The 56,038-nt window shown below is 64.1% G+C and carries 55 protein-coding genes and 1 other RNA gene (1 of these 56 cut by a window edge); 42 read left to right on the top strand and 14 right to left on the bottom strand.

The window, feature by feature from the left end; genetic code table 11:
* From IAE34_RS10000 to zapE, 3 genes are all read left to right on the top strand, one after another.
* On the top strand, positions 1-220 hold the final stretch of the coding sequence (locus IAE34_RS10000) for an alpha/beta hydrolase (RefSeq protein WP_200138781.1). The gene continues 416 nt to the left of window position 1, outside the view; 220 of the gene's 636 nt are visible here — the last part of the coding sequence; its start codon lies off the left edge, out of view; its stop codon occupies positions 218-220.
* A 25-nt stretch (positions 221-245) separates the two neighbouring features.
* Complete coding sequence (locus IAE34_RS09995) at positions 246-1,595, top strand: tryptophan--tRNA ligase (RefSeq protein ID WP_200138780.1); 1,350 nt, start codon at positions 246-248, stop codon at positions 1,593-1,595.
* 85 nt (positions 1,596-1,680) lie between these two features.
* Positions 1,681-2,775: a cell division protein ZapE gene (zapE, locus tag IAE34_RS09990; RefSeq protein ID WP_200138779.1), complete on the top strand. Its 1,095-nt coding sequence runs from the start codon at positions 1,681-1,683 to the stop codon at positions 2,773-2,775.
* 86 nt (positions 2,776-2,861) lie between these two features.
* On the opposite strand, the gene IAE34_RS09985 is transcribed toward zapE, so the two are convergent.
* Complete coding sequence (locus tag IAE34_RS09985; protein WP_200138944.1) at positions 2,862-3,758, bottom strand: GlxA family transcriptional regulator; 897 nt, start codon at positions 3,756-3,758, stop codon at positions 2,862-2,864.
* 259 nt (positions 3,759-4,017) lie between these two features.
* The gene (locus tag IAE34_RS09980) at positions 4,018-5,058 is read right to left on the bottom strand and encodes an NADP(H)-dependent aldo-keto reductase (protein ID WP_200138778.1); all 1,041 of its coding nucleotides are present in this window, start codon (positions 5,056-5,058) and stop codon (positions 4,018-4,020) included.
* Positions 5,059-5,319: 261 nt separating this feature from the next.
* On the opposite strand from IAE34_RS09980, the gene rplM reads away from it, so the two are divergent.
* From rplM to IAE34_RS09945, 7 genes are all read left to right on the top strand, one after another.
* A complete protein-coding gene (gene rplM / locus IAE34_RS09975; RefSeq protein WP_029612130.1) occupies positions 5,320-5,748 on the top strand; it encodes a 50S ribosomal protein L13 in 429 nt (142 codons plus the stop codon).
* A gap of 14 nt (positions 5,749-5,762) precedes the next feature.
* Positions 5,763-6,155, top strand: a complete 393-nt coding sequence (gene rpsI, locus IAE34_RS09970; RefSeq protein ID WP_029612131.1) for a 30S ribosomal protein S9 — start codon at positions 5,763-5,765, stop codon at positions 6,153-6,155.
* A gap of 260 nt (positions 6,156-6,415) precedes the next feature.
* On the top strand, positions 6,416-7,009 hold the full coding sequence (gene petA / locus IAE34_RS09965) for a ubiquinol-cytochrome c reductase iron-sulfur subunit (protein ID WP_200138777.1): 594 nt from the start codon (positions 6,416-6,418) through the stop codon (positions 7,007-7,009).
* On the top strand, positions 7,009-8,220 hold the full coding sequence (locus IAE34_RS09960; protein WP_200138776.1) for a cytochrome b: 1,212 nt from the start codon (positions 7,009-7,011) through the stop codon (positions 8,218-8,220). Before petA ends, IAE34_RS09960 begins: the two co-directional genes overlap by 1 nt.
* Positions 8,220-8,999, top strand: coding sequence for a cytochrome c1 (locus IAE34_RS09955; RefSeq protein ID WP_200138775.1), 780 nt, complete (start codon positions 8,220-8,222; stop codon positions 8,997-8,999). The genes IAE34_RS09960 and IAE34_RS09955 overlap by 1 nt, the downstream gene beginning before the upstream one ends.
* Before the next feature lie 122 nt (positions 9,000-9,121).
* The gene (locus tag IAE34_RS09950) at positions 9,122-9,745 is read left to right on the top strand and encodes a glutathione S-transferase N-terminal domain-containing protein (RefSeq protein ID WP_200138774.1); all 624 of its coding nucleotides are present in this window, start codon (positions 9,122-9,124) and stop codon (positions 9,743-9,745) included.
* Between the two features lie 10 nt (positions 9,746-9,755).
* The gene (locus IAE34_RS09945; RefSeq protein ID WP_200138773.1) at positions 9,756-10,190 is read left to right on the top strand and encodes a ClpXP protease specificity-enhancing factor; all 435 of its coding nucleotides are present in this window, start codon (positions 9,756-9,758) and stop codon (positions 10,188-10,190) included.
* Between the two features lie 46 nt (positions 10,191-10,236).
* On the opposite strand, the gene IAE34_RS09940 is transcribed toward IAE34_RS09945, so the two are convergent.
* The 5 genes from IAE34_RS09940 to IAE34_RS09920 all read right to left on the bottom strand — a co-directional run bounded on the left by IAE34_RS09940 (position 10,237) and on the right by IAE34_RS09920 (position 13,968).
* On the bottom strand, positions 10,237-10,455 hold the full coding sequence (locus IAE34_RS09940; RefSeq protein WP_029612136.1) for a YgdI/YgdR family lipoprotein: 219 nt from the start codon (positions 10,453-10,455) through the stop codon (positions 10,237-10,239).
* Between the two features lie 67 nt (positions 10,456-10,522).
* Complete coding sequence (locus tag IAE34_RS09935) at positions 10,523-11,101, bottom strand: BON domain-containing protein (RefSeq protein WP_200138772.1); 579 nt, start codon at positions 11,099-11,101, stop codon at positions 10,523-10,525.
* Positions 11,098-11,691 (bottom strand): phosphoheptose isomerase, encoded by a 594-nt coding sequence (locus IAE34_RS09930; protein WP_200138771.1) that lies wholly within the window; start codon positions 11,689-11,691, stop codon positions 11,098-11,100. The genes IAE34_RS09935 and IAE34_RS09930 overlap by 4 nt, the downstream gene beginning before the upstream one ends.
* Before the next feature lie 88 nt (positions 11,692-11,779).
* Positions 11,780-12,151, bottom strand: coding sequence for a YraN family protein (locus IAE34_RS09925; protein WP_200138770.1), 372 nt, complete (start codon positions 12,149-12,151; stop codon positions 11,780-11,782).
* The gene (locus IAE34_RS09920; RefSeq protein ID WP_200138769.1) at positions 12,151-13,968 is read right to left on the bottom strand and encodes a penicillin-binding protein activator; all 1,818 of its coding nucleotides are present in this window, start codon (positions 13,966-13,968) and stop codon (positions 12,151-12,153) included. The genes IAE34_RS09925 and IAE34_RS09920 overlap by 1 nt, the downstream gene beginning before the upstream one ends.
* A gap of 187 nt (positions 13,969-14,155) precedes the next feature.
* On the opposite strand from IAE34_RS09920, the gene rsmI reads away from it, so the two are divergent.
* The 18 genes from rsmI (at position 14,156) to lpxC (ending at position 33,571) form a co-directional block, all read left to right on the top strand.
* Positions 14,156-15,031 (top strand): 16S rRNA (cytidine(1402)-2'-O)-methyltransferase, encoded by an 876-nt coding sequence (gene rsmI, locus IAE34_RS09915; RefSeq protein ID WP_200138768.1) that lies wholly within the window; start codon positions 14,156-14,158, stop codon positions 15,029-15,031.
* Between the two features lie 67 nt (positions 15,032-15,098).
* An RNA gene (gene rnpB / locus IAE34_RS09910) (RNase P RNA component class A) lies at positions 15,099-15,459 on the top strand.
* A gap of 308 nt (positions 15,460-15,767) precedes the next feature.
* Positions 15,768-16,223, top strand: coding sequence for a division/cell wall cluster transcriptional repressor MraZ (gene mraZ, locus IAE34_RS09905; protein ID WP_200138767.1), 456 nt, complete (start codon positions 15,768-15,770; stop codon positions 16,221-16,223).
* On the top strand, positions 16,220-17,167 hold the full coding sequence (rsmH, locus tag IAE34_RS09900; protein ID WP_442793214.1) for a 16S rRNA (cytosine(1402)-N(4))-methyltransferase RsmH: 948 nt from the start codon (positions 16,220-16,222) through the stop codon (positions 17,165-17,167). Before mraZ ends, rsmH begins: the two co-directional genes overlap by 4 nt.
* On the top strand, positions 17,164-17,457 hold the full coding sequence (ftsL, locus tag IAE34_RS09895; RefSeq protein ID WP_200138766.1) for a cell division protein FtsL: 294 nt from the start codon (positions 17,164-17,166) through the stop codon (positions 17,455-17,457). The genes rsmH and ftsL overlap by 4 nt, the downstream gene beginning before the upstream one ends.
* Positions 17,457-19,187, top strand: a complete 1,731-nt coding sequence (locus IAE34_RS09890; protein ID WP_200138942.1) for a peptidoglycan D,D-transpeptidase FtsI family protein — start codon at positions 17,457-17,459, stop codon at positions 19,185-19,187. The genes ftsL and IAE34_RS09890 overlap by 1 nt, the downstream gene beginning before the upstream one ends.
* Positions 19,184-20,674, top strand: a complete 1,491-nt coding sequence (locus tag IAE34_RS09885) for a UDP-N-acetylmuramoyl-L-alanyl-D-glutamate--2,6-diaminopimelate ligase (RefSeq protein ID WP_442793216.1) — start codon at positions 19,184-19,186, stop codon at positions 20,672-20,674. The genes IAE34_RS09890 and IAE34_RS09885 overlap by 4 nt, the downstream gene beginning before the upstream one ends.
* Entirely contained in the window at positions 20,667-22,034 is a 1,368-nt protein-coding gene (locus IAE34_RS09880; protein WP_200138764.1) for a UDP-N-acetylmuramoyl-tripeptide--D-alanyl-D-alanine ligase, read from the top strand. Before IAE34_RS09885 ends, IAE34_RS09880 begins: the two co-directional genes overlap by 8 nt.
* On the top strand, positions 22,034-23,116 hold the full coding sequence (gene mraY / locus IAE34_RS09875; protein ID WP_200138763.1) for a phospho-N-acetylmuramoyl-pentapeptide-transferase: 1,083 nt from the start codon (positions 22,034-22,036) through the stop codon (positions 23,114-23,116). Before IAE34_RS09880 ends, mraY begins: the two co-directional genes overlap by 1 nt.
* 5 nt (positions 23,117-23,121) lie before the next feature.
* The gene (gene murD / locus IAE34_RS09870) at positions 23,122-24,468 is read left to right on the top strand and encodes a UDP-N-acetylmuramoyl-L-alanine--D-glutamate ligase (RefSeq protein WP_200138762.1); all 1,347 of its coding nucleotides are present in this window, start codon (positions 23,122-23,124) and stop codon (positions 24,466-24,468) included.
* Positions 24,465-25,679, top strand: coding sequence for a putative lipid II flippase FtsW (gene ftsW, locus IAE34_RS09865; protein WP_233631061.1), 1,215 nt, complete (start codon positions 24,465-24,467; stop codon positions 25,677-25,679). The genes murD and ftsW overlap by 4 nt, the downstream gene beginning before the upstream one ends.
* A complete protein-coding gene (gene murG, locus IAE34_RS09860; RefSeq protein WP_200138761.1) occupies positions 25,669-26,748 on the top strand; it encodes an undecaprenyldiphospho-muramoylpentapeptide beta-N-acetylglucosaminyltransferase in 1,080 nt (359 codons plus the stop codon). The genes ftsW and murG overlap by 11 nt, the downstream gene beginning before the upstream one ends.
* The gene (murC, locus tag IAE34_RS09855; protein WP_200138760.1) at positions 26,741-28,195 is read left to right on the top strand and encodes a UDP-N-acetylmuramate--L-alanine ligase; all 1,455 of its coding nucleotides are present in this window, start codon (positions 26,741-26,743) and stop codon (positions 28,193-28,195) included. The genes murG and murC overlap by 8 nt, the downstream gene beginning before the upstream one ends.
* The gene (locus IAE34_RS09850; protein WP_200138759.1) at positions 28,192-29,148 is read left to right on the top strand and encodes a D-alanine--D-alanine ligase; all 957 of its coding nucleotides are present in this window, start codon (positions 28,192-28,194) and stop codon (positions 29,146-29,148) included. The genes murC and IAE34_RS09850 overlap by 4 nt, the downstream gene beginning before the upstream one ends.
* Positions 29,149-29,153: 5 nt before the next feature.
* Positions 29,154-30,023, top strand: coding sequence for a cell division protein FtsQ/DivIB (locus tag IAE34_RS09845; RefSeq protein WP_200138758.1), 870 nt, complete (start codon positions 29,154-29,156; stop codon positions 30,021-30,023).
* Between the two features lie 14 nt (positions 30,024-30,037).
* Entirely contained in the window at positions 30,038-31,294 is a 1,257-nt protein-coding gene (gene ftsA / locus IAE34_RS09840; protein ID WP_200138757.1) for a cell division protein FtsA, read from the top strand.
* Positions 31,295-31,350: 56 nt separating this feature from the next.
* A complete protein-coding gene (gene ftsZ / locus IAE34_RS09835; RefSeq protein WP_200138756.1) occupies positions 31,351-32,547 on the top strand; it encodes a cell division protein FtsZ in 1,197 nt (398 codons plus the stop codon).
* 112 nt (positions 32,548-32,659) lie between these two features.
* Positions 32,660-33,571, top strand: coding sequence for a UDP-3-O-acyl-N-acetylglucosamine deacetylase (gene lpxC / locus IAE34_RS09830; RefSeq protein ID WP_200138755.1), 912 nt, complete (start codon positions 32,660-32,662; stop codon positions 33,569-33,571).
* Between the two features lie 59 nt (positions 33,572-33,630).
* Here the strand turns inward: lpxC and IAE34_RS09825 are convergent, their stop codons facing one another.
* Positions 33,631-34,086, bottom strand: coding sequence for a DUF721 domain-containing protein (locus tag IAE34_RS09825; protein ID WP_200138940.1), 456 nt, complete (start codon positions 34,084-34,086; stop codon positions 33,631-33,633).
* 326 nt (positions 34,087-34,412) lie between these two features.
* Between IAE34_RS09825 and secA the strand changes: the two genes are divergently transcribed.
* From secA to IAE34_RS09805, 4 genes are all read left to right on the top strand, one after another.
* A complete protein-coding gene (secA, locus tag IAE34_RS09820; RefSeq protein WP_200138754.1) occupies positions 34,413-37,148 on the top strand; it encodes a preprotein translocase subunit SecA in 2,736 nt (911 codons plus the stop codon).
* Between the two features lie 165 nt (positions 37,149-37,313).
* On the top strand, positions 37,314-38,531 hold the full coding sequence (argJ, locus tag IAE34_RS09815; RefSeq protein WP_200138753.1) for a bifunctional glutamate N-acetyltransferase/amino-acid acetyltransferase ArgJ: 1,218 nt from the start codon (positions 37,314-37,316) through the stop codon (positions 38,529-38,531).
* A gap of 52 nt (positions 38,532-38,583) precedes the next feature.
* The gene (locus IAE34_RS09810) at positions 38,584-39,216 is read left to right on the top strand and encodes a glutathione S-transferase family protein (protein WP_200138752.1); all 633 of its coding nucleotides are present in this window, start codon (positions 38,584-38,586) and stop codon (positions 39,214-39,216) included.
* Complete coding sequence (locus IAE34_RS09805; RefSeq protein WP_200138751.1) at positions 39,213-40,151, top strand: Nudix family hydrolase; 939 nt, start codon at positions 39,213-39,215, stop codon at positions 40,149-40,151. Before IAE34_RS09810 ends, IAE34_RS09805 begins: the two co-directional genes overlap by 4 nt.
* Before the next feature lie 45 nt (positions 40,152-40,196).
* Here IAE34_RS09805 and IAE34_RS09800 read toward each other — a convergent pair whose 3' ends face one another.
* Entirely contained in the window at positions 40,197-41,090 is an 894-nt protein-coding gene (locus IAE34_RS09800) for a LysR family transcriptional regulator (protein WP_200138750.1), read from the bottom strand.
* Positions 41,091-41,194: 104 nt separating this feature from the next.
* Between IAE34_RS09800 and IAE34_RS09795 the strand changes: the two genes are divergently transcribed.
* The gene (locus tag IAE34_RS09795; RefSeq protein WP_200138749.1) at positions 41,195-42,187 is read left to right on the top strand and encodes a zinc-dependent alcohol dehydrogenase family protein; all 993 of its coding nucleotides are present in this window, start codon (positions 41,195-41,197) and stop codon (positions 42,185-42,187) included.
* 31 nt (positions 42,188-42,218) lie between these two features.
* Positions 42,219-42,536, top strand: coding sequence for a putative quinol monooxygenase (locus tag IAE34_RS09790; RefSeq protein WP_200138748.1), 318 nt, complete (start codon positions 42,219-42,221; stop codon positions 42,534-42,536).
* A gap of 31 nt (positions 42,537-42,567) precedes the next feature.
* Here the strand turns inward: IAE34_RS09790 and IAE34_RS09785 are convergent, their stop codons facing one another.
* The 3 genes from IAE34_RS09785 to IAE34_RS09775 are packed head-to-tail and all read right to left on the bottom strand — an operon-like array spanning position 42,568 to position 46,129.
* Positions 42,568-43,143: a cob(I)yrinic acid a,c-diamide adenosyltransferase gene (locus tag IAE34_RS09785; RefSeq protein WP_200138747.1), complete on the bottom strand. Its 576-nt coding sequence runs from the start codon at positions 43,141-43,143 to the stop codon at positions 42,568-42,570.
* Between the two features lies 1 nt (position 43,144).
* Positions 43,145-45,175, bottom strand: a complete 2,031-nt coding sequence (locus IAE34_RS09780) for an ATP-binding protein (protein WP_200138746.1) — start codon at positions 45,173-45,175, stop codon at positions 43,145-43,147.
* Positions 45,176-45,211: 36 nt separating this feature from the next.
* A complete protein-coding gene (locus IAE34_RS09775) occupies positions 45,212-46,129 on the bottom strand; it encodes a putative 2-dehydropantoate 2-reductase (RefSeq protein ID WP_200138745.1) in 918 nt (305 codons plus the stop codon).
* A 97-nt stretch (positions 46,130-46,226) separates the two neighbouring features.
* Here IAE34_RS09775 and IAE34_RS09770 point away from each other — a divergent pair, with 97 nt between their 5' ends.
* The 3 genes from IAE34_RS09770 to IAE34_RS09760 all read left to right on the top strand — a co-directional run bounded on the left by IAE34_RS09770 (position 46,227) and on the right by IAE34_RS09760 (position 49,105).
* On the top strand, positions 46,227-46,712 hold the full coding sequence (locus IAE34_RS09770; RefSeq protein WP_200138744.1) for a YajQ family cyclic di-GMP-binding protein: 486 nt from the start codon (positions 46,227-46,229) through the stop codon (positions 46,710-46,712).
* Between the two features lie 115 nt (positions 46,713-46,827).
* Positions 46,828-47,670 (top strand): mechanosensitive ion channel family protein, encoded by an 843-nt coding sequence (locus IAE34_RS09765; protein ID WP_200138743.1) that lies wholly within the window; start codon positions 46,828-46,830, stop codon positions 47,668-47,670.
* A 190-nt stretch (positions 47,671-47,860) separates the two neighbouring features.
* Positions 47,861-49,105 (top strand): MFS transporter, encoded by a 1,245-nt coding sequence (locus IAE34_RS09760; RefSeq protein WP_200138742.1) that lies wholly within the window; start codon positions 47,861-47,863, stop codon positions 49,103-49,105.
* A 45-nt stretch (positions 49,106-49,150) separates the two neighbouring features.
* Here IAE34_RS09760 and IAE34_RS09755 read toward each other — a convergent pair whose 3' ends face one another.
* Both IAE34_RS09755 and IAE34_RS09750 read right to left on the bottom strand, forming a co-directional pair.
* Positions 49,151-50,698: an AmpG family muropeptide MFS transporter gene (locus tag IAE34_RS09755; protein WP_200138741.1), complete on the bottom strand. Its 1,548-nt coding sequence runs from the start codon at positions 50,696-50,698 to the stop codon at positions 49,151-49,153.
* A 43-nt stretch (positions 50,699-50,741) separates the two neighbouring features.
* A complete protein-coding gene (locus IAE34_RS09750; RefSeq protein ID WP_200138740.1) occupies positions 50,742-51,095 on the bottom strand; it encodes an MGMT family protein in 354 nt (117 codons plus the stop codon).
* A 151-nt stretch (positions 51,096-51,246) separates the two neighbouring features.
* On the opposite strand from IAE34_RS09750, the gene IAE34_RS09745 reads away from it, so the two are divergent.
* The 5 genes from IAE34_RS09745 (at position 51,247) to groL (ending at position 55,878) form a co-directional block, all read left to right on the top strand.
* Positions 51,247-52,254, top strand: coding sequence for a DUF481 domain-containing protein (locus tag IAE34_RS09745; protein ID WP_200138739.1), 1,008 nt, complete (start codon positions 51,247-51,249; stop codon positions 52,252-52,254).
* Between the two features lie 103 nt (positions 52,255-52,357).
* On the top strand, positions 52,358-53,089 hold the full coding sequence (locus IAE34_RS09740) for a HugZ family pyridoxamine 5'-phosphate oxidase (RefSeq protein ID WP_200138738.1): 732 nt from the start codon (positions 52,358-52,360) through the stop codon (positions 53,087-53,089).
* Between the two features lie 66 nt (positions 53,090-53,155).
* Entirely contained in the window at positions 53,156-53,617 is a 462-nt protein-coding gene (locus IAE34_RS09735) for an FxsA family protein (RefSeq protein WP_200138737.1), read from the top strand.
* 276 nt (positions 53,618-53,893) lie between these two features.
* The gene (locus IAE34_RS09730; RefSeq protein WP_003251905.1) at positions 53,894-54,187 is read left to right on the top strand and encodes a co-chaperone GroES; all 294 of its coding nucleotides are present in this window, start codon (positions 53,894-53,896) and stop codon (positions 54,185-54,187) included.
* Positions 54,188-54,234: 47 nt separating this feature from the next.
* Entirely contained in the window at positions 54,235-55,878 is a 1,644-nt protein-coding gene (gene groL, locus IAE34_RS09725; protein ID WP_200138736.1) for a chaperonin GroEL, read from the top strand.
* Positions 55,879-56,038: the final 160 nt, after the last annotated feature.

Here is a 56,038-nt window from a genome sequence, read left to right as displayed (position 1 = left end):
AGTCATGCGCCTGACCGAGCAGTTCCCGCTGCCTGAGCACTGCGCGCTGACCGTCATCCAGCCCGACAGCGACGAGGTGGTCGAGCCTGACCTGGTCTACGAATGGTCCGACGCACTGGCGCGCCCCCATGAGCTGCTGAAAGTGGCAGAATGCGGACACTTCTTCCATGGCAAGCTGACCGATCTGAAGGATCTGCTGCTGCCGCGTCTTTCGAACTGAGCCTAGCCTGAACAAGCGATCACCCATGACCACGCGCATTCTCACCGGTATCACCACCACCGGCACCCCGCACCTGGGCAACTACGCCGGCGCCATCCGTCCGGCCATCCTCGCCAGCCAGCAGCCCGGCGCCGACTCGTTCTATTTCCTGGCCGACTATCACGCCCTGATCAAGTGCGACGATCCGCTGCGCATCCAGCGTTCGCGTCTGGAAATCGCCGCCACCTGGCTGGCGGGCGGCCTGGACCCCGACAAGGTCACGTTCTATCGCCAGTCCGATATCCCGGAAATCCCCGAGCTCACCTGGCTGCTGACCTGCGTCGCCGCCAAGGGCCTGCTCAACCGCGCCCATGCCTACAAGGCCTCGGTGGACAAGAACCTTGAAAATGGCGAAGACCCGGATGCCGGCGTCTCCATGGGCCTGTACAGCTATCCGGTGCTGATGGCGGCCGACATCCTCATGTTCAACGCGCACAAGGTGCCGGTCGGTCGCGACCAGATCCAGCACGTGGAGATGGCGCGTGACATTGGCCAGCGCTTCAATCACCTGTTCGGCCAGGGCAAGGAGTTCTTCGTCATGCCCGAGGCGCTGATCGAGGAAAGCGTGGCCACCCTGCCGGGCCTGGATGGCCGCAAGATGTCCAAGAGCTACGACAACACCATCCCGCTGTTCACCAGCGCCAAGGACATGAAGGACGCCATTTCGCGCATCGTCACCGATTCGCGCGCGCCCGGCGAAGCGAAAGACCCGGACAACGCGCACCTGTTCACCTTGTACCAGGCCTTCGCCAGCGCCGCCCAGGCCAGCGAGTTCCGCGATGAACTGCGCCAGGGCCTGGGCTGGGGTGAAGCGAAGAACCGTCTGTTCCAGCTGCTCGACGCGCAGCTGGCGGAAAAACGCGAGCACTACCACCAGCTGATCGCCCGTCCGGCCGACCTGGAAGACATTCTCCTGGCCGGCGCGGCCAAGGCTCGCAAGATCGCCACGCCGTTCCTCGAGCAACTGCGCGAATCGGTCGGCCTGCGTTCGTTCCGCACCCGCGTGCAGGCAGGGGCCGAGGTCAAGAAGAAGGTCGCCAAGAGCGCACGCTTCGTCAGTTTCCGCGAAGAAGACGGCAGCTTCCGCTTCCGTCTGTTGGCGGCCGACGGCGAGCAGTTGCTGCTGTCCAAGCGCTTCGCCGACGGCAAGAGCGCCGGCGCCGTGAGCAAGCAGTTGCAGCAGGGCGGCGAGTTCGACGTGCGCACCGAGGGCCTGGGCTACTCGCTGTGGCTGGCCGACGAACCGGTGGCCGAGGGGCCGCAGGCTGCCGACCAACAGGCCCGTGACGCCGCCCTCGAGCGTCTGCGCGAAGCGCTGGCGCCACAGGTCGACTGAGTCAATACGCCGCAACGCCAATTGCCAATATGCGGGCCGCTCGCTACAGTGACGGCCCGCTTTTTGTTGCCTCGCTAACGAAATCATGACGCCCCTAGAACGATATCAAGCAGATCTCAAACGCCCCGACTTCTTCCATGACGCGGCGCAGGAAACGGCTGTGCGTCACTTGCAGCGCCTGTACGACGACCTGATCGCGGCGCACGACAACAAGCCGGGCCTGCTCGGCAAGCTGTTCGGCAAGAAAGACCAGACCCCGGTCAAGGGCCTGTATTTCTGGGGTGGGGTAGGGCGCGGCAAGACCTACCTGGTCGACACCTTCTTCGAGGCGCTACCGTTCAAGGAGAAGATGCGCACCCACTTCCACCGCTTCATGAAGCGTGTGCACGAGGAAATGAAGACGCTCAAGGGCGAGAAGAACCCGCTCACGCTCATCGCCAAGCGCTTTTCCCAGGAAGCCCGGGTGATCTGCTTCGACGAGTTCTTCGTTTCCGACATCACTGACGCCATGATTCTCGGCACGCTGATGGAAGAGCTGTTCAGGAATGGTGTCACCTTGGTGGCCACCTCCAACATCGTGCCGGACGGCTTGTACAAGGATGGCCTGCAACGCGCACGCTTCCTGCCGGCCATCGCCATGATCAAGCAGTACACCGAGGTGGTGAACGTCGACAGCGGCGTCGACTACCGTCTGCGCCATCTGGAGCAGGCCGAACTGTTCCACTTCCCGCTCAACGAGGCGGCCGAGCAGAGCATGCGCGCCAGCTTCAAGGCGCTCACCCCCGAGTGCACCCAGGCCGTCGAGAACGACGTGCTGATCATCGAGAACCGCGAGATCCACGCCCTGCGCACCTGCGACGATGTCGCCTGGTTCGATTTCCGCGCGCTGTGCGATGGCCCGCGCAGCCAGAACGACTACATCGAGCTGGGCAAGATCTTCCATGCCGTGCTGCTGAGCAACGTCGAGCAGATGGGCGTCACCACCGATGACATCGCCCGGCGCTTCATCAACATGGTCGACGAATTCTACGATCGCAACGTCAAGCTGATCATCTCGGCCGAAGTCGAGCTCAAGGACCTGTACACCGGTGGGCGCCTGAGTTTCGAGTTCCAGCGCACCCTCAGCCGCCTGCTGGAGATGCAGTCCCACGAGTTCCTGTCACGCGCGCACAAGCCCTGAAGCCAGCTGCCAGCAATTGGCGGCAAGCCACAAGGGGCGAGCCCGGGCCGGAGCGATTCGGTCCTGGCGCTTGCCAGTGCCGGCCTTCAGGCTTCCTGCATGAATTGCTGCCGATACTGGTTCGGTGACAATTCGGTGTGCTGGCGGAACAGGCGGGCGAAGAAGCTCGCATCGTCGTAACCCACTTCGTAGCTGATCGTCTTGATGCTCTTGCGGGTGCTCGACAGAAGGCCCTTGGCGGTTTCGATGCGCAGGCGCTGCAAGTAGTGCAGTGGCTTGTCGCCGGTCGCGCCCTGGAAGCGGCGCATGAAGTTGCGAATGCTCATGCCGTGGTTGCGCGCCACGTCCTCGAAGCGGAACTTGTCGGCGAAGTGCTCTTCCAGCCAGTGCTGCACCTGCAGGATGATCAGGTCCTGGTGCAGTTTCTGGCCGCCGAAGCCCATGCGCCCCGGGGTGTAGCTGCGCTGCACCTCGTAGAGGATGTCGCGGGCCACCGCACGGGCCACGTTCGCCCCGCAGAAACGCTCGATCAAGTAGATGTACAGGTCGCAGGCCGAGGTGGTGCCGCCGGCGCAGTACAGGTTGTCGGCATCGGTCAGGTGCTTGTCCTGGTTCAGGCGGATACCGGGAAAACGCTCGGCGAAACTGCTGAAGAAGCGCCAGTAGGTGGTCGCCTCCTTGCCTTCGAGCAGGCCGGATTCGGCCAGCCAGAACACGCCGCTGGCTTCGCCGCACAGCACCGCCCCACGGGCATGCTGCTCACGCAACCAGGGCAGCACCTGCGGATAGCGCGCCAGCAGGATGTCGAAGTCTTCCCAGAACGCCGGAAGAATGATCACGTCGGCGTCGCCCAGCGCGCCGTCGACCGGCAGTTGCACGTCGCTGAAGCTGTCCACGGGCTGGCCGTCCGGGCTCACCAGGTGGATATCGAACATCGGTTGCAGGCCCAGGCCCATCTGCTTTGCGTAGCGCAAGCTGGCCAGGTGGAAGAAGTCCTTGGCCTGCATTAGTGTCGAAGCGAACACCTTGTCGATGGCCAGGATACAGACGCGCCGCAACGACGTCGGGGGTTGGGTAAAGATCATTGTCGTTGTTCTTATAGGGGAAAGTGGTCAATCACCGGCTGGATCGTCTTATTTTTTCAAGGGTGTGTCCAGCCCAATGACGGTGGCGCCCCTTGCGCGCGAATCCGCCCGGTTCAGGGGCGGGTTCCTGCGCGTGGGCGCCGGCGCGCCCTCAGCCTCAAGGCGCCGGATTGGGCTGCTGCTGGTGAATGGCATCGATCGCCGCCAGCAGCTCATCGCCCAGCACCAGGTCGGCGCTGGCCAGGTTGGTCTGCAACTGCTTCAGGTCGGTCGCGCCAATGATGTTGCTGGTCACGAACGGCTGGGCGGTGACGAACGCCAGGGCCATCTGCGCCGGATCCAGCCCATGCTCGCGCGCCAGCTGCACGTAGCGGCTGCAGGCGGCCAGGGTCTCGGGCTTGGCGTAGCGGGTGAAACGGTCGAACAGGGTCAGGCGCGCCTTCTCCGGGCGAGCGCCGTTTTCGTATTTGCCCGAGAGCATGCCGAAGGCCAGTGGCGAGTAGGCGAGCAACCCGCATCGTTCGCGGATCGCCACCTCGGCCAGCCCTACCTCGAAGGTGCGATTGAGCAAGTTGTACGGGTTCTGGATCGACACCGCCCGAGGCCAGCCGCGTGTCTCGGCCAGGTGCAGGAACTTCAGCGTGCCCCATGGCGTTTCGTTGGACAGCCCGACATGGCGAATCTTCCCGGCGCGGACCTGCTCGTCGAGCACCTCCAGGGTTTCCTCCAGCGGCGTGAACGACTCGTCGGCTCGATGCTGATAGCCCAGCTTGCCGAAGAAGTTGGTGGAGCGTTCGGGCCAGTGCAACTGATAGAGGTCGATCCGGTCGGTCTGCAAGCGCTCCAGGCTGGCATCCAGCGCAGCGACGATGTGCTGGCGGTTGTGCCTGAGCTGGCCGTCGCGGATATGGGTGATGCCATTGCCGGGCCCGGCGACCTTGCTGGCCAGGATCCAGTCGTCGCGATCGCCCTGGGCGCGAAACCAGTTGCCGATGATACGTTCGGTGGCCGCATAGGTTTGCGGGCGTGGTGGCACCGGGTACATTTCGGCGGTGTCGATGAAGTTGATGCCGGCGGCCTTGGCCATGCCGATCTGGGCGAAGGCCTCGTCCTGGGTGTTCTGCTCGCCCCAGGTCATGGTGCCCAGGCACAGGGCGCTGACGTCGAGGTCGGTACGGCCGAGCTTGCGGTAATGCATAGGGAAGGCTCTCTGCAGGTGAAATAAGCCATGAAAGCAGGTTGATATTCCTGGCGCAATCTGGATAATGACCACCCTCTCCGTAGGGCGGAAGTGATGCACCACCCTACCAGGAGGAACCCTGTCGAACATTGGACGCGCCGACCCGAGCCCCCACTTAGCGCCCAATGCGAGGCTGCGCGCTTGCCCTTGGCAAGTTGTGCACTATCCAGTAAGATTCGCCGTCTATTTTTCGCTGGGCGGCCTCTGAGGCTTTAGAGAATGAAAACTTTTACTGCTAAACCGGAAACAGTAAAGCGCGACTGGTACGTAGTTGACGCCGCTGGTCAGACCCTGGGTCGTCTGGCCACCGAAATCGCTCGTCGCCTGCGCGGCAAGCACAAGGCAGAGTACACCCCTCACGTTGACACCGGCGACTACATCGTCGTCATCAACGCCGAGCAAGTACGTGTCACTGGTGCCAAGTCTTCGGACAAGATGTACTACTCCCACTCCGGCTTCCCGGGCGGCATCAAGGAAATCAGCTTCGAGAAGCTGATCGACAAGGCCCCTGAGCGTGTCATCGAGACCGCGGTCAAAGGCATGCTGCCGAAGAACCCGCTGGGTCGCGACATGTACCGCAAGCTGAAAGTGTACGCGGGTGCTGCTCACCCTCACACTGCTCAGCAGCCTCAAGAACTGAAGATCTAACGGGATAGTTCATTATGTCGGCGACTCAAAATTACGGCACTGGCCGTCGCAAGACCGCAACCGCTCGCGTATTCCTGCGTCCGGGTACTGGTAACATCTCCATCAACAACCGTCCTCTGGACACCTTCTTCGGTCGCGAAACCGCCCGCATGGTCGTTCGCCAGCCGCTGGAGCTGACCGAGAGCACTCAGAAGTTCGACATCTACGTCACCGTCGCCGGTGGTGGTGTCAGCGGTCAAGCCGGTGCGATCCGCCACGGCATCACCCGCGCCCTGATGGAGTACGACGAAACCCTGCGTGGCGCCCTGCGTCGTGCTGGCTACGTCACCCGCGACGCTCGTGAAGTCGAGCGTAAGAAAGTGGGTCTGCGTAAAGCGCGTAAGCGTCCTCAGTACTCCAAGCGTTAATACCGCTTCGGCAGTCGAAAAAAGCCCGGTTCCCTGGAACCGGGCTTTTTTTTGCCCGCGATTCCTGCCGCCTGTGCCGGCTGGCGTTTGTCCCATAGACCCAGATCAAGCAAAGCGCCGGTAGTCGGTCCTGGCCGGGCCAATCACCTTGTCAGTGTGTGGTCTTGTTTCCTACCATTGCGACCAATTTTTAGCGCCGCAGACATTACTAATAGACGCCTGTACCAGCAGGCGAGAAAAAGCTGATGGGAGAGGATTCAATGAGCAATGACGGCGTCAACGCAGGCCGGCGCCGCTTCCTCGTCGCTGCCACGTCCGTGGTAGGGGCAGCAGGGGCGGTCGGGGCTGCGGTACCGTTCGTGGGGTCATGGTTCCCGAGCGCCAAGGCCAAGGCCGCCGGGGCGCCGGTGAAGGTGAACATCGCCAAGATCGAACCCGGGCAGCAGATGGTCGCCGAATGGCGCGGCCAGCCCGTGTTCATCGTGCGGCGAACGCCGGAGATCCTCGGTAATCTGCAGAAGGTCGTGGCAGAACTTGCCGATCCCCAGTCCAAGGATTCGGTACAGCCTGCCTATGTGGATCCCCAGATGCGCTCGATCAGGCCCGAGATCCTCATCCTCGTCGGCCTGTGCACCCACCTGGGCTGCTCACCGACCTACCGTCCCGAAGTGGCGCCCGTCGACCTCGGGCCGAAGTGGGTGGGTGGTTACTTCTGTCCCTGCCACGGCTCGCACTACGACCTCGCCGGGCGCGTGTACAAGTCGCAGCCGGCACCGCTCAACCTGCCAGTGCCGCCCCATGCTTACGAGTCGGACGACATCATCGTCATCGGCGTCGATCAGGAGAACGCATGATGAGCAAGTTCATGGAATGGGTGGATGCCCGTTTTCCCGCCACCAAGATGTGGGAAGAACACCTGAGCAAGTACTACGCACCGAAGAATTTCAACTTCCTGTACTTCTTCGGCTCCCTGGCATTGTTGGTGCTGGTCAACCAGATCGTCACCGGCGTGTGGCTGACCATGAGCTTCACGCCGTCGGCCGAAGAGGCCTTCGCGTCGGTCGAAAGCATCATGCGCGACGTCGAGTACGGTTGGATCCTGCGCTACCTGCACTCGACTGGCGCTTCGGCGTTCTTCATCGTGGTGTACCTGCACATGTTCCGTGGCCTGCTCTACGGCTCCTACCAGAAGCCGCGTGAGCTGGTCTGGCTGTTCGGCATGCTGATCTACCTGGCGCTGATGGCCGAGGCCTTCATGGGCTACCTGCTGCCGTGGGGGCAGATGTCGTACTGGGGGGCGCAGGTGATCATCTCGCTATTCGGCGCCATTCCGGTGATCGGTGATGACCTCACCCAGTGGATCCGCGGCGACTATCTGATCTCCGGGATCACCCTCAACCGCTTTTTCGCCCTGCACGTGGTGGCCCTGCCGATCGTCATCCTGGGACTGGTGGTGCTGCACATCCTGGCGCTGCATGAGGTGGGTTCGAACAACCCGGATGGCATCGACATCAAGAAATACAAGGACGAGAACGGTATTCCGCTCGACGGCATTCCTTTCCACCCGTACTACACCGTGAAAGATATCGTCGGGGTAGTGGTGTTCCTTTTCGTGTTCTGCTTCGTGGTGTTCTTCTTCCCGGAAATGGGTGGCTACTTCCTGGAAAAACCCAACTTCGAGCCGGCCAACGCCTTCAAGACACCTGAACACATCGCGCCGGTATGGTACTTCACCCCCTTCTACGCGATCCTGCGCGCGGTGCCCGACAAGTTGTTCGGGGTCATCGCCATGGGCGCTGCCATCGCCGTGCTGTTCGTGCTGCCCTGGCTCGACCGCAGCCCGGTACGCTCCATGCGCTACAAGGGCTGGTTGAGCAAACTGTTCCTGCTGATGTTCTGCGTCGCCTTCATCGTTCTTGGCGTACTCGGTGTGCTCGCACCGACGCCGGGGCGCACACTGCTGGCACAGATATGCACCGCCTTGTATTTCGCCTATTTCTTGCTGATGCCCTTCTACACACGGCTCGAGAACACCAAACCGGTTCCGCAAAGGGTGACTGGCTGATGAAAAAATTGATTGCAGTACTGTTCCTGGCGCTGCTGCCGGCCATCGCCCTGGCCTCGGATCACGGCGTGGAGTTGGACAAGGTCGAGGTCGACCTCACTGACAAGGCCGCGATGCAGGATGGGGCGCGGACCTTCGCCAACTATTGCATGGGCTGCCACAGCGCCAAGTACCAGCGCTACGAGCGGGTGGCCGACGACCTGGGCATCCCCCACGAGGTGATGATGCAGAACCTGGTGTTCACCGGTGCCAAGATCGGCGACCACATGAACATCGGCATGCGCCCGCAAGATGCCAAGGCCTGGTTCGGCGCCGCGCCACCGGATCTGACGCTGGTGGCCCGGGTGCGTGGCAACGACTGGCTCTACAGCTACCTGCGCAGCTTCTACCAGGATCCGTCGCGGCCCTACGGCGTGAACAACAAGGTTTTCCCCAATGTCGGCATGCCCAACGTGCTGGTCGGCCTGCAGGGCAATCAGGTGATCGGCTGCAAGCAGGTGCAGACCGTGACCGATGGCAAGAAGCAGTTCGACCCGCTGACCGGCACGCCGGTGACCCACGAAGACTGCGATCAGCTGACCGTGGAGCCGAAATCCGGTACCCTGACGGCCGAGCAGTTCGACGAGAAGGTCAAGAATCTGGTGACCTTCCTGGCCTATTCGGCCAACCCGGTCAAACTGGAGAGTCAGCGCATCGGTACCTATGTCCTGCTGTACCTGGCTTTCTTCTTCGTATTCGCCTATTTGCTCAAGCGCGAATACTGGAAGGACGTGCATTGATCACGCAGTAGTTGCGGGTAATCGAACGCGCCCTGGCGCGCTGCCATGCACAGGCAAGGCAGCATGCCAGGGCGCGTTCGCATTTTCAGTTTCACAAGCCTACCCCTGCGAGGAGCCGCTACATGGGCGCAACCAACAGGTTAGCCTGCTATTCCGATCCCGCTGATCACTATTGCCATCGCGTGCGGCTGGTGCTGGCCGAAAAAGGTGTGACTGCGCAGATCGTCGACGTCGCCGCCGATCGACTGCCGCCCAGGCTGGTGGAGGTCAACCCCTACGCCAGCGTGCCGACCCTGGTCGATCGAGACCTGGCGCTGTACGAGCCGACCGTGGTCATGGAGTACCTGGAAGAGCGTTATCCCCATCCGCCGCTGATGCCGGTCTACCCGGTGGCGCGGGGCAACAGCCGGCTGCTGATGCACCGCATTCAGCGCGACTGGTGCGCGCTGGCCGATGTGATCCTCGACCCACGAGCGAGCGAGGCCGCGCGCAGCGAGGCGCGTAAATCGCTGCGTGAAAGTCTTACCGGCGTGTCGCCGCTGTTCGGCGAGTTCGCCTGTTTCATGAGTGAGGAGCAAAGCCTGGTCGACTGCTGTCTACTGCCCATACTCTGGCGTTTGCCTGTACTGGGTATCGAATTGCCGCGGCAGGCCAAGCCGCTGCTCGACTACATGGAGCGACAGTTCGCCCGCGAGCCTTTCCAGGCGAGCCTGTCCGCTACCGAACGTGAAATGCGCAAGCTTTAAGGAGCCGTTGATGAACTCCAGTCGCCCCTATCTGGTAAGAGCACTGTACGAGTGGATCGTCGACAACGATTGCACCCCCCACATGCTGGTCAATGCCGAGTACCCGGCCGTCCAGGTACCGCAAGGTTTCGCCAGTGACGGTCAGATCGTGCTGAACATCTCGCCCAGCGCCGTGCGCAACCTGCACATGGACAATGATGCCGTGAGCTTCGAGGGGCGTTTCGGCGGCGTGGCCCACACTCTGCACGTGCCGAGCGGCGCGATCCTGGGTATCTACGCCCGTGAGAATGGCCAGGGCATGGTGTTCGAGCTGGAGCCTTCGCTGATCGAAGACGACGCCACCGAGCTGGACGATGGCCTGGAGCCTGATGACGACGGCTCGCCGCAAGGGGGTGGGCAGCCCCCGCGTCCCAGCGGCCGGCCAAGCCTGAAGGTGGTCAAGTAACGAAAAAGGCGATCCAAGTGGATCGCCTTTTTCATTCACACCAGGATCACAGGTCCTTGATGGTGCGGACCTGATCCTTGTTGATGCGGGTCGGCTTGCCATCGAGCTGCTTGAACTCGTAGAAGCCCGAATCGTCGTCGAACTTGGGCTTGTCGAGGGTCTGCAGTTCGCGACCGTCGTTGAGGGTGATCACGCTCGGGGTCGAGCAACCGGCCAGGGCGGCGAAACCAGCGATGGCGATGAGGGACAGCAGAGACTTCTTCATGGCGTTTCCTGAATGGTCAGAAGCGAGACGGTGTGGCGTGCGCACTCAGGTGCAGGCACCTGGGATGTCAGTCGATGTATTCGAACAACTTGACGATCTTCTGCACACCCGACACACCTTGTACCACATTGGTGGCCGCGTTGGCTTGCTGCTGGGTCACGAGGCCCAGCAGGTAGACGATACCGTTTTCGGTGATGACCTTGATGCGCGAGCTGGGCACGTTCTGGTCGCCGATCATCTGGGTCTTGATCTTGGTGGTCAGCCAGGCGTCGTTGTTGCGCGCCAGGATCGAAGAGGGCGGCATCACCTGCAATTCGTTGTGCACTTTCTTCACGCGCTGCACCTGACCGGCAGTCTGCTCGGCCAGGGTCTTGAGTTCGGCGCGCGGCACTTGTCCTGCCAGCAGCACGATACCGTTGTAGCTGCTGACGACGACGTGCGAGCCGTTGTCCAGGTCAGGGTTGGCCTTGGCCACGTTGACCGATACCTTGGTTTCGATCAGCGAGTCGTCGATCTTGCTGCCGAGGGTACGGGTGCCGCGGTCATCCTCGATGGGCGAATTGCGAGTCTCGTTGAGAACCGAGCTGCAGCCGGAGATACCGAGGCACAGGGTCAGGGCCATCAGGCCGAGGCGCTTGGGGATCATTCTTCACTCCCGAACAGTTGGCTGTCGATCAGATCGCACAGGCAATGGATCGCCAGCAGGTGGACTTCCTGGATACGCGCAGTGACCGTGGAGGGAACGCGGATTTCCACGTCCTCGGGCAGCAGCAGGGAAGCCATCCCGCCGCCGTCACGTCCGGTCAGTGCTACGACAATCATTTCGCGATCATGTGCCGCCTGGATCGCCTGGATCACGTTGGCCGAGTTGCCGCTGGTGGAGATCGCCAGCAGTACATCGCCTGGCTGGCCGAGGGCGCGGATCTGCTTGGAGAAGACTTCGTTGTAGCTGTAGTCATTGGCGATCGAGGTCAGCGTCGAGCTGTCGGTGGTCAAGGCGATGGCTGGCAGGCTCGGGCGCTCGCGCTCGAAGCGGTTGAGCAGCTCCGAGGAAAAGTGCTGGGCATCGCCCGCCGAGCCACCGTTGCCACAGGCGAGCATCTTGCCCTCGTTGAGCATCGCATTGACCATGACCAGGCTGGCCTGCTCGATGTACGGTGCCAGGATGTCCATTGCCTGTTGCTTGGTATCGATGCTGGCCTGGAACAGCCGGCGGATTCGGGATTGCATGTCCATCTGGTGTGACCTTAAGTGCGGCGGAGGCCTGCGCTACGCGCAACAGGGGCCGGCCCGCGAAACATAGAGCGAAGAAATCGGAATGGGTTCAGCATTCGAAGGCGTTTTTCAGCCACAGAAGCGGCCGACCTGCGTGATGACTGCCCTGCAATGCGACCACATCGAAGCGGCAGGGGCATTGGGCCCAGCGTGACTGTCGCTGCAGGAACAGGGTGGCGGCCAGGGCCAGGCGTTTCTGCTTGCGCCCGTCGATACTTTCCAGTGCGCCACCGTAGTCTGCGTGCAGGCGGTAGCGGACTTCGACGAATACTACTGTATCGGCGTCGAGCATGACCAGATCAAGCTCGCCTCCCTTGCACCGCCAGTTACGCTCGATCAGCGTCAGCCCCTGGCCCTGGAGATAGGCCAGGGCCTGGTTTTCAGCTGCTGCACCGGCGCTGGCCGGCGAAGCGTCGGGCATCAGCGCGGGGTGTCTGGCAGGCGCTTGACCTGGCCGCCGGAGAACTCCGCCCACGGCAGTTGCCGCTCTACACGCTGATTGGCATTGATGCTCAGGCTGCCGGACAGGCCTTGCAGGCGGTTGTCCGGCAGGGCCTTGAGCTGGCCCAGGCGTGGCGCGAGGTTGTAGGCGTCGACGCCCATGGCATAGAGGCGACCCAGGCTACCGCCTGCTTGAGGCCACTGCTGCACCACCTGCTGACGCAGGCTGTTGCTGGTATCCAGCAACCAGGGTGTTTCGCAGAAGCGGATGCCGTTCATGTCGTTGTACTGGTTGACGTCACCGCTGGCGCTGTACAGGTTGGAGGTGGCGTAGACCGGCACGTCGCCGGCGTATTGGAAGTTCAGCGTGGGCTTGATCTGTTGCGCCTGTTGCGGCGTGGCGGCCAGGAAGATGAAATCGATGTCCTGGCGACGCGAAGGCTGGGCGGCGATGTTGCCGCCTACCGTGCTTTGCAGGCTCTTGGCACGACCTTCGCTCTGGCGCAGCTGGAAGAGGTCGGCGATCTGCTGGGCCAGGGCGACCGGCTGGGCGATGCGCTCGGCGGCGAGCAGCGAGCCGCCGTTACCTTCCCAGTCCTGGCGGAAGGCTGCCAGCACGCGGTCGCCCCATTCGCCACTGGGCACCAGCGCCACGGCGCGCACCATGCCGTCTGCGCGGGCGCGACGGGCTACTTCCCGGGCCTCGTCCTCGGCGGCCAGGCCGAACTGGAAGAGCTGCGGTGCGGATTTCTGTCCGGCGTCGGCGTAGTTCAGCGCGAGCGTGGTGATGGGCAACTGTGGATAGTCGCCGAGTTTTTTCACCAGGGGCTTTTCCAGCGGGCCAATGACCAGCTGCGCGCCGGCCGCCTGGGCCTGGCGGTAGAAGTCGTCCAGGGAGGTCAGGCGCGAACTGTCGAACACCTGGATCGCTGGTACCGGCTGGCCGGACTGCTGAGCTTGCAGATGAGCGGCCATGAAACCATCACGCAATGCCCGAGCGACCCCGGCCAGAGGGCCTTCCTGGGGCAGCAGCAGGGCGATCTTGGTCAGCGGTTGGCTGGCCAGTTGCTTGAGCTTGACCAGGGCATCGGGCAGTTGCCTGGCCGCTGGATGATCGGGGTGCTGCTGGCGCCAGGTGTCGATCGCCGCCTGCTGCTGTTCCAGCGTGCCGGCACTTTTCACCGCCTGGGCCAGGCTGGTCCAGCCGGCCAGCGTCGCGTCGGTGCTCGGCTGCTGCAGCTGCTCGGCGGGCAACGAGGCGACCAGGGACCAGATGGCGTCATTGTTCTTCGCCGCCTGTTCGCCGCTCAGCAAGGGCGCCAGCAGGACGCGTTGCTGCGCCGCAGGCAGGGCCTGGCCATCGGCTTCCAGTGCGGCCGCGTGCACGCTGTAGGTGCGCACCTGTTGCGCCTCGGGCAGTTCGCCCACGTGCTGCAAGCTCGGATGGCTCAGCGCGGTCAGGGCTGCCTTGGGCTGGTTGCGGCTCATGGCCAGCTCGGCGCTCAGGGTACTGGCGAAGATCTGCTGGGCAGGCTTGAGGCCGTCCAGCGGTACTTGTTCGAGGATGCGTGCGGCGCGCGGGAAGTCCTTCTGGTGGTAGGCCAGGTCGGCGGCGCTCAGGCGCAGCAGGGCAGCGTCCTCGGCGGACTTGCTCGATGCGGCCTTCTCGAGCAGTTGCTCGATGCTGGCGTCCGGGGTGCGCGGCAGCTCGCCCAGGCTGGATGAGGGCGAGCTGGCGCAGGCTGCCAGCAAGGCAGCGAGACATAAGGCTGGGAGCAGCCGCAGGCAGGCGATCATGTAAGGGTCCTGTCACTCGATCAAGTTGGTGGGCGATTGTACCCAAGCGGTGGCCGGGGTGCGATGTCGCTGACGGAGAAGCTTCACTATAGGTCGCCTGGCGCGATCCGAGTTCGAAGTTGTTTGCGCGTTGTTACCCAGGCTCGCGTTACAATGGCGCCTTCGATTGGCAAGGCAGGTGTGCGCAGTGACGGATGTTGCAGGGGTTTCACAATCTACGGCGGGTACGCTCTATGTCGTGGCCACGCCCATCGGCAATCTCGACGACATGAGCGCGCGGGCGCTCAAGGTGCTGGCCGGGGTCGCGCTGATCGCCGCCGAAGATACCCGCCACTCCGTACGCCTGCTGCAGCATTTCGGCATCGACACGCCCCTGGCCGCCTGCCATGAGCACAACGAGCGCGACGAGGGCAGCCGCTTCATTACCCGGCTGCTGGCCGGCGACGACGTGGCGCTGGTGTCCGACGCCGGCACGCCGCTGATCTCCGACCCTGGCTATCACCTGGTGCGTCAGGCGCGCGCTGCCGGGGTCAGGGTCGTGCCAGTGCCGGGTGCCTGCGCGCTGATCGCAGCCCTGTCGGCGGCAGGGCTGCCCTCCGACCGCTTCATCTTCGAGGGCTTTCTTCCGGCCAAGACCGCCGGGCGACGGGCTCGGCTCGAGCAGGTGAAGGAGGAGCCGCGAACCCTGATCTTCTATGAAGCCCCGCACCGCATCCTGGAGTGCCTGCAGGACATGCAGGCGGTGTTCGGTGACGAGCGTCCGGCGCTGCTCGGGCGCGAGCTGACCAAGGCCTTCGAAACGCTCAAGGGGCTGCCACTGGGTGAGCTGCGCGAGTTCGTCGCCGCCGATCCCAATCAGCAGCGCGGCGAGTGCGTGGTGCTGGTGGCGGGCTGGACGGCGCCCGCGGGCGAGCAGGCTGTCAGCTCTGAAGCGCTACGCGTGCTGGACCTGCTGCTGGCGGAACTGCCACTCAAGCGTGCAGCGGCCCTGGCGGCTGAAATCACCGGGGTGCGTAAGAACATTCTTTATCAGGCAGCCCTGGATAAACAGAAAAACCACTAATGGCACCCTGATATTGTTGAACACGGTGCTTGTTCTCGGGCCCTCCTGCCGTTACCCTTGTCGGCGGAGAGTCGATCGGACAGTCGCTGCCTGCTTTTGTTCCGCAAAAGTTGGGGGGAGGAAAGTCCGGGCTCCGCAGGGCAGAGTGCCAGGTAACCCCTGGGAGGCGCGAGCCTACGGAAAGTGCCACAGAAAACAACCGCCTAAGCACTTCGGTGCCGGTAAGGGTGAAAAGGTGCGGTAAGAGCGCACCGCACGACTGGCAACAGTTCGTGGCTAGGTAAACCCCACTCGGAGCAAGACCAAATAGGGTTCCATACGGCGTGGCCCGCGTCGGAACCGGGTAGGTTGCTAGAGGCGTCCAGTGATGGCCGTCGTAGAGGAATGACTGTCCTCGACAAAACCCGGCTTACAGATCGACTCTCCACCTCCCTCCCTCTGCTGCAATCGATAGCAGATCTCACTTGGTAATGCCGAAAAGATCTTAATCTTCATAAATTACTTTAAGTTCACGCCCTATCCATTTGAGTGCGCGCGACTTTTTCCGTCAATTTAGTCCCGTGGCAGCCTTTCCCCCTTCCTTTGTTGCGCTAAATCTCGGTCCTGTAAGGGTTTTCCTTATGAACGTGCCTTGACGGTGCAGCGGGCGGATTCCTATAGTGTGCGCAAGTGGCAGAAAGTGGGATGAAGTGGGTTTTCTGTCTACAAAACGATAACATTGTGGGGAATCGCAGCCGTGTTTCGCGGAGCCAACGCCGTCAGCCTCGATGCCAAGGGCCGTCTCGCCATGCCGAGCCGGTACCGTGACGAGCTCGATTCGCGTTGCAACGGCCAGCTCATCGTGACCATCGACGCTGTAGATCCCTGCTTGTGCGTGTATCCGCTGGATGAATGGGAGCAGATAGAAGCCAAGCTGCGTGCCTTGCCCTCGTTGCGTGAAGAGAACCGTCGCCTGCAGCGTCTGCTGATCGGCAATGCGGTGGACCTGGAGCTCGATGGCAGCGGTCGCTTCCTGGTGCCGCCGCGCCTGCGCGAATACGCCCGGCTGGACAAGAAGGCGATGCTGGTGGGGCAACTGAACAAATTCCAGCTGTGGGACGAGGATGCCTGGAACGTGGTTTCGGCAGCCGACCTTGCAGCTATCCAACAACCGGGTGCCATGCCCGATGAACTGCGTGACCTGATCCTGTGACCATAGATAGCGGCTTCAACCACATCACCGTCCTGCTCGACGAAGCTGTCGAGGCGCTCGCCTTGCGCGCCGACGGTTGCTATCTGGACGGCACGTTCGGGCGCGGCGGTCACAGCCGCCTGATCCTCCAGAAGCTCGGGCCCCAGGGGCGGCTACTGGGCTTCGACAAGGACCCACAAGCGATTGCCACGGGGCAAGCGCTGGCGGCCGAAGACGGCCGCTTTGTCATTGTGCAGCGCAGCTTCGCCGAACTGGACGAGGAGGTTCGACGCCGCGACTTGCACGGCAAGGTCGCCGGCGTGCTGCTCGACCTGGGCGTTTCATCGCCCCAGCTGGACGATCCCGAACGCGGCTTCAGCTTCCTCAACGATGGCCCGCTGGACATGCGCATGAACCCTGAACAGGGCATCAGCGCAGCCGAATTCGTCGCCACCGCAGCTGAAGACGAGATCGCCCGGGTGTTCAAGGAATACGGTGAAGAGCGTTTCGCCAAGCGCATGGCGCGCGCGGTGGTGCTGCGTCGCGAACAGCAACCGTTCACGCGTACCGCCGACCTGGCCGAAGTGCTGAAGGTCGCCAACCCGGCCTGGGAAAAAGGCAAGAACCCCGCTACCCGTGCATTCCAGGGGTTGCGCATTCACGTCAACAACGAGCTGGGCGACCTCGAAGCGGGTCTGCAGGCTGCGCTCGAGGCCCTGGAGGTCGGTGGCCGCCTGGTGGTGATCAGCTTCCATTCCCTCGAAGACCGTATCGTCAAGCTGTTCATGCGCAAGCTGGTCAAGGGCGAAGCGGACAACCTGCCGCGCAACCTGCCGGTTCAGCACAAGGTCTTCGAACCGAAGATCCGCCTGATCGGCAAGGCGCAGTTCGCTTCCGAAGCCGAACTCAAGGCCAACCCGCGGGCGCGCAGCGCCGTGATGCGCGTGGCGGAGAAGTTGCGGTGAGTCGCCTGTTCGCCAAGCCGCTGCCCGGCGGCAGCTTCATCATGCTATTGCTGTTCATTGGCGTGCTGGGCTCGGCCATCGCCGTGTCCTATAGCGCACACTGGAACCGCCAGTTGCTCAACACCCTGTACAACGAGCTCAACGAGCGCGACAAGGCCCAGGCCGAGTGGGGCCGGCTGATTCTCGAGCAGAGCACCTGGACTGCCCACAGCCGTATCGAAAGCCTGGCCTCCGGCCAACTCAAGATGCGTGTGCCAAACGCCGACGAAGTGCGGATGGTGACGCCATGATGAAACTCGAGGGCGCACTGTATCCCTGGCGCTTCCGGGTCGTGGTCGGCTTGCTGGCGCTGATGGTCGGTGCCATCAGCTGGCGGATCATCGACCTGCAGGTGGTCGATCGTGACTTCCTCAAAGGGCAAGGCGATGCCCGCAGCCTGCGTCACATCCCTATTCCTGCTCACCGTGGCCTGATCACCGACCGCAATGGCGAGCCTCTGGCGGTGAGTACGCCGGTCACCACCCTGTGGGCGAACCCCAAGGAAATGCAGGCCTCCAAGGAGCGCTGGCCGCAGTTGGCCGCGGTGCTCGGACAGAACCCGCAGCAGTTGATCGAGCGCCTCACCCAGCAGGCCAACAAGGAATTCATCTACCTGGTCCGCGGCCTCACGCCCGAACAGGGCCAGCAGGTACTGGACCTGAAGGTGCCCGGCGTCTACGGGCTGGAGGAATTCCGCCGCTTCTATCCGGCCGGTGACGTCACCGCGCACATGGTCGGCTTCACCGACCTGGACGACCACGGTCGCGAGGGCGTGGAGCTGGCCTATGACGAATGGCTGGCCGGGGTGCCCGGCAAACGGCAGGTGATCAAGGACCGCCGCGGGCGACTGATCAAGGACATCCAGGTCACCAAGAACGCCAAGGCCGGCAAGACCTTGGCGTTGTCGATCGACCTGCGCCTGCAGTACCTGGCCACCCGCGAGCTGCGCAACGCCATCGCCGAGCAGGACGCCAAGGCCGGTAGCCTGGTGATCATGGACGTGAAGACCGGCGAAGTCCTGGCCATGGTCAACCAGCCTACCTACAACCCCAACAACCGCCGCAGCATGTTCCCGGCCGCCATGCGCAACCGGGCGATCATCGACGTGTTCGAGCCAGGTTCCACGGTCAAGCCGATTTCCATGAGCGCCGCACTGGAAAGCGGGCGCTGGAAACCTACCGACAAGGTAGAAGTGTATCCGGGCAGCCTGCAGATCGGTCGCTACACCATCAAGGACGTGTCCAAGAGCGAAGGGCCGATCCTCGACCTCACCGGTATCCTGATCAACTCCAGTAACGTCGGCATGAGCAAGATCGCCTTCGATATCGGCGGCGAAGCCATCTATCGGGTCATGTCGCAGGTCGGGCTCGGCCAGTACACCGGCCTGGGCTTTCCCGGCGAGCGCGTCGGCAACCTGCCCAACCACCGTGAGTGGCGCAAGGCCGAAACCGCGACGCTGTCCTATGGCTACGGCGTGTCGGTCACCGCCTTGCAACTGGTGCACGCCTACGCCGCGCTGGCCAACGACGGCAAGATGGTGCCGCTGTCGATCCTCAAGGTCGACAAGCAGCCCGAAACCGTCCAGGCCATCCCGCGCGACACGGCCAAGACCGTTCAAAGCATGTTGCAGCAAGTGATCGAAGCGCCCCGCGGCGTCTTCCGTGCCCAGGTGCCGTTCTACCACGTGGCCGGCAAGTCCGGTACCGCGCGCAAGGCCACGGTCGGCTCCAAGGGCTATACCGAGAACGCCTACCGCTCGCTGTTCGCCGGCTTCGGTCCGATGAGCGATCCACGCTACGCGATCGTGGTGGTCATCGACGAACCGGGCAAGGGCGGCTACTTCGGCGGTCTGGTCTCCGCGCCGGTGTTCAGCAAGGTCATGTCCGGCACTCTGCGGCTGATGAACGTGCCGCCAGACAATCTGCCGCCGGCCAATGCGCAGCAGGCCAGCGCAGCATCCGCCAAGGGAGGGCGCGGCTGATGACCATGCCATTGAGCAAACTGTTCGCCCACGCCAGCCGCGATCCGCTGATTCGTGAAATCACCCTGGACAGCCGCCGGGTGCGCCCGGGCGACCTGTTCCTGGCGGTGCCCGGCGCGCAGGTCGATGGGCGTGGCCACATCGCCGATGCACTGGCCCGTGGCGCGGCAGCCGTGGCCTACGAAGAGCAGGGCGCGACCGTGTTGCCGCTGACCGACGTGCCACTGATTCCGGTCAAGGGACTGATCGCGCAACTGTCCTCCATCGCCGGTCGCTTCTATGGCGAGCCGAGCCGACAGCTCGACCTGATCGGCGTGACGGGCACCAACGGCAAGACCAGCGTGACCCAGTTGCTGGCCCAGGCCCTGGACCTTCTGGGTCGGCGCTGTGGCCTGATCGGCACGCTGGGCACCGGTTTTCATGGCGAATTGCAGAGCGGCCGGCTGACCACGCCGGACCCGATCGCCGTGCAGTCGACCTTGAACGATCTCAAGCACGCCGGTGCCAAGGCGGTGGCCATGGAGGTGTCTTCCCACGCCCTCGAACAAGGCCGTGTCGCGGCCCTGGCATTCGACATCGCAGTCATGACCAACCTGTCCCGCGATCACCTGGACTATCACGGCAGCATGCAGGCTTACGAAGCGGCCAAGGCCAAGCTGTTCGCCTGGCCCGGGCTGCGCTGCCAGGTGGTCAACCTGGACGATGGGTTCGGTCGGCGACTGGCCGAAACCTATGCCCTGCGGCCGGCTGGCGATCATATCGAAACGCGTTTGCTCAGCTACAGCCTGGACGACCAGGATGCTTCGTTGTATTGCCGCGAGGCGCATTTCGATGATGAAGGCGTGCGTGCCATCCTGGTCACCGCACAAGGCGAGCGCACCCTGCGCAGCCGCCTGCTGGGCCGATTCAACCTGAGCAATGTGCTCGCTGCGGTCGCCGCGCTGATCGCCCTCGAATACCCGCTGGACGACATCCTCAAGGTGGTCCCGCAACTGCAAGGGCCGGTGGGTCGCATGCAGCGCCTTGGCGGTGGTGACAAGCCGCTGGTGGTGGTGGACTACGCCCATACCCCGGATGCCCTGGAGCAGGTGCTGCAAGCGCTGCGCCCCCACGTACAAGGTCGCCTGTTGTGCCTGTTCGGCTGTGGCGGTGATCGCGACCGTGGCAAGCGTCCGCTGATGGCCGAAGTGGCCGAGCGCCTGGCCGACGGGGTCTGGGTCACCGACGACAATCCGCGTAGCGAAGATCCGCTGCGCATTTTCGACGATATCCGCCCAGGCCTGGGCAATCCTGACCGCGTCGCGTTCGTCGCCGGCCGTGGCCAGGCCATTGCGCAACTGATCGCCACGGCTGCGGCCGACGACGTGATCGTGTTGGCCGGCAAGGGGCACGAGGATTATCAGGAAATCAACGGCGAGCGTCTGGCGTTCTCCGACCTGCTCGAAGCCGAAAAGGCGCTGTCCGCCTGGGAGGCTGCACATGCTTGAACCGATGACGCTCGATCAACTGACGACAACGCTGGACGCTCGCCTGGTCGGTGCCGACGCGACCTTCACCGGGGTCAGCATCGACAGCCGCAGCGTAGCGGCCGGACAATTGTTCGTGGCCCTGACCGGCCCGCGCTTCGATGGTCACGACTACCTGGCCGACGTACAGGCCAAGGGTGCGGTGGCTGCACTGGTGGAGCGCGAAGTGGCCGACAGCGATCTGCCGCAACTGCTGGTCGCCGACTGCCGGGTCGCCCTGGGCCAGCTCGGCGCGCTGAATCGCCGCGCGTTCGACAAGCCGGTGATCGCCATCACCGGCTCCAGCGGCAAGACCACGGTCAAGGAAATGCTCGCCTGCATCCTGCGCACGCGGGGGCCGGTACATGCCACCCGCGGCAACCTCAACAATGACCTGGGCGCGCCGCTGACCCTGCTGGAAATCGCGGCGCAGCACACGGCGGCGGTCATCGAGCTGGGCGCTTCGCGTCTCGGCGAGATTCGCTACACCGTGGGTCTCACCCGCCCCGACGTGGTCATTCTCAACAATGCAGGGACCGCCCATGTGGGCGAGTTCGGCGGGCCGGAAAAGATCGTCGAGGCCAAGGGCGAGATTCTCGAAGGCCTGGGCCAGGGCGGCGTCGCCGTGCTGAACCTGGACGACAAGGCGTTTCCGATCTGGCAGGCCCGTGCGGGCGATCATGCGGTACTGAGTTTCGCACCCGCCGATCGACGTGCCGATTTCCACGCCAGCGAAGTCGGACGCGATGAGCGCGGTTGCCCCTCGTTCACCCTGCATGGGCCGAGCGGCAGTGTCGCCGTGCAGTTGAATCTGCTGGGCGCGCACAACGTCGGCAATGCCCTGGCGGCGGCCGCCGCTGCCCATGCCGTGGGTATCAGCCTGCCGGGCATCGCGGCCGGGCTGGCAGCGGTGCAACCGGTCAAAGGCCGTTCCGTGGCGCAATTGGCCGCCAGCGGCGCCCGGGTGATCGACGACACCTACAACGCCAATCCCACCTCGGTGTGTGCGGCGATCGATATCCTCGCCGGTTTCGCCGGGCGTACCGTTTTGGTGCTCGGAGACATCGGCGAACTGGGCCAGTGGGCCGAGCAGGGGCACCGGCAGGTGGGCGAATACGCCCGCGGCAAGGTCGACGCCCTCTACGCCACCGGCAGCAACATGGCCCACGCGGTACAGGCCTTCGGCGGCAACGGTCGCCATTTCGCTACTCAAGCCGAGCTGATCGACGCCGTCCAGGTCGAGTCCACCGGCGATACCACTATCTTGATCAAGGGCTCGCGCAGCGCTGCGATGGAACATGTCGTGGCTGCACTGTGCGAGACCAGCGGGGAGAAACATTAATGCTGCTGCTGTTGGCCGAATATCTGCAACAGTTCTACAAGGGCTTCGCGGTCTTCCAGTACCTGTCCCTGCGCGGGATCCTCGGGGTGCTGACTGCGCTGTCCCTGGCGCTGTGGCTGGGGCCGTGGATGATTCGCACCTTGCAGGTTCGCCAGATCGGTCAGGCCGTGCGCAATGACGGTCCGCAATCGCACCTGTCCAAGTCCGGCACACCGACCATGGGCGGCGCGCTGATCCTTTCCGCCATCACCATCAGTACGCTGCTGTGGGCCGACCTGACCAATCGTTACGTCTGGGTGGTGATGATCGTCACCTTGCTGTTCGGGGCCATCGGCTGGGTCGACGACTACCGCAAGGTGATCGAAAAGAACTCGCGCGGCCTGCCCAGCCGCTGGAAATACTTCTGGCAGTCGGTGTTCGGCCTGGGCGCGGCGGTGTTCCTGTACATGACCGCGCCGACCAGTGTCGAGACCACGCTGATCGTGCCGTTCCTGAAGGACTTCACCATCCCGCTGGGCGTGGGCTTCGTGATCCTCACCTATTTCGTCATCGTCGGCTCCAGCAACGCCGTCAACCTCACCGACGGGCTCGACGGCCTGGCGATCATGCCCACGGTGATGGTCGGCGGTGCGCTGGGCATCTTCTGCTACCTGTCCGGCAACGTGAAGTTCGCCGAATACCTGTTGATTCCCTATGTACCCGGCTCGGGCGAACTGATCGTGTTCTGCGGTGCGCTGATCGGCGCCGGCCTGGGCTTTCTGTGGTTCAACACCTACCCGGCGCAGGTGTTCATGGGCGACGTCGGCGCACTGGCACTGGGTGCGGCGCTGGGCACCATCGCGGTCATCGTGCGCCAGGAGATCGTGCTGTTCATCATGGGCGGGGTGTTCGTCATGGAAACCCTGTCGGTGGTGATTCAGGTCGCCTCCTTCAAGCTGACCGGCAAGCGCGTGTTCCGCATGGCGCCGATCCATCACCACTTCGAACTCAAGGGCTGGCCCGAGCCGCGGGTGATCGTCCGCTTCTGGATCATCACCGTGATCCTGGTGCTGATCGGCCTTGCCACCCTGAAACTGAGGTAACGAGCGTGTCACTGATCGCTTCCGACCAATTCCGCATCGTTGTCGGCCTCGGCAAGAGCGGCATGTCCCTGGTTCGCTTCCTGGCGAGCCGGGGCATCGCCTTCGCGGTCGCCGACACGCGCGAGCAGCCGCCGGAGCTGGACACCTTGCGCCGTGACTACCCGCAGGTCGAAGTGCGTTGTGGCGAGCTGGACGTCGACTTCCTGTGCCGCGCCAGCGAACTGTACGTGAGCCCGGGCCTGGCCTTGGCCACGCCGGCCCTGCAGCAGGCTGCGGCGCGCGGTGTGAAACTGTCCGGCGACATCGAGGTGTTCGCCCGCCATGCCAAGGCACCGATCATCGCCATCAGCGGCTCCAACGCCAAGAGCACCGTCACCACCTTGGTCGGTGAAATGGCCGCCAAGGCCGGCAAGCGCGTGGCGGTGGGCGGCAACCTGGGCACCCCGGCGCTGGACCTGCTGGACGAGACGGTCGAGCTGTACGTGCTGGAGCTGTCGAGCTTCCAGCTGGAAACCACCGACCAGCTCGATGCCGAAGTGGCCACCGTGCTCAACATCAGTGAAGACCACATGGATCGCTACAGCGGTCTGCCGGCCTATCACCTGGCCAAGCACCGCATCTTCCGCGGCGCCCGTCAGGTGGTGGTGAACCGCCAGGATGCCTTGAGCCGGCCACTGCCGGTCGAGGGGCGCCCGACCTGGAGCTTCGGCCTCAACGCGCCGGACTTCAAAGCCTTCGGCCTGCGCGAGGTGAACGGCGAGAAATGCCTGGCCTTCGAGTTCCAGGCGCTCATGCCGGTGCGTGAACTGAAGATCCGCGGCGCCCACAACCAGAGCAACGCGCTGGCGGCGCTGGCACTGGGTCATGCCGTCGGCTTGCCGTTCGCGCCCATGCTCGACGCCCTGCGCGCCTTCGGCGGCCTGGCGCATCGCTGCCAATGGGTGCGCGAGCTGCGTGGGGTGAACTGGTACGACGATTCCAAGGCCACCAACGTCGGTGCCGCGCTGGCGGCCATCGAAGGCCTGGGGGCCGACATCGAAGGCCAGCTGGTGCTGATCGCCGGCGGTGACGGCAAGGGTGCGGATTTCGCCGCGCTGCGCGAGCCGGTCGGCGCGCATTGCCGCGCCGTGGTGCTGCTGGGCCGCGATGCCCAGCGCCTGAGCGACACGCTGCAAGGCGCCGTGCCGCTGGTGCATGCCGCGACGTTGGATGAGGCGGTTCAGCGCTGCGCCGAACTGGCCGAGCCAGGCGATGCGGTCTTGCTGTCGCCGGCCTGTGCGAGCCTGGACATGTTCAGGAACTTCGAGGAGCGCGGGCGGCTGTTCGCCCAGGCAGCGGAGGCACTGGCATGATCTTCGGTATCGTCAAACCCTATCCGTCACCGCTGATCAGCGGTCGCGGCATCGATCTGGACTTCCCGCTGCTGGCCGGCTGCCTGGCCCTGCTGGGCCTGGGGCTGGTGATGATCACCTCGGCCTCCTCGGAAGTGGCGGCGGTGCAGTCGGGCAATCCGCTTTACCACATGATTCGCCACCTGGTGTACGTCGCCCTGGGCCTTGGGGCCTGCGGCGTGACCATGATGGTGCCGATCGCCACCTGGCAGCGCATGGGCTTCATGATGCTGATCGGCGCCTTCGGCCTGCTGGTGCTGGTACTGGTGCCGGGCATCGGGCGTGAAGTGAACGGCTCGATGCGCTGGATCGGCTTCAGCTTCTTCAACGTCCAGCCTTCGGAAATCGCCAAGGTGTTCGTGGTGATCTACCTGGCCGGCTATCTGGTGCGACGGCAGACCGAGGTGCGCGAGAGCTGGATGGGCTTCTTCAAGCCGTTCATCGTGCTGCTGCCGATGGCCGGGCTGCTGCTGATGGAGCCCGACTTCGGCGCCACCGTGGTGATGATGGGCGCCGCTGCCGCCATGCTGTTCCTGGGTGGGGTCGGGCTGTTCCGCTTCTCGCTCATGGTGGTGCTGGCGGTGGTGGCGGTGTTCGTGCTGGTTCAGGCGCAGCCTTATCGGATGGCGCGACTGATCACCTTCACCGACCCCTGGTCCGACCAGTTCGGCTCGGGCTACCAGCTCACCCAGGCGCTGATCGCCTTCGGTCGCGGCGAGTGGCTTGGGGTGGGCCTGGGCAACAGCGTGCAGAAGCAGTTCTACCTGCCCGAGGCGCACACCGACTTCGTGTTCTCGGTGCTGGCCGAAGAACTGGGCGTGGTGGGCTCGCTGTGCACCGTGGCGCTGTTCGTCTTCGTCACCATCCGCGCCTTGTACATCGGCCTGTGGGCCGAGAAGGCCAAGCAGTTCTTCGCCGCCTACATGGCGTTTGGCCTCGCGTTTCTGTGGATCGGCCAGTTCCTCATCAATATCGGAGTGAACGTCGGTCTGTTACCGACCAAGGGCCTGACCTTGCCGTTCCTCAGTTACGGCGGCAGCTCCCTGGTGATCTGCTGTGCCTGCGTGGGGCTGTTGCTGCGCATCGAATGGGAGAGTCGCACGCACCTGGGCAGCGAGGAGCACGAATTCAAGGAAAGCGATTTTGCCGAGGAGACCAGTCATGGGCGCTGACGGCAGGAACGTGCTGATCATGGCGGGCGGTACCGGTGGCCACGTGTTCCCCGCGTTGGCCTGCGCGCGCGAGTTCCAGGCCCGTGGCTACACCGTGCACTGGTTGGGCACGCCTCGCGGCATCGAGAACGAACTGGTGCCCCAGGCCGGCTTGAAGTTGCACCTGATCCAGGTCAGCGGACTGCGCGGCAAGGGCAAGCTGTCCTTGCTCAAGGCGCCCTTCACCCTGATGAAGGCCGTGATGCAGGCGCGGCGCATCATCCGCGCGCTCGAGCCGGTGTGCGTGCTCGGTTTCGGCGGCTACGTCACCGGCCCTGGCGGTGTGGCTGCGCGACTGTGCGGCGTGCCCCTGGTGATCCACGAGCAGAACGCCCGCGCCGGCACTGCCAACCGCCTGTTGCTGCCCTTGGCTGCGCGGGTCTGCGAGGCATTCCCGGATACCTTCGCCGCCAGCGAGAAACGCCGCACCACCGGCAACCCGGTACGCGGCGAACTGTTCCTGGAGATGTCTCGCGCGCCCCTGACCAACCGCCGTGCGCGCCTTCTGGTGCTCGGCGGTAGCCTGGGCGCGGAACCCTTGAACAAATTGTTGCCTAAGGCCCTGTCCGATGTGGCCGAGTCGCTGCGCCCCGAGGTGTTCCACCAGGCTGGCAGGCAACATGCCGAGGTCACTGCCCAGCGCTATCGCGAGGCCGGGATCGAGGCGCAGGTCGAGCCCTTCATCAAGGACATGGCCCACGCCTATGGCTGGGCCGACATGGTCGTGTGCCGGGCCGGTGCCCTGACCGTCAGCGAACTCGCGGCGGCAGGCCTGCCCTCGATGCTGGTGCCCTTGCCCCATGCCATCGACGACCACCAGACCCACAACGCCCAATACCTGGCTCGCGAAGGTGCTGCCTTCCTGATGCCACAAGCGACAACTGGCGCGGCGCAACTCGCCGAACGCCTGAACGAGGTACTGATGCAACCCGAGAAACTCCAGACCATGGCGGGCACCGCACGCCGCCTGGCCAAACCTGCTGCAACCGGCACCGTGGTCGACATCTGCCTGGAGGTGGCCCATGGTTGAGAGCCAGAAAGCCATGCCGCATCCCAAGATGGGCCGTATCCGCCGTATCCACTTCGTCGGCATCGGCGGCGTCGGCATGTGCGGTATCGCCGAGGTGTTGTTGAACCTGGGCTACGAAGTGTCCGGTTCCGATCTCAAGGCCTCGCCGGTGACCCAGCGCCTGGAAACCTTCGGCGCCGAGATCTTCGTCGGTCACCGCGCCGAGAACGCCGCGACCGCCGACGTGCTGGTGGTGTCCAGCGCCATCAATCCCGCCAACCCGGAGGTCGCCACCGCCCTGGAGCGACGCATTCCAGTGGTGCCTCGCGCCGAGATGCTCGCCGAGCTGATGCGCTACCGCCATGGCATCGCCGTGGCCGGCACCCACGGCAAGACCACCACCACCAGCCTGCTGGCCTCGGTGTTCGCCGCCGGTGGCCTGGACCCGACCTTCGTCATTGGCGGCCGACTGACGGCCGCCGGCACCAATGCGCAGTTGGGCACCAGCCGCTACCTGATCGCCGAAGCCGACGAGAGCGATGCCAGCTTCCTGCATCTGCAGCCGATGGTCGCCGTGGTGACCAACATCGATGCCGACCACATGGCCACCTACGAGGGCGACTTCAACAAGCTGAAGAAGACCTTCGTCGAGTTCCTGCACAACCTGCCGTTCTACGGGCTGGCGGTGATGTGCCTGGACGATCCGGTGGTGCGCGAGATCCTGCCGCAGGTCAAGCGTCCGACCGTGACCTACGGCTTCGACGAGGGCGCCGACGTGCGCGCCATCAACGTGCGCCAGCAGGGCATGCAGACCCACTTCACCGTGCTGCGCCGTGACTGCGAGCCGCTGGAAGTGTCGGTCAACATGCCCGGCAACCACAACGTGCTCAATGCCCTGGCCACCATCGCCATCGCCACCGACGAAGGCATCAGCGACGAGGCCATCGTCCAGGGCCTGTCGGGCTTCCAGGGCGTCGGTCGACGCTTCCAGGTCTACGGCGAGCTGCCCGTGGACGGCGGCAGCGTGATGCTGGTCGACGACTATGGTCATCACCCCACCGAAGTGTCCGCGGTGATCAAGGCCGTGCGCGGTGGCTGGCCGAGCCGGCGCCTGGTGATCGTCTACCAGCCGCACCGCTACAGCCGTACCCGCGACCTGTACGACGACTTCGTGCAGGTGCTGGGTGATGCCAACGTGCTGCTGCTGATGGAAGTCTACCCGGCGGGCGAAGAGCCGATTCCCGGTGCCGACAGCCGTCAGCTGTGCCACAGCATCCGCCAGCGCGGCAAGCTCGACCCGATCTACATAGAGCGAGGCGCCGAGCTGGCACCACTGGTCAAGCCGCTGCTGCGCGCCGGTGACATCCTGATCTGCCAAGGCGCCGGCGATGTCGGTGGCCTGGCGCCGCAATTGATGAAGAGCCCGTTGTTCGCTGGCGCTGTCGCCAAGCAGGAGAAACCGCTGTGACCACCGCCTACGACTCCCTGCATTCCACCCTCGAGGTCCAGGCCTTTGGCCGCGTGGCCGTGCTCTACGGCGGCAAGAGCGCCGAGCGCGAGGTCTCGCTCAAGTCCGGCGCGGCGGTGATCGACGCGCTGAGCAGCGCCGGTGTCGAAGTGGTGGCCATCGACGTGGGCGACGACCTGCTGGACCGTCTGCAGCACGAGAAGATCGATCGGGCGTTCATCATCCTGCACGGTCGCGGCGGCGAAGACGGCAGCATCCAAGGTCTGCTGGAGTGCCTGGACATCCCCTACACCGGCAGCGGCATCCTCGCCTCCGCTCTGGCCATGAACAAGCTGCGCACCAAGCAGGTGTGGCAGAGCCTGGGCATTCCGACCCCTCGTCACGCCGTGTTGAGCTGCGAAAACGATTGTGTCGAGGCCGCGAAGGAACTGGGCTTCCCGTTGATCGTCAAACCTGCCCATGAAGGTTCGAGCATCGGCATGGCCAAGGTGAACAACGTCGAGGAACTGGTCGCTGCCTGGCAGGACGCCGCCCGCTACGACGCGCAGGTGCTGGTCGAGCAGTGGATCGCCGGACCCGAGTTCACCATCGCGGTCTTGCGCGGCCAGGTCTTGCCGCCGATCGCCCTGGGTACCCCGCACGTCTTCTACGACTACGACGCCAAATACCTCGCCAACGACACCCAGTACCGCATTCCGTGCGGGCTGGACAGCAGCAAGGAACAGGAACTGATCGACCTGACCGCGCGCGCCTGCGATGCCATCGGCATCGAAGGCTGGGGCCGTCTGGACGTGATGCAGGACGAGCAGGGCCGTTTCTGGCCGCTCGAAGTCAACACCGCGCCGGGCATGACCGATCATAGCCTGGTGCCCATGGCGGCTCGCGCAGCCGGCCTGGACTTCCAGCAACTGGTGCTGGCGATCCTGGCCGACAGCGTAGCGACGCGAGGTTAATCACCATGCAAGGCGCGATGGTACGTCAGCAGCAACCCGTGACCGGCCGTAGCAAGCCAGTGCCGCGCGGTGCCAGCCGACTGGTGGCCGACGAGCCCGTATCGGCGCGCCTGCCGCGTCCCAGTTTCGGCGGTCTCAAGCGCCTGCTGTGGCCGGTGCTGCTGGTGGCCGCAGGCTTCGGTGCCTACGAGGGCGCGATCTGGCTGATGCCTTATGCCGACCGGCCGATCACCAAGATCGCCGTGCAGGGCGACCTCAGCTACATCAGCCAGCAGGCGGTGCAGCAGCGTATCGCGCCGTATGTGGCGGCGAGCTTCTTCAGCGTCGACCTGCCCGCGATGCGCACCGAGCTCGAGCAGATGCCGTGGATCGCCCACGCCGAAGTGCGTCGAGTCTGGCCCAACGAGGTGGTGATCCGCCTCGAAGAGCAGCTGCCGGTGGCGCGCTGGGGCGACGAGGCCCTGCTCAACAACCAGGGCCAGGCGTTCACCCCGCGCGAACTGGCCAACTACGAGCACCTGCCGCAGCTGTTCGGGCCGCAGCGCGCTCAGCAGCAAGTCATGCAGCAGTATCAGGTACTGAGCCAGATGCTGCGTCCCATGGGCTTCTCCATCGCTCGCCTGGAGCTACGCGAGCGAGGCAGCTGGTTCCTGACCACCGGAGCCGGTAGCACCGGGCCGGGGATCGAGCTGCTGCTGGGACGCGACCATCTGGTAGAGAAGATGCGCCGGTTCATTGCCATATACGACAAGACACTCAAAGAGCAGATCGGCAACATCGCCCGCGTCGATCTGCGGTACGCCAATGGCCTGGCCGTTGGCTGGCGGGAACCGAATGCGACGACGACGGCCCAACCCGCCGTTGCTAAGAATTAGAGAGAGGCAGGACCATGGCAAACGCGCATAGCGGCAAAATGATCGTCGGGCTGGACATCGGCACTTCCAAGGTCGTCGCCCTGGTGGGCGAGGTGGCGGCGGACGGCTCCCTGGAGATCGTCGGGATCGGCACGCACCCCTCCCGCGGCCTGAAGAAAGGCGTGGTGGTGAACATCGAATCGACCGTGCAGTCGATCCAGCGCGCGGTGGAAGAAGCACAGCTGATGGCCGGCTGCCGGATCCACTCGGCGTTCGTCGGCGTGGCCGGCAACCACATCCGCAGCCTCAACTCCCACGGCATCGTCGCCATCCGCGACCGTGAGGTCAGCGTTGCCGATCTGGAGCGGGTGCTCGATGCCGCTCAGGCCGTCGCCATTCCAGCCGACCAGCGCGTGCTGCACACGCTGCCGCAGGACTACGTGATCGACAACCAGGAAGGCGTGCGCGAGCCGCTGGGCATGTCGGGCGTGCGCCTGGAAGCCAAGGTGCACGTGGTCACCTGCGCGGTGAACGCGGCGCAGAACATCGAAAAATGCGTGCGCCGCTGTGGCCTGGAAATCGACGACATCATCCTCGAGCAGTTGGCCTCGGCCTACTCGGTGCTCACCGACGACGAGAAGGAGCTGGGCGTGTGCCTGGTGGACATCGGCGGCGGCACCACCGACATCGCCATCTTCACCGAAGGTGCCATTCGCCATACCGCGGTGATCCCCATCGCCGGCGACCAGGTCACCAACGACATCGCCATGGCCCTGCGCACGCCTACGCAGTACGCCGAGGAAATCAAGATCCGCTACGCCTGCGCCCTGGCCAAGCTGGCCGGTGCCGGCGAAACCATCAAGGTCCCGAGCGTCGGCGACCGTCCGCCGCGCGAACTTTCGCGTCAGGCCCTGGCCGAAGTGGTCGAGCCGCGTTACGACGAGCTGTTCACCCTGATCCAGGCCGAACTGCGTCGCAGCGGCTATGAGGACCTGGTGCCGGCAGGCATCGTCCTCACCGGCGGCACCGCGAAGATGGAAGGTGCCGTGGAACTGGCCGAGGAAATCTTCCACATGCCGGTACGCCTTGGCGTGCCGCACAGCGTTCGGGGTCTGAGCGACGTAGTGCGCAACCCGATCTATTCAACTGGCGTGGGACTGCTCACCTACGGCCTGCAAAAGCAGACCGAGGATCTGCCCCTGACCGGCAACAGCAGCAGCAACAGCTATGGCGATGAACCGAAGGCCCCGGTGCTTGAGCGCTTCAAGCGCTGGGTCCAAGGCAATTTCTAAGTTTCAAAGCAGTAGTGGTAGGCGCTAAAAACTAGAGAACTGTAAGGAGAGGGAAAATGTTCGAGCTCGTAGACAACGTCCCGCAAAGCCCGGTCATCAAAGTGATCGGTGTCGGTGGTGGTGGTGGCAACGCCGTCAACCACATGGTCAAAAGCAACATCGAAGGCGTCGAGTTCATCTGCGCCAACACCGACGCGCAGGCGCTCAAGAGCATCGGCGCGCGTACCATCCTGCAACTGGGCACCGGCGTCACCAAGGGCCTGGGTGCTGGCGCCAATCCGGAGGTCGGTCGTCAGGCCGCGCTGGAAGATCGCGAGCGCATCGCCGAAGTGCTGCAGGGCACCAACATGGTGTTCATCACCACCGGCATGGGTGGCGGTACCGGTACCGGTGCAGCGCCGATCATCGCCGAAGTGGCCAAGGAAATGGGCATCCTCACCGTTGCGGTGGTGACCCGTCCGTTCCCGTTCGAAGGCCGCAAGCGCATGCAGATCGCCGATGAAGGCATCCGCATGCTGGCCGAAAGCGTCGACTCGCTGATCACCATCCCCAACGAGAAGCTGCTGACCATCCTGGGCAAGGACGCCAGCCTGCTGTCCGCCTTCGCCAAGGCCGACGACGTGCTGGCCGGTGCCGTGCGTGGTATCTCCGACATCATCAAGCGTCCCGGCATGATCAACGTCGACTTCGCCGACGTACGCACCGTGATGGGCGAGATGGGCATGGCGATGATGGGTACCGGCTGCGCCAGCGGTCCGAACCGTGCCCGCGAGGCCACCGAGGCGGCGATCCGCAACCCGCTGCTCGAAGACGTCAACCTGCAGGGCGCACGCGGCATCCTGGTGAACATCACCGCAGGTCCGGACCTGTCGCTGGGCGAGTACTCCGACGTGGGTAGCATCATCGAGGCCTTCGCTTCCGACCATGCGATGGTCAAGGTGGGTACCGTGATCGATCCGGACATGCGCGACGAGCTGCACGTCACCGTGGTCGCCACCGGTCTGGGTGCGCGCATCGAGAAACCGGTCAAGGTCGTCGACAACACCCTGCAGACCGCTCAGCAGGTGTACGAGTCGTCCAACCCTGCGCCGGCGCGCCCCGAGCAGCCTTCGGTCAACTACCGTGACCTGGAGCGTCCGACCGTGATGCGCAATCAGGCTCACGCCGGCGCTGCGGCTGCGGCCAAGCTCAACCCACAGGATGACCTGGACTATCTGGACATCCCGGCCTTCCTGCGTCGCCAGGCCGATTGATGGGATTTATCAGGGCTATGAGGGTGATTGGTGTTCAGCAAAGGCGGGGTCTGCTATCATTCCCAGCCTTTGTTGATACCAATTCGCAATTAGCGCTAAAGCGGCCAATGCCATGATCAGACAACGCACCCTGAAGAATACCATTCGCGCCACCGGTGTCGGCCTGCATTCCGGAGAGAAGGTCTACCTCACTCTGAAGCCGGCACCCGTGGACAGCGGCATCGTCTTCCGTCGCGCCGACCTCGACCCTGTGGTCGAGATCCCGGCACGCGCGGCCAACGTCGGCGAAACCACCATGTCGACGACGCTGGTCAACGGTGACATCAAGGTCGATACGGTCGAGCACCTGCTCTCCGCCATGGCGGGCCTGGGTATCGATAACGCCTACGTCGAGCTCTCCGCCTCGGAAGTGCCGATCATGGACGGCAGCGCCGGACCCTTCGTGTTCCTGATTCAATCCGCGGGCCTGGAAGAACAGGACGCCGCCAAGAAGTTCATCCGCATCCTGCGCGAAGTGACCGTGGAGGAGGGCGACAAGCGCGCCACGTTCATGCCCTTCGACGGGTTCAAGGTGAGCTTCGAGATCGACTTCGACCATCCGGTCCTGCGCAACCGGACCCAGAGCGCCAGCGTCGACTTTTCCAGCACCTCGTTCGTGAAGGAAGTCAGCCGCGCACGCACCTTCGGCTTCATGCGCGACATCGAATACCTGCGCAAGCATAACCTTGCGCTCGGTGGCAGTGTCGAGAACGCCATCGTCGTCGACGAAACCGGTGTGCTCAACGAAGACGGCCTTCGCTACGAAGACGAGTTCGTCAAGCACAAGATCCTCGACGCCATCGGCGACCTCTACCTGCTGGGCAACAGCCTGATCGGCGAGTTCAAGGGCTACAAGTCCGGACACGCGCTGAACAACCAACTGCTGCGCAAGCTGATCGCCGAAACCGATGCCTGGGAAGTGGTCACCTTCGAAGATGCCAGCACGGCACCGATCTCCTACATGCGCCCTGTCGCGGCCGTGTAAGTTCGAACACTCTCTAGTTCATTGAGGCCACCTTCGGGTGGCCTTTTTTCATTCCCCGCTCAGCTGTCGTCGCGGGCGTGCGCGGCCAGGCGCTGCAAGGCGGCGCGCAGGCCTTCATCCTGAATCGAGTCAGCGGTTTCACGCAGGCTGCGCGCGGCCACGCCCGAGAGCGCGTTCGCCTGGGCGGTGCGCTTGGGGGCGGCGACGGGTGGCTGGACCTGGAAACGGATGCGTTGCAGGTTGCCGAAGGCCTCCATCGCCCGAAGCGCCGTCAGCAGACGCTTGTGCTGATAACGAAGGCGCGTCGCCCAATGGCCGTCGGTCACCACCAGCAGCAGGCAGCCGTCACGCCACGAAGCCACATGGCAATGTTCCCGGGCAGCCGGCTGCAACTGGCTTTCCAGCAGGCGCTGCAAGTGCTCCAGGCGTTCGGCCTGGTTGAGCAGCAGGCGCAGCGGCCTTGCCTGGCGCAGCAGGGCAGCGGGCGGCTTGGCGGAGGGCGGTTTATAGGCCATCGGGGTACGCATGCAGTTACAAGAACGGCAGTCTACCAGAAGCCCTCGCCGGCACGGGACCGAGCACGTCGATGGTTGCGCAGCGCCCCACGACCGCACTGTAGAGGACCACGGAGTGAAGCTTTCATGATCTGGCGCCTTGAACTTGGAAAAAATATCCCTATGTTAAGAGCGCCCCGCTAAAAGCGCTGTGCCAGCATCGTGGAAATCCACCACTTTCCTCACCATCGTTTCCGGGTAGAATGCTCGTTCGCATGCGGCCCAAGGGCTGCACGGGCGACTCTCGGGGCCGCCCTCCATCCCTAAGTGTGGAAGAACCTGCCGATATGTTTGCGCCTTTGTTGAAAAAACTCTTTGGAAGCAAGAACGAGCGTGAGATCAAGCGCATGCTCAAGACGGTGACCGCCGTCAATGCCTTCGAAGAGAAGATGGTGGCCCTCTCCGACGAACAACTGCGCGGCAAGACCGCAGAGTTCAAAGAGCGCCTGGCCAAAGGCGAAACCCTCGATCAACTGCTGCCGGAAGCCTTCGCCGTGGCCCGTGAGGCCGGCAAGCGCGTCATGGGCATGCGTCACTTCGACGTCCAGCTGATCGGCGGCATGACCCTGCACGAAGGCATGATCGCCGAAATGCGTACCGGTGAAGGCAAGACCCTCGTCGGTACCCTGGCCGTGTACCTCAACGCGCTGTCCGGCAAAGGCGTGCATGTGGTCACGGTCAACGACTACCTGGCTCGCCGCGACGCCAACTGGATGCGCCCGCTGTACGAATTCCTCGGCCTGACCGTAGGCATCGTCTCGGCATTCCAGCCGCCTGAGGAAAAACGCGCCGCCTACGCCGCCGACATCACCTACGGCACCAACAACGAATTCGGTTTCGACTACCTGCGCGACAACATGGCCTTCAGCCAGGACGAGAAATTCCAGCGCGAGCTGAATTTCGCGGTCATCGACGAAGTGGACTCCATCCTCATCGATGAAGCCCGTACCCCGCTGATCATCTCCGGCCAGGCCGAAGACAGCTCCAAGCTGTACATCGAGATCAACCGACTCATTCCCCAGCTCAAGCAGCACATCGAGGAAGTGGAAGGGCAGGTCACTCAGGAAGGTCACTTCACCATCGACGAGAAGAGCCGCCAGGTCGAACTCAACGAAGGTGGTCACCAGTTCATCGAGGAAATGCTCACCCAGGTCGGCCTGCTGGCCGAGGGCGAGAGCCTCTATTCGGCGCATAACCTGGGCCTGCTGACCCACGTCTACGCCGGTCTGCGTGCGCACAAGCTGTTCCACCGCAACGTCGAGTACATCGTCCAGGACGGTCAGGTTCTGCTGATCGACGAGCACACCGGTCGTACCATGCCCGGCCGTCGCCTCTCCGAGGGCCTGCACCAGGCCATCGAGGCGAAGGAGAACCTGAACATCCAGGCCGAGAGCCAGACCCTCGCCTCGACCACCTTCCAGAACTACTTCCGCCTGTACACCAAGCTGTCCGGCATGACCGGTACCGCGGATACCGAAGCGTTCGAGTTCGCCCAGATCTACAGCCTCAACGTGATGGTCATCCCGCCGAACAAGCCGCTGGCGCGCAAGGACTTCAACGACCTGGTGTACCTCACCGCCGAAGAGAAGTACGCGGCGATCATCACCGACATCAAGGAAAGCATGGCCCAGGGCCGTCCCGTACTGGTGGGTACCGCCACCATCGAGACCTCCGAGCACATGTCCAACCTGCTGCACAAGGAAGGCATCGAGCACAAGGTACTGAACGCCAAGTACCACGAGAAGGAAGCCGAGATCATCGCCCAGGCCGGCGCCCCCGGCGCGCTGACCATCGCCACCAACATGGCCGGCCGCGGTACCGATATCCTCCTGGGTGGCAACTGGGAGGCCGAAGTGGCCGCCCTGGAAAGCCCCACGGCCGAGCAGATCGCCCAGATCAAGGCCGACTGGCAGAAGCGTCACCAGCAGGTCCTGGAAGCCGGCGGCCTGCACGTGATCGCCTCCGAGCGCCACGAGTCGCGCCGGATCGACAACCAGCTGCGCGGTCGTGCCGGCCGTCAGGGTGACGCCGGCTCCAGCCGCTTCTACCTGTCGCTGGAAGACAGCCTGATGCGCATCTTCGCCTCCGACCGGGTGAAGAACTTCATGAAGGCCCTGGGCATGCAGTCCGGCGAGGCCATCGAGCACCGTATGGTCACCAACGCCATCGAGAAGGCCCAGCGCAAGGTCGAGGGGCGCAACTTCGACATCCGCAAGCAGTTGCTCGAATACGACGACGTGGCCAACGAGCAGCGCAAGGTGATCTATCACATGCGCAACAGCCTGCTGGCCGCCGAGAACATCGGTGATACCGTCAACGAGTTCCGCAAGGAAGTGCTGGATGCCACCATCAGTCAGCACATCCCGCCGCAATCGCTGCCCGAGCAGTGGGACGTGGCCGGCCTGGAAGCGTCGCTGTCCAGCGACTTCGCCATGAAGCTGCCGATCCAGCAGTGGCTCGACGAGGACGACCACCTCTACGAAGAGACCCTGCGCGAGAAGCTGTTCAACGAGATCACCCGTGCCTACACCGAGAAGGAAGACCAGGCCGGCATCGACGCCCTGCGCACCTTCGAGAAGCAGATCCTGCTGCGCGTGCTGGACGACCTGTGGAAAGACCACCTGTCGACCATGGACCACCTGCGTCACGGTATTCACCTGCGCGGTTACGCTCAGAAGAACCCCAAGCAGGAATACAAGCGCGAGTCGTTCACCCTGTTCCAGGAGCTGCTGGAGTCGATCAAGCGCGACACCATTCGCGTGCTGTCCCACGTCCAGGTACGTCGCGAGGACCCGGTCGAGGAGGAGGCGCGTCTGCGCCGCGAGGCCGAGGAACTGGCCAGTCGCATGCAGTTCGAGCATGCCGCCGCGCCGGGTCTGGAAAGCGAAGCGCTGGCCGAGGAGGGCGAAGCAGTGGCGGTGGCTGCCGTGCCGGTTCGCAACGAGCAGAAGCTGGGCCGCAACGAGCCTTGCTGGTGCGGTTCGGGCAAGAAATTCAAGCACTGCCACGGGCAGATCGAGTGATCTGAGCCGATTGCTGTATCGTGATGCATCCAGGGGCCGCTTTGCGGCCCTTTCGACACCAGCGGGCTTCACTGGACGCATGCGGACAGTGCAGTACGCCTCGCACTGGGGCGCGTAGCAGCCCCTCTTCAGCGGATCTCAACCGTATTTTCTAGGAGCGCTCTAATGGCTGTTGGTCTTGGTCCTTTGCCCACCCTGCACCCAGTGCCCGGTTTCGAACTCGGCATCGCGTCTGCCGGCATCAAGCGCCCGGGTCGCAAGGACGTGGTGGTCATGCGCTGCGCCGAGGGCTCCAGCGTGGCGGGCGTGTTCACCCTCAACGCCTTTTGCGCGGCCCCGGTGATCCTGTCCAAGCAGCGCGTGCAGGGTAGCGTGCGCTACCTGCTGACCAACACTGGCAACGCCAATGCCGGCACCGGAGCCCCGGGCCTGGCGGCGGCCGAGCGGACCTGCGCCAGGCTGGCGGAGCTGACCGGCGTACCTGCCGAGTCGGTGCTGCCGTTCTCCACCGGGGTGATCGGCGAGCCTCTGCCGGTCGAGAAGATCGAGGGCGCTCTGCAGGCTGCCCTGGACGACCTGTCCGAGGATCACTGGGCAGAAGCGGCCACCGGCATCATGACCACCGATACCCTGCCCAAAGGCGCCAGCCGCCAGTTCCAGCACGATGGCGTGACCGTGACCGTCACCGGCATCAGCAAGGGCGCCGGCATGATTCGCCCGAACATGGCGACCATGCTCGGCTACATCGCCACCGACGCCAAGGTCGCCCCGGCCGTGCTCAAGGATCTGATCCTCGACGGTGCCAACAAGTCGTTCAACCGCATCACCATCGATGGCGATACCTCCACCAACGACTGCTGCATGCTGATCGCCACCGGCAAGGCCGACCTGCCCGAGGTCACCCAGGCCAGCGGTGCGTTGTTCGAGGCGCTCAAGCAGGCGGTGTTCGAGGTGTGCATGGAGGTGGCCCAGGCAATCGTCCGCGACGGTGAGGGCGCGACCAAGTTCGTCACCGTGCAGGTCAACGGCGGCGGCAATCACCAGGAGTGTCTGGACGTCGGCTACGCCGTGGCCCACTCGCCACTGATCAAGACCGCGCTGTTCGCCTCCGATCCCAACTGGGGGCGGATCCTCGCCGCAGTCGGCCGCGCCGGCGTGCCGCAGCTGGACGTCGGCCTGATCGACGTGTACCTGGGCCAGGTGTGCATCGCCAGCCAGGGTGGGCGCAGCCCGAGCTACACCGAGGAGCAGGGCTCGGCGGTGATGGCGCAGGAGGAGATCACCATTCGTATCGAGCTGGGCCGTGGTGCCTGCAGCGAAACGATCTGGACCACCGACCTCTCCCACGAGTACGTCAAGATCAACGCCGAATACCGTACCTGATACCTCCGGGGCTGCGCGGCGGCCCCGTCTTCCCGATCGATGGAGCCGACCCATGAACTATCACCTGATCATCGGCGACAAGCGATACTCCTCCTGGTCGCTGCGTGGCGCGCTGGCGCTGGAGCTGGCCGGCGTTTCATACGATGAAACCCTGGTGCGGCTCAAGCGTCCCGACACGCGCCAGCGTATCCTCGCCTACTCGGCCAGCGGCAAGGTGCCACTGCTGCAGACCGGGCACGGCATGATCGCCGACTCCCTGGCCATCGCCGAGTACCTCAACGACCAGCACCCCCAGGCGCAGCTCTGGCCTGCGGATGTGGCGGCACGGGCCCAGGCGCGCTCGGCCTGCGCGCAGATGCACAGCGGTTTCGCCGCGCTGCGCGAGGCGATGCCGTTCGACCTGTGCCGCGACCAGGCGCTGGATAGCCTGCCGCTGGAGGTGCAGATCGACATCGATCGCATCCTGGCGTTGTGGTCCGAGTGCAGCCTGGTGGCCAAGGACAACGGTCCCTTCCTGTTCGGGCGGCCAACCCTGGCCGATGCGTTCTTCGCCCCCGTTGCGGTGCGTTTGCGGACCTATCGCGTGGCGCTGCCGCCGGCTGCCGCTGCTTATGTCGAGACGATCTATCGCTGGCCTGCGTTCCAGGCCTGGCAGCGAGCCGGCCTGGCGGAGGGTGTAGCATGAAGCGCGTGCATGTGGCAGCTGCGGTGATTCGCGGCGATGACGGGCAGATCCTGATCGCCCGTCGGGCCCAGACCCAGCACCAGGGCGGCCTGTGGGAGTTTCCCGGTGGCAAGGTCGAGGCGGGCGAGGGGGTCGAGGCGGCGCTGGCCCGTGAACTGCGCGAGGAGCTGGGCATCGAGGTCCGCGCCTCGCGGCCACTGATCCAGGTCAGCCATGACTATCCGGACAAGCAGGTGCTGCTCGAGGTGCGCGAGGTGACTGCATTCTCCGGGCAGCCCCACGGTGCGGAGGGTCAACCGCTGGCCTGGGTGGCCCCGCGGGACCTGCCAGAATACGCATTTCCCGAAGCCAACAAGCCGATCGTGGCCGCCGCGCGGTTGCCCGACAGCTATCTGATCACCCCGGAAGGCCTCGACACCCCGCAGTTGCTGCGCGGTATCCAGCAGGCCGTCGCTGCCGGCATCCGCCTGATCCAGTTGCGTGCGCCGGACATGTACGACCCCCAGTACCGCGATGTGGCGGTTGACGCGGTGGGCCTGTGCGCGGGCAAGGCGCAGCTGATGCTCAAAGGGCCCCTGGAGTGGCTGGGCGATTTCCCCTCGGCCGGCTGGCACCTGACCGCGGCGCAGTTGCGCAAGTATGCCGCCAAGGGGCGCCCGTTTCCCAAGGAGCGCTGGTTGGCAGCGTCCTGTCACGGGGCCGAGGAGCTCGCCCTGGCGCAGCAGATGGGCGTGGATTTCGTGACCCTGTCGCCGGTTCAGCCTACCCTCACGCATCCGGAGGCCACACCGATCGGCTGGGACGAGGCGCAACGTTTGATCGCCGGTTTCGAACAGCCCGTGTATGTGCTGGGTGGCGTCGGGCCGGACGACCGCACGCGTGCCTGGGCGATCGGTGCCCAGGGCGTGGCAGGTATTCGTGCGTTCTGGGGATGAATCAGGGGGCTCTCGTCGTCGCGCTCCCCCGTGCCGTTAGCATCGCTACTGAACCAGTGGGCTGATTTCAATCTGTTCCTTCAAATGGGCAATGAAGCACCTCACCGCAGGTGACTGGTTATCTCGGGAGGGATAGACCGCGAACAATCCGATCGGCGGTTCCACCTGCCACTGCGGCAGTGCTTCGACCAGACGCCCGGCGCGCAGGTCCTGGGCGATGTGCCAATCGGCGAGCAGGGCCATGCCGTGGCCGTCGAGCGCCATCTGCCTGACCATTTCGCCCATGCTCGAGGTGAAGTGACCGCTGACCCGCACCGTCTGCCGCTGCGCCCCGAGGGCGAATTGCCAACGGTCTTGCCCGCCGATCAGCAAGGCCGCGTGTCGCTTCAGGTCTTCCGGCGAGTCTGGCAGGCCGTGCTGTCGCCAGTAGTCGGGTGAGGCGCATACCAGCCGTCGGCAGGGCGCGATCAGTTGGGCGATGAGCGTGGAGTCTTCCAGTGCCCCATAGCGGATCGCCAGGTCCACGCCCTCGGCGACCAGATCCACGACCCGGTCCGTCAGATCCAGTTCGAGGGAGACGGCCGGATAGCGACGCATGTAACTGCTGATCACGTCAGACAGATACTGCCCCGCGAAGGTGGCCGATGACGTGAGGCGAATTCTGCCGCTGATCTCTGCACTGTCGCCCAATGCATGCTGGGCTGCCTCCACGCTGGCCAGGATGGCTGCGACGTGCGGGTAGAATTTTTCGGCGTAAGGGGTCGGGCTGAGCTGGCGAGTGGTACGGTTGAACAGCCGCCTGCCGATGCGATTTTCCAGGTTCTGCAGCCGCTTGCTGCCGCCTGCGGGGGTGATGCCTAGGCTGTCGGCAGCCGACCTGATCGAGCCAGAGGCATAGACCTGTGCAAAAAAGCGCAACTCTTCGAGAGAATCGAACACGGATTGCCAACCTTCAGGACCTAAAGTCGCAACCATTATCGCCTATTCGATCTGACTGCTTGATGATAATTTTTCCAGCATCCTTTTTGACTATGGAGCGTGACATGCAAGCTATCGTGATCAATCGCCACGGCGGCCCTGAGGTTTTCGAAGCGGCACAAGTGCCCACGCCGCTGATCCAGGCGGGTCATGTGCTGATCGAAGTCAAGGCCACCAGCGTCAACCCGGTCGATACCAAGATCCGTGAGGGCAGCGAGGGCACGGCCGGGCTCACGTACCCTGCGATCTTGCATCTGGACGTGGCAGGAGTGGTCAAGGCTGTGGGCGAGGGTGTTACGCGTTTCCAGGAGGGCGATGAGGTCTATGGCTGCGCCGGGGGCGTGGCCGGGTTGCCGGGGGCGCTGGCCGACTACATGCTCGCCGACGCGGACCTGATCGCGCACAAGCCGCGCTCGGCGTCGTTCGCCCAGGCAGCGGCGCTGCCACTGGTGTCCATCACGGCCTGGGAAGCACTGGTCGATCGTGCCCGTATTCGGCCTGCCGATCATGTGCTGATTCAGGGCGGCACAGGCGGGGTAGGACATCTCGCCATCCAGCTGGCCAAGGCCATGGGCGCGACGGTCAGCACGACCGTGTCCACCGACGAAAAAGCGCGCCTGGTGCGCGAGCTGGGTGCCGATCATGTGGCGCTGTACCCTCAGGAAACGCCCCAGCAGTACAGTGCGCGCATCACCGAAGGGGCCGGCTTCGATACGGTCTTCGACACGGTGGGTGGGGTGTCGCTGCTCAACTCCCTCAGCGCTGCGCGGCTCAAGGGCCATGTCGTGTCGATCATCGGCTACGACACCTACGACCTCAGCGAGATGCATTTCAAGGGCCTGAAGCTCGACCTGGTGTTCATGCCGATCCAGATCATCCATGGCATCGATCGGGCGCACCATGGCGATATACTTCGCCGTATCGCGGTGCTGGTCGATGCCGGTGCGATCACGCCGTTGCTCGACCAGTGCCACCCATTCACGCCTGAAGGCGTGGCAGCGGCGCACGAGCGGCTGCAGTCGGCGAGGGCGATCGGCAAGGTCGTCATCGCTCGATGAACGCTTGAGCCCACTCAGTACTGGAGAACCCATGATGAACGATCGACGCTCGCCCTCGAACCTGCTCCCGGTGATCGCCACCCTGCGCGCCATCCCAGGCAAGGAGGGGGAATTGCTCGAAGCGCTCAAGGTGGTGGCCGAGGCCTCGCGGCAGGAACCCGGATGCGTGCGCTACGAGCTGCATGTGCAGCGCGACGATCCTGCGACCTTGGTCGTCTACGAGCTGTGGCACGGCGACGACGCGCTACAGACGCACATAGGCTCGGCCCACTTCCAGCACTTCATGCAACTGGCCGAACCCTGGCTGGCGGCGCCGCTGGACGTGCAGATGCTCCAGGCGGTCGAGTGACGGCGCGCGCAGGGTTCTGCCTGACAGGCCGCTAACGGCCCGCGTCGCCCGGTCTGGGTGCTGCCTGCCACAGCACCTCGGCCACGCCCTGGCGTCGGCCGATGATCCGTGCCGCCACGAACAGCAGGTCCGACAGGCGGTTGATGTAGGCCAGTCCGACACCTTCGAGGGGTTCCAGCGCATTGAGCTGCTGGCAGCGCCGTTCGGCACCCCGAGCCTGGGCGCGACAGACGTGCGCCTGGGCCACCAGTGCCGAGCCGCTGGGCAGGATGAAATTCTCGAGGGGGCCGAGTTCGTCGTTCCAGCGGTCGATGACCGCCTCCAGCCGCTCCACCTCGGCGCGGTCCAGTGCCTGGTAGCTGGGCATCGCCAGCTCGCCACCGAGATCGAACAGGCGATGCTGACAGGGCGCCAGTACCTCGCTCAGCTCATCCAGGCCGTGCTCGGCCAGCCCCGCGAGCAGCAGCCCCAGTTGACTGTTGAGCATGTCCACTTCGCCGATGGCTTCCACGCGCGGATGGTCCTTGGGCACCCGGCGCCCGTCGCCCAGGCCGGTTTCGCCCTTGTCGCCGGTGCGGGTGTAGATTTTCGACAGCCGATAGCCCATGTCAGGTCTCCAGGTGCTGGGAGCGCGGTGCGCTGGTCTGGCTCAAGGGCAGGCGCAGGGTGAAGCACGTGCCCTGGCCGGGTGTCGAGTGCACCTCCATCTGCCCTTTGTGATTGTCGGTGATGATGAAGTAGGACACCGAGAGTCCCAGGCCCGTGCCCTGGCCGATCTCCTTGGTGGTGAAGAAGGGTTCGAAGGTGCGCTTGCGCACCGACTCGGGCATGCCGACGCCATTGTCCTCCACCTGGATCTCCGCCCAGGGCGGGTTGAGCCGCGTGCGCAGGACGATGCGCCCGGGCTCGCTTGGCGCGGGACGCTGGTGAATGGCCTGGGCCGCGTTCTTCAGCAGATTGAGCAGCACCTGTTCCAGTTCGTTGGCGGTGCACGGGACCGGGCCTAAGTCGGGGTCGAACTGACGGACGATGGCCTGGCCCTTGAAGTCGAAACCAACGGTGAGGTCGAAGTCGTTGCCGGCGATGTCCACGGCCTGGTCGATCAGTGCGGGCAGGTCACAAGGCGCCAGTTGCCGGTCGCTGCGACGACTGAAGCTGAGCATGTGGGTGACGATCCTGGCGGCACGTGCGCCGGCCTGGCGAATGCCTTCCAGCAGCTGTGGCACTTCGCGGCTGTCCAGGTAGCGGTTGACCGTACTGAGGTCGATGCCCAGCTCCTCGGCCTGCTGCTGGTTGCGCGGCAACTCCGGGGAGAGGCGCCGGCGGATGTTCTGCACGTTGTGCAGGATCGCGCCCAGCGGGTTGTTGATCTCGTGGGCCATGCCAGCGGCCAGCCCCCCGACCGAGAGCATCTTTTCCGACTGCACCATCATTTCTTCCAGTGACAGTCGCTGGGTGATGTCGTCGATGCGGATCACCACGCCCCGTCCACCGCCGCCGGTCAAGGGGTAGAAGGTCAGGGCGTAATGGCGCGCTTCGTCGTCCTTGGGCCAGGTGATTCGATCGACCTTGACCACCTGGTGCTTGAGGACGGTGTCCCTGAGTTGCGGCAGGAAGGGTTTGAGCGGTTCGAAGGCGATGAAGATCGGCTGGTTCAGGGCCTGATCCAGCGGGGTGCCGGAAAGTGCCGTGGCTTCCTGGTTCCACTGCGTCACGTAGAGCTGCTCGTCCAGGGCGATCAGCGCCGAGGGCATCGAGTCGATGATGCTGTTGAGGTAGTTCTGGAAGCCGGTGAGCTTTTTCTCGATCTTGCTGCGCACCTGCACCTCCAGCTCCAGCTTGCGGTTGGTGTGGCGCGTCTCCTCGGCCAAGCCCTGGGCCTGGTCGAAGGCCGCCTGGAATTCGTCGCGGGCGCGCTTGAGCTGGTCCTCGCGGGCCTCGATGCGCGAAAGCATGGTGTTGAAGGCGTCCGCCAGGCTGCCGATCTCGTCGTCGTTGCCGCGCTGGGCGCGCAGGGCATAGCTTTCCTCGCGAGTCACCTGGCGCGACAGCTCTTCCAGGCGGTTGATCGGTTGGGTGATCAGGCGCTTGATCTGCCGGGCGATGACGATCCACAGCAGGATGCTGAACACCAGGATCGCCAGGCTCGCCGACAGCGTGCCGGTGTAGAAGGCCACTGGCAGCTCGCTGCTGGCGACCAGCAGCAGGTGAGCGGGAGGGCCGCTGCTGCGGGGCAGGGCGATCAGCTGGGTGTTGCGAAATTCGGTCAGGCGCCACGTGTCGATGTTGCGGTCGCGCTTGGGCATGTTCAGCGCCGGGCCATGCTGAAGCTGGGCGAGCAGGCGGCCTTCGCCGGAATACACGGCGGCGGCGCGCAGCGGTGCATAACTGTCCAGTTCCTTGAGCAACACATGGGCGCCCTCGCTGGACTCGCCGGCCTGGGCGGAGATCTGCGGGTTGGCTACCAGACGGCCGATGGTCTGCAGGGCCTGGGGCGTCATGCTGTCCTGGGTGATCCAGTACGCCGCGCTGATGAAGGCCAGGTTGGCGACCAGCAAAATGGTGATCAGCAACACCAGCAGCGCGGCCAGCAATTTCTGCCCGACCGGCAGGTTTTCCAGACGTTGGCGCAAGGTCATGGGCAAGGCGAGATCCGTGTCGGTGAATGGGCGGCGTCAGTCGCAGGGCAGCTGGCGCGCCTGCAGGGTATCGACCAGTCGCCGGTGCAGGCGTTCCAGACCTGGAGCGGACACGCCATGACGTTCTGCGGTACGAAGGGCATGGCCGAGCAGGTAGTGCACCTCGGTCCGTCGGCGCGCCTTGACGTCCTGGTGCATGGACGAATAGTTCGCGGCAGTGGCCAGGATCACCCGCTGCACGTCTTCGACCAGGTCCTGGGCCGCCAGGGGCTGACCGGCACGTTCGAGCAGCTCGCCGAGCTCCCGGCACAGCTCGTCGATCTCTTCCAGGTGGCCGAGCAGGCCACCATTGGCGCAGTCGTGCAGCACCGTCAGCGGGTTGATCGCGCAGTTCAGCGCCAGCTTGCGCCACAGCCGGGCAAGGATATCCAGCGACCATTGGGCGGCGATGCCGGCCTCCTGCAATTCGCCGAACCAGTCCGGCATGGCCGGGTTCATCGGGTCGCCCAGCCAGTTGAAGCCCTGACCGGCGAAATGCACCTGCCAGTCCTGCTGACGATAGGCGCCCTCGGTGCTGGAGGCCAGGATGCAACGGGCGTGGGGCACCACCGCCGCCACCTCGTCCTGACTGCCCAGGCCGTTCTGCAACAGGATCAGCTGCGCGTCGGCGGCCAGGCGAGGCGCGATGCGCGCGACGGCCGCAGCGGCATCGTAGGCCTTGCAGGCCACCAGCAGGCGGTGAATGGGGCCGGGGTCTTCGCAGGTGTGCGCAGGAATGGCGAAACGCGTGCCCTGCTGTCGCTCGATCAGCGTCAGGCCGCCGGCAGCCTCATAGGCCGCCAGACGCTGTCGATCGCGCAGCAACAACTGCACGGGCTTGCCCGCCCGAGCCAGGCGGCAGGCCCAGAGACTGCCGAGGCTGCCGGCGCCGAGAATGTGCCAGGTGCTGCTCATCTGCCTTTCGCAACCCGTTATAATGAGCCCGCATTTTAACCGTCAAACCCGACGCGCTCCATCTTCGCAGCGAGCGCGCTTTTTATGGAGAACACCCATGCCGTCGTTCGACGTGGTATCGGAACTGGACAAGCACGAAGTGCAGAACGCGGTCGACAACGCCATCAAGGACCTGGACCGCCGCTACGACCTCAAGGGCAAGGGCACCTTCGAGTTCAAGGACAAGGAGCAGACCGTCCTGCTCACCGCCGAGGAAGAGTTCCAACTCGAGGCCATGCTGGAGATCCTGCGCCTGGCGCTGGTCAAGCGCAAGATCGACGTGAAGTGCCTGGAAACCCAGGACCCCTACGCCTCGGGTAAGGAGAAGAAGCAGGAGGCCAAGTTCCGCGAGGGCATCGACAAGGAACTGGCGAAGAAGATCGTCGCCACCGTCAAGGACGCCAAGCTCAAGGTGCAGGCCGCCATTCAGGGCGAACAGGTGCGCATCACCGGCAAGAAGCGCGATGACCTGCAAGAGGCCATTGCCCTGCTGCGTACCAAGGAATTCGACATGCCGCTGCAGTACAACAACTTCCGCGATTGATCAGGCTTTTCCGAGGAACCCGGTGGCGACCTGGAAGGTCCATCGGTTCCAGGTCGCCTGACCCGCGGTGGCCTGCCTCAATCACGATCTGCCGTTCGGCACTCAGGAGATGTACATGGATTTAAATGCCGAAGTCGACCACCTGGTTCGTCAGTCGCAGACCTGGATTCCCTTGATCATGGCCTATGGCAGCCGCCTGCTGCTGGCCCTGCTGACCCTGGCCATCGGCTGGTGGGTCACCAGCAAGATCAGCGACCGCCTGGCCCGCCTGGTGGGCCTGCGGGTCGCCGATCCGGCCCTGCAGGGCTTCATCCGCACCCTGGCCAACATCGCCTTGAAGATCATGCTGGCGATCAGCGTCGCCTCCATGATCGGCATCGAGACCACCTCGTTCGTCGCGGCCATGGGTGGCGCGGTACTGGCGATCGGCCTGGCCTTGCAGGGCAGCCTGGCGAACTTCGCCGGGGGCGTGCTGATCCTGCTGTTCCGGCCGTTTCGCCTGGGCGACTGGATCGAGGCCCAAGGGGTCAGCGGCACCGTCGACAGCATCCAGATCTTCCACACTGTGCTGCGCACCGGTGACAACAAGACGGTGATCCTGCCCAACGGCAGCCTGTCCAACGGCATCATCACCAACACCAACCGCCAGCCGACGCGCAAGGTGGTGTTCGATGTCGGCGTGGATTACGACGCCGACCTGCAGAAGGCGCGCAACGTGCTGCTGGCCCTGGCGCAAGACCCACGTGTACTGCCCGACCCGGCGCCGCAGGCGGTGGTGTCGAACCTGGGCGACAGTGCGATCACCGTCTCGCTGCGTCTGTGGACCAAGACCTCGGACTACTGGGACATGATGTTCATGCTCAACGAGCAGGCCCGTGATCGCCTCAAGGCCGAGGGTATCGACATTCCGTTCCCGCAGCGGGTCATTCGCCTGGTGCAGGAAACGCCGGCGCAGTAGTCCAGCGTTCCCGGCTGACGACGCCACACCCCCAGAGGCCGTGCCTGCATGACGTTCAAGGTCGTGCAGGCGCGGCCTCTGGCTGTGCGCAGGTCATACAGGCCTGAAGCCGCTTACACTCCCTTACAGGATGTCCATGCCGCCTGTGGCATATATCCTGACCTTTCCTCTACCTGCCCGCGATCCTTCCATGAAACCACTGCTGTACATCACGCCGCTCAGGGCGCTGCTCTTTGGCCTGACGCTGGCGCTGTTCGAATTGCTCACCTACCTGACCAGTGACGCCGTGATGCCCGCCATGCCGGTGGTGGTCGACGACCTGCAAGCCAGTCCCGAATTCATTCCCCACGCGCTCAACCTGTACTTGCTGGGTGGGGTGCTGCTGCAATGGCTGATCGGCCCGCTGGCCGATCGCTATGGACGGCGCCCGCTGCTGCTGGGCGGCTGCGTGGTCTTCGGTGTCGCGTGCCTGGCGACCTTCTGGGTCCACGACATTGGCGTGTTCAACCTGCTGCGCCTGCTGCAGGGCATCGGTCTGGGCTTCGTGGTGACCGTCAGCTATCCCGCACTGAACGAAGCGTTCAGCGAAGCCGATGCCGTGCGCATGATGGCCCTGCTGGCCAATATTGCGCTGCTGTCGCCGCTGCTCGGCCCGCTGGTGGGAACCCTGATGCTGCAGTGGCTCGATTGGCGCTGGCTGTTCGTGGCGTTCGCGGCAGGGGCGCTGCTGTGCTGGGGGCTGCTGTACCGGCTGATGCCGGAAACGCTCGGGGTGGAGCGCCGCGACGGTTCGCGGCTGGCCTTCACGCCCATCCATCTGCTGCCTCTGCTGGCCGGGTACGGCCAACTGCTGCGCAACCGGCAGTTCGTGGCCGGCAGTGCGGCGCTGGGATTGGTCGGGTTGCCGCTGATCGGCTGGATCGGCCTGTCCCCGGTGCTGCTGATTCACGACGAGGGGCTGAGCACGCTGGACTATGCCCTGTGGCAGTTACCGGTGTTCGGCGGGCTGATTCTGGGTAACCTGATCATCAATCGCATCGCCGATCGCTATGCGCTTGCGACACTGGTACGTGGCGCGCTCTGGCCCTACCTGGCCGGCCTGGCAGTGCTGGTGCTGGCCACCTGGCTGCACCCTTCGGTCATCAGCGTGGTGGCCGGCATGTCGCTCTATGCCTTGGGGCTGGGCGTCGCCAACGCGGTGCTCTACCGCATGACGCTGTTCGCCAGCGAGCAGAGCAAGGGCCTGGTCTCGGCCATGCTGGGCATGATCACCATCGCCCTGCTCGGGCTGGGTGGTGCACTGCTGGCCATGCTGGGTGCCGGCTCCAGCCTGCTGCACTTTGCGGTGGCGGCGGGCATCGCCGGTGCGCTGGCCATCTGGCCGCTGTGGCTGATCGTCGGCGGTCCACGCTCGGCGGTTGCCGTCACCCAGTGACGGCTCGGCACCTCTGTCTGGGCTGAGCGCGGTCGCGAACCCCGCTCAGGGTTGCTGGGCGGGTGGGTTCTGCTCCGGATCCTGTTTGCCACGCCTGGCCTCCTGACGCCAGTGCAAGGCGATCAGAACCAGGGTCGGCACGCCCAGCAGGGCAGTGATGACGAAGAAGTTGTGGTAGCCGAACTTCTCCACCATCACCCCTGAGTAACCGCCGATCAACCGCGGCAACAGCAGCATGATCGAGCTCAGCAGCGCGTACTGGGTGGCCGAGAACTTCAGGTTGGTGAGGCTCGACAGATAGGCCACGAATGCCGAGGTGGCCATGCCCGAGCTGAAGTTGTCCAGCGAGATGGTCACCACCAGCATTTCCAGGTTCGGCCCCATGTCGGCCAGCATCACGAAGAGGATGTTGGTGCCCGCGGAGGCCACGCCGCCGATGAACAGGATCGGCAGGATGCCGAAGCGCACGATCAACAGACCGCCCACGCCGGCGCCGACCAGGGTCATGATCAACCCGAAGATCTTGCTGACGCTGGCGATCTGGTCCTTGGTGAAGCCCATGTCGATGTAGAAGACGTTGGCCATCACGCCCATCACCGTGTCGGACATCCGATAGGTGGCGATCAGCCCCAGCAGCAGCAGGGCCTGCCAGCGGTAGCGCAGGATGAAGTCGTTGACCGGTGTGAGCACCGGGGCCAGGCCGCGACGGCCCATGGACGACAGGCAGGCCCAGGTCAGCAGGGCGTAGAGGATCAGGCGCAGGAAGGCGCGATCTTCGAGCAGCAGGTCGAGCATCGTGGCATTGCCGAACACCACGCTGGCCCAGTCGGTATTGAACATCTGGGTGAAGCTGGCCGGTACCGAGACCAGCAGGATGATCAGCACGAACACCGACATCAGCTGGTGCATCAGGCCGTAGCGAGCGGCCGACAGCTGGGTACGCAGCGCGACTGCCGGCTCGCGCATCACCAGGGTGGTGAACAGCGCCGGCAGCATGAGCAGGCCGAACAGCACGTAGGTGCCGGTCCAGGCCTTGTGCAGGTAGCTGAAGCCGGTGGAACCGAACCACTCGGCGAAGAACAGTGCGCCGGCGGTGGCCAGCAGCGCCGCGACCCGGTAGCCGGCCATGTAGCTGGCTGCCAGCGCCGCCTGGCGTTGGTCGTCGGCGACTTCCAGGCGATAGGCGTCGACGGCGATGTCCTGGGTGGCGGAGGCGAAGGCCACCAGCACCGCCAGGGCGATGAGCCACGACAGATGTTTCTGCGGATCGCACAGGCCCATGCCGATGAGCCCGAGCACCACCAGTATCTGCGAGAGCAACAGCCAGGAGCGACGTCGACCCATGCCACCGAGCAGCGGCAGGCGCCATTGGTCGAGCAGGGGCGACCACACCCATTTGAACGCGTAGGCCAGGCCGATCAGGCTGGCATAACCGATGGTTTCGCGTGCGACCCCGGCTTCGCGCAACCAGACCGAGAGCGTGGAGAACACCAGCATGTAAGGCAGGCCGGCGGCGAAGCCGAGCAACAACAGCACCAGCGTTGACGGGCTGGCGTAGGCAGCGAGCGCAGCGCGCCAGGTTTTACGGGGCATGGGCCAACATCTGCCTCAAATTTGCGAAAACAAAGCGCGCACTCTAACCGCTGAGCTCCATTGGGCGCCAGCCATGGCGCTTCATATCCACGCGATTGTTGGCGATATTCACGCCTTCGGCGCGCAGCCGGGCGCGCTGCTCTTCTCCAGACGGGGTGCAGGGCGCCAGACTCAGGCGCCCGTTCGCCCCCAGGACTCGATGCCAGGGCAGTGAGGTATCGCTCGGTAACTGGCTCAGGGTACGCCCGACCCAGCGTGCGGCGCGTCCCAGGCCGGCCATTTGGGCCAGTTGGCCATAGCTCACCACTTTGCCGGTGGGCACCTGGCTCAATGCCACATAAAGTGCCATTCGTCGGGCTTCGGCGCTGTCGCTGTGCGGAATCGTTTGACCCGACATCAGGTCAGTCCTGGGCTGCAGCGGAATCTGTCATGAAAGATGTGCGAAATGAGAATTGAACTCGTAGCCATAAACCTAGTCTTTCCTTGCTCCGTGCTTGGGTATCTGGATAATGCCCGACGTTTCCACCCAATCGACTGCAAATTTGCCTATGTATCCTAAAACCTTGCTGTGCCTTCTTGCTGCCTCACTGTCCGCACCTGTGCTGGCCGACACCGTCTGGATGAAGAACGGTGACAAGCTCAGCGGCAAGATCAAGGTGTTCGACGGCGGCAAATTGCTGCTGCAGACGCCGTACGGTGGCAACATCGCCCTGGACTGGAAGCAGGTCAAGACCCTCGAGAGCGACCAGGAACTGCTGGTCCGCCAGGATGCCGAGAGTGGCGAGAAAGCCAAGTCGCTCAAACCGGCCGAATCCGGCAAGGTGATCCTGGCCAACGGCGAAGCGCCCAAGACGGTCGAGCTGGCCAGCATCGAGCAGATCCTCAAGCCCAAACCTGTGGTCGAAGACCTGGTGTGGAAAGGCAATGTCGACCTGGCGCTGGACTACAAGCGCGCCGAAAACGATACCGACGATTACGACATCGGCTTCAAGACCACCGCTCGCCACGGCCGCTGGCGGCACAATGCCGAGGGCGAGTACAACCGCGAAACCAAGGACGACGTCACCACGACCAACAACTGGCGTGCCGAGTACGCCCTGGACCGTTTCCTCACCGAGAAGTGGTTCTGGCAAGGGCGTCTGGAGTACAAGCGCGACATGGTCGAAGACCTCGCCCGTCAGCGTACCGTGGGTACCGGCCCTGGCTACCAGTTCTGGGACGATGAACTGGGTGCGTTCTCCCTGGGCGCGCTGATCAACCGTACCGACTACGAATACCGCGACGGCGGCACGGACAATTTCTACTCGGCCGCGGTGAAGTGGGACTACAACCGCTACCTGATCGGCAAGAAGATCGAGTTCTTCACCAATGGCGAGCTGGGCAAGCCGATCGGTTCGGTCGCCGACTACTCGCTCGACGCCGAAATGGGCCTGCGCTACAAGGTCACCGACTGGGCTTCGCTCAACCTCAAGGCCGAGAAGGACCTGATTCGCGGCACCCGCGACAGCGATCTGGACAAGACTCGCTACACCGCTGGCTTCGGCGTGGCCTGGTAAGGTGCCGATCCGGCAGGGGCGCTGGACCGCCGTCCCTGTCGGCACTTGCTTTTCCTGTCGCTTGTGGCTTATAGCGTGGGGCTGATCCTCAAGGAGCCTCGCTGTGAGTACTCATGCCCTTCGTCCCGCCCGGGAGCTGCTGCTCAAGGAATACCGCGGCGTGCTCTCGACCCTGTCCAAATCCATGCCCGGCTTTCCCTTCGGCTCGGTGGTGCCTTACTGCCTCGACGCTCAGGGGCGGCCGCTGCTGTTGATCAGCCGCATCGCCCAGCACACCCATAACCTCCAAAAAGAGCCCAAGTGCTCGCTGCTGGTCGGTGAGCGCGACGCCGACGACGTTCAGGCCGTCGGGCGCCTGACGCTCATGGCCGAGGCGCGCAAGGTGCTCGATGCCGCTGAGGTGGACGCCGCCGCCCAGCGTTACTACCGCTATTTCCCCGATGCCAGCGACTACCACAGTGCCCACGATTTCGACTTCTGGGTGCTCGAGCCTGTTCGTCACCGATACATCGGTGGCTTCGGCGCCATTCACTGGCTGGACCAGGTCACCTTGGCCAATCCGTTCGCCGGTGCTGGCGAGGCCGGCATGATCGAGCACATGAACAGCGACCACGCCGCCGCGATCGCCCACTACGTGGCGCTCAGCGGTCTGCCTGGCCATTCCCCGGCCGAACTGGTCGGTATCGACCGCGAGGGAATGCACCTGCGCATCGGTCATTCGATCCACTGGCTGGCATTTCCTCAGACTTGCAATACGCCGACACAAGTTCGCGAGGCCTTGGTTTTGCTGGCCCGCGCCGAGCAGTGGCCGGTCGTCGAGACCTCCCAGGGTTGAAATCCGGAGCACACGCATCCATCTGATGGTCTTACTGGAAGGTTCACTTCCGTCGAGGAATCCTTGATGCGTGCTTTTCTACTGTTGTTCCTGATTTTTCCGGTGCTGGAGTTGTTCGTCTTCGTCAAGGTCAGCGCCGCCATCGGCTTCTTCCCGGCGCTGCTGCTGATCATCGCAGGCTCCGCACTGGGCCTGCTGATGATGCGCGTGGCGGGCCTGGCCACGGCGCTGCGTGCCCGTGAAAGCCTGCAGCGCGGCGAACTGCCGGCCGAAGACATGTTCCAGGGCATGATGCTGGCCGTCGGTGGTGGTCTGCTGCTGATCCCCGGTTTCATCAGCGATGTGCTGGGCCTGCTGTGCCTGTTGCCCTTCACCCGTCACCTGGCCGCGCGCAAGCTGCGTCAGCGCGCCGAGGCACAGGCGCAGCGCCAGCGTGCGTTTCAGGATGATCCGCTGCACGGTCAGCCGCGTGACGGCGGCCACCGTCCCAACGTGATCGAAGGCGAGTACGAGCGCCGCGACCAGTAACTCGTCGATTGCGTGCGAGCCCGCGCCACCTCGGTAGCGCGGGCTCGCGCGTTTTCGGTCCGCCGTCCTGTGCAGGCGCGGAAAAAAATTTGTGACCCTGCCCTTGTAATCGAATGCGGTGACCTTATGTATGTGGTCACCGCAAGGTTTCTGGTGGCGACACCAGACATGACTCGCGGGGTTCGCCTGGTGCGGGCCCCCACCGGCAACGCCGGATTGCTCAACCCGCCGGTGTCGAACCGGCCGATGAAAACCACACATTAGGAGAGATCGACAATGAAGCTTCGTCCTCTGCATGACCGCGTCGTCATCCGTCGCAGCGAAGAAGAATCGAAAACCGCTGGCGGTATCGTCCTGCCGGGTTCGGCCGCTGAAAAACCCAACCGTGGCGAAGTCGTCGCGGTTGGTACCGGTCGCGTCCTGGACAACGGCGAAGTGCGCGCGCTGGCCGTGAAAGTGGGTGACAAAGTGGTTTTCGGCCCGTACTCGGGCAGCAACACCGTGAAAGTCGATGGCGAAGACCTGCTGGTCATGGCCGAGAACGAGATCCTGGCCGTCGTCGAAGGCTGATTTCCCGACTTCCCGTTACCCCACAGAATTTGAAGGATTAAACGATCATGGCTGCTAAAGACGTAAAATTCGGCGACTCCGCTCGCAAGAAAATGCTCGTTGGTGTCAACGTTCTGGCTGACGCGGTGAAAGCGACCCTGGGCCCGAAAGGCCGCAACGTGGTCCTGGCCAAGAGCTTCGGCGCACCGACCATCACCAAAGACGGTGTCTCGGTCGCCAAGGAAATCGAGCTGAAATGCGCGTTCGAGAACATGGGCGCCCAGCTGGTCAAGGAAGTCGCTTCCAAGGCCAACGATGCAGCCGGTGACGGCACCACCACTGCAACCGTCCTGGCCCAGGCCATCGTCAACGAAGGCCTGAAAGCCGTCGCTGCCGGCATGAACCCGATGGACCTCAAGCGCGGCATCGACAAGGCCACCGCCGCCGTCGTCGCCGAGCTGAAGAACCTGTCCAAGCCATGCGCCGATTCGAAGGCCATCGCCCAGGTCGGCACCATCTCCGCCAACTCCGACAGCTCCATCGGTGAAATCATCGCCGAAGCCATGGAAAAGGTCGGCAAAGAAGGCGTGATCACCGTCGAGGAAGGTTCGGGTCTGGAGAACGAACTGTCCGTCGTCGAGGGCATGCAGTTCGACCGCGGCTACCTGTCGCCGTACTTCGTGAACAAGCCGGACACCATGGTCGCCGAGCTGGACAGCCCGCTGCTGCTGCTGGTCGACAAGAAGATCTCCAACATCCGCGAATTGCTGCCGGTGCTCGAAGCTGTCGCCAAGGCCGGCCGTCCTCTGCTGATCGTGGCCGAAGACGTCGAAGGCGAAGCGCTGGCCACCCTGGTGGTCAACAACATGCGCGGCATCGTCAAGGTCGCTGCGGTCAAGGCCCCAGGCTTCGGCGACCGTCGCAAGGCCATGCTGCAGGACATCGCCGTCCTGACTGGCGGCCAGGTGATCTCCGAGGAAATCGGCCTGTCGCTGGAAACCGCCACCCTGGAGCACCTGGGTAACGCCAAGCGCGTGATCCTGTCCAAGGAAAACACCACCATCATCGATGGTGCTGGCGTCGATGGCGACATCGAAGCACGCGTCAAGCAGATCCGTGCCCAGATCGAAGAAACCTCGTCCGACTACGACCGTGAGAAGCTGCAGGAGCGTCTGGCCAAGCTGGCTGGCGGCGTCGCTGTGATCAAGGTCGGCGCTGGCACCGAAGTCGAGATGAAAGAGAAGAAGGCCCGTGTCGAAGACGCCCTGCACGCGACCCGTGCTGCCGTCGAAGAAGGCGTGGTGCCTGGCGGTGGCGTCGCTCTGGTACGCGCCCTGGCTGCGATCGTCGACCTGAAGGGCGACAACGAAGACCAGAACGTCGGTATCTCCCTGCTGCGCCGCGCTGTCGAAGCGCCGCTGCGTCAGATCACTGCCAACGCCGGCGACGAGCCGAGCGTTGTGGCCGACAAGGTCAAGCAGGGTTCGGGCAACTACGGCTACAACGCTGCTACCGGCGAGTACGGTGACATGATCGAAATGGGTATCCTGGACCCAGCCAAGGTCACTCGTTCGGCGCTGCAAGCTGCGGCTTCGATCGGTGGTCTGATGATTACCACCGAGGCGATGGTCGCTGACCTGCCGGAAGACAAGCCAGCGGCTGGTGGTATGCCGGATATGGGTGGTATGGGGGGTATGGGCGGCATGATGTAAGGTCAGCCTTACCTCGCTGTCTCGCTTCAACGAAGAGCCCCGCCTTGTGTGGGGCTTTTCGTTTTTTGCGGGTTTTATTTGGGGTGGGGGGCTTATCCGTTTATTGGGGTGACGCTGATTCACCTTTTCGCTTTTACAGCGACCTACTTTTTCTCTTGGG

The organism is Pseudomonas sp. S30, from assembly GCF_016518545.1.
In the GTDB taxonomy this organism is placed as follows: Bacteria; Pseudomonadota; Gammaproteobacteria; order Pseudomonadales; family Pseudomonadaceae; genus Aquipseudomonas.
This window is presented reverse-complemented; position numbering and strand designations above follow the sequence as displayed.

Coding starts and splice junctions, on each gene's coding strand:
- IAE34_RS09995 (WP_200138780.1), top strand. CDS start 246: ATGACCACGCGCATTCTCACCGGTATCACCACCACCGGCACCCCGCAC.
- zapE (WP_200138779.1), top strand. CDS start 1,681: ATGACGCCCCTAGAACGATATCAAGCAGATCTCAAACGCCCCGACTTC.
- IAE34_RS09980 (WP_200138778.1), bottom strand. CDS start 5,058: ATGCATTACCGCAAGCTCGGCCGTACCGACCTCGACGTCAGCGCCCTG.
- rplM (WP_029612130.1), top strand. CDS start 5,320: ATGAAAACTTTTACTGCTAAACCGGAAACAGTAAAGCGCGACTGGTAC.
- rpsI (WP_029612131.1), top strand. CDS start 5,763: ATGTCGGCGACTCAAAATTACGGCACTGGCCGTCGCAAGACCGCAACC.
- petA (WP_200138777.1), top strand. CDS start 6,416: ATGAGCAATGACGGCGTCAACGCAGGCCGGCGCCGCTTCCTCGTCGCT.
- IAE34_RS09960 (WP_200138776.1), top strand. CDS start 7,009: ATGAGCAAGTTCATGGAATGGGTGGATGCCCGTTTTCCCGCCACCAAG.
- IAE34_RS09955 (WP_200138775.1), top strand. CDS start 8,220: ATGAAAAAATTGATTGCAGTACTGTTCCTGGCGCTGCTGCCGGCCATC.
- IAE34_RS09950 (WP_200138774.1), top strand. CDS start 9,122: ATGGGCGCAACCAACAGGTTAGCCTGCTATTCCGATCCCGCTGATCAC.
- IAE34_RS09945 (WP_200138773.1), top strand. CDS start 9,756: ATGAACTCCAGTCGCCCCTATCTGGTAAGAGCACTGTACGAGTGGATC.
- IAE34_RS09940 (WP_029612136.1), bottom strand. CDS start 10,455: ATGAAGAAGTCTCTGCTGTCCCTCATCGCCATCGCTGGTTTCGCCGCC.
- IAE34_RS09935 (WP_200138772.1), bottom strand. CDS start 11,101: ATGATCCCCAAGCGCCTCGGCCTGATGGCCCTGACCCTGTGCCTCGGT.
- IAE34_RS09930 (WP_200138771.1), bottom strand. CDS start 11,691: ATGGACATGCAATCCCGAATCCGCCGGCTGTTCCAGGCCAGCATCGAT.
- IAE34_RS09925 (WP_200138770.1), bottom strand. CDS start 12,151: ATGCCCGACGCTTCGCCGGCCAGCGCCGGTGCAGCAGCTGAAAACCAG.
- IAE34_RS09920 (WP_200138769.1), bottom strand. CDS start 13,968: ATGATCGCCTGCCTGCGGCTGCTCCCAGCCTTATGTCTCGCTGCCTTG.
- IAE34_RS09890 (WP_200138942.1), top strand. CDS start 17,457: ATGAAACTCGAGGGCGCACTGTATCCCTGGCGCTTCCGGGTCGTGGTC.
- IAE34_RS09880 (WP_200138764.1), top strand. CDS start 20,667: ATGCTTGAACCGATGACGCTCGATCAACTGACGACAACGCTGGACGCT.
- mraY (WP_200138763.1), top strand. CDS start 22,034: ATGCTGCTGCTGTTGGCCGAATATCTGCAACAGTTCTACAAGGGCTTC.
- ftsW (WP_233631061.1), top strand. CDS start 24,465: ATGATCTTCGGTATCGTCAAACCCTATCCGTCACCGCTGATCAGCGGT.
- murG (WP_200138761.1), top strand. CDS start 25,669: ATGGGCGCTGACGGCAGGAACGTGCTGATCATGGCGGGCGGTACCGGT.
- murC (WP_200138760.1), top strand. CDS start 26,741: ATGGTTGAGAGCCAGAAAGCCATGCCGCATCCCAAGATGGGCCGTATC.
- IAE34_RS09845 (WP_200138758.1), top strand. CDS start 29,154: ATGCAAGGCGCGATGGTACGTCAGCAGCAACCCGTGACCGGCCGTAGC.
- ftsA (WP_200138757.1), top strand. CDS start 30,038: ATGGCAAACGCGCATAGCGGCAAAATGATCGTCGGGCTGGACATCGGC.
- ftsZ (WP_200138756.1), top strand. CDS start 31,351: ATGTTCGAGCTCGTAGACAACGTCCCGCAAAGCCCGGTCATCAAAGTG.
- lpxC (WP_200138755.1), top strand. CDS start 32,660: ATGATCAGACAACGCACCCTGAAGAATACCATTCGCGCCACCGGTGTC.
- IAE34_RS09825 (WP_200138940.1), bottom strand. CDS start 34,086: ATGGCCTATAAACCGCCCTCCGCCAAGCCGCCCGCTGCCCTGCTGCGC.
- secA (WP_200138754.1), top strand. CDS start 34,413: ATGTTTGCGCCTTTGTTGAAAAAACTCTTTGGAAGCAAGAACGAGCGT.
- argJ (WP_200138753.1), top strand. CDS start 37,314: ATGGCTGTTGGTCTTGGTCCTTTGCCCACCCTGCACCCAGTGCCCGGT.
- IAE34_RS09810 (WP_200138752.1), top strand. CDS start 38,584: ATGAACTATCACCTGATCATCGGCGACAAGCGATACTCCTCCTGGTCG.
- IAE34_RS09805 (WP_200138751.1), top strand. CDS start 39,213: ATGAAGCGCGTGCATGTGGCAGCTGCGGTGATTCGCGGCGATGACGGG.
- IAE34_RS09795 (WP_200138749.1), top strand. CDS start 41,195: ATGCAAGCTATCGTGATCAATCGCCACGGCGGCCCTGAGGTTTTCGAA.
- IAE34_RS09790 (WP_200138748.1), top strand. CDS start 42,219: ATGATGAACGATCGACGCTCGCCCTCGAACCTGCTCCCGGTGATCGCC.
- IAE34_RS09785 (WP_200138747.1), bottom strand. CDS start 43,143: ATGGGCTATCGGCTGTCGAAAATCTACACCCGCACCGGCGACAAGGGC.
- IAE34_RS09780 (WP_200138746.1), bottom strand. CDS start 45,175: ATGACCTTGCGCCAACGTCTGGAAAACCTGCCGGTCGGGCAGAAATTG.
- IAE34_RS09775 (WP_200138745.1), bottom strand. CDS start 46,129: ATGAGCAGCACCTGGCACATTCTCGGCGCCGGCAGCCTCGGCAGTCTC.
- IAE34_RS09770 (WP_200138744.1), top strand. CDS start 46,227: ATGCCGTCGTTCGACGTGGTATCGGAACTGGACAAGCACGAAGTGCAG.
- IAE34_RS09765 (WP_200138743.1), top strand. CDS start 46,828: ATGGATTTAAATGCCGAAGTCGACCACCTGGTTCGTCAGTCGCAGACC.
- IAE34_RS09760 (WP_200138742.1), top strand. CDS start 47,861: ATGAAACCACTGCTGTACATCACGCCGCTCAGGGCGCTGCTCTTTGGC.
- IAE34_RS09755 (WP_200138741.1), bottom strand. CDS start 50,698: ATGCCCCGTAAAACCTGGCGCGCTGCGCTCGCTGCCTACGCCAGCCCG.
- IAE34_RS09750 (WP_200138740.1), bottom strand. CDS start 51,095: ATGTCGGGTCAAACGATTCCGCACAGCGACAGCGCCGAAGCCCGACGA.
- IAE34_RS09745 (WP_200138739.1), top strand. CDS start 51,247: ATGTATCCTAAAACCTTGCTGTGCCTTCTTGCTGCCTCACTGTCCGCA.
- IAE34_RS09735 (WP_200138737.1), top strand. CDS start 53,156: ATGCGTGCTTTTCTACTGTTGTTCCTGATTTTTCCGGTGCTGGAGTTG.
- IAE34_RS09730 (WP_003251905.1), top strand. CDS start 53,894: ATGAAGCTTCGTCCTCTGCATGACCGCGTCGTCATCCGTCGCAGCGAA.
- groL (WP_200138736.1), top strand. CDS start 54,235: ATGGCTGCTAAAGACGTAAAATTCGGCGACTCCGCTCGCAAGAAAATG.